Here is a 57,671-nt window from a genome sequence, read left to right as displayed (position 1 = left end):
GGCTGGAGAAACGCTTTTCATCGCGGCTGAAGGTCGATGACGACGCGCTGGCCCAACTGACCGCCTACCCGTGGCCGGGCAATGATTTTGAGCTTAATAGCATTATTGAGAATATCGCGATGAGCAGCGATAACGGGCATATCCGCTTAAGCAATCTCCCCGAACATCTCTTCTCTACCCGGCCTGGTAGCGAAACGGCCTCATCGCTACTGCCGTCGAGCCTGTCTTTCAGCGCCATCGAGAAAGAGGCGATTATCCAGGCGGCGCGAGTGACCAACGGCCGGGTACAGGAGATGTCGCAGTTGCTGAATATTGGCCGTACCACGCTGTGGCGCAAGATGAAGCAGTACGATATCGACGCCGGGCAGTTTAAGCGCCGGGGGCAGGATAAGGGTTAAGCCAGCGGCGTTAATATTTTTCCGGCAGCTCGTTGACAATATCGACGAGCTCGCCGTTTTTCATCGTGATATAGCCGCCATTTTTCAGATCGGAAAGTACCTGAAACAGATAGCTACGCGACATTTTCGTGCGTCGCAGGATAAAGTTTGCCAGGCTCGGGTCGTGTAATACGCCCTCATTTTTCTGCTTGAGATAGCGATAAATCATGGAGCGAATGACAAAATAGCGGGTGCCAATAGCTCTTTCGTCATGCGCATCGAGCAAAAACGCCAGCGTGATGGCCATCATGTTCATCAGGAAGGTGAATTTATCGGGCTGAGTAAAATGTTTCTCAAAGTATTCGAGATTACAGCTGAACACTTTGACATTTTTTTTGGCGGTATAGTGCAACTGAATGCCCGGACCATAATTCTCGACAATACCAAAAAACATCCCTTTGATGCCTTTGCCGATCTGAAACAACTTTTTCGGTTGGGTTTTCGCTTTTCCAGAGGTGAGAATAAAGTTGTGCTCCTGCATCTCAACGGCAATGACGCCTTCAAGAACAATAATAATCTCGCCTGTACTCAGGGTGAAAGGCGTATCATCAGCAATTTGGCGTATATTATTGCTGTGAGTTAACGAGTCTATCGCCTTTATATTCTTTGAAATCATCTTATTATATTCATCGATGATGTGGGAATAGGGCGTTTGAATACGACTCATTTTCTCTCCGGGCTTAACTCTACCGCTTTATTACTCTTTGCTATTTTGCAGTGGCGATACTTTATATTTTAATGGCGCGGAATTACGCCTGATACAAAATATCTAAATTTAAAAGCTGGCGCCAGATAGCAAGCATCACTTTTGCAGTCCGTTAACGGACTGAACTATCGCTCTTTTTAAAACACTCACTTAGACTGTTTTAGTGGGGTAGTTGGGCTTCTTTTTTTAGTAACTAAGAATCCACTTAAATATTGAATGATAATATTGCTTTTGCCGCGGTTTTATTTAGTGAAACGGTGATGGTGATTGGCTTTGCATAAATGAAAAAATAAAATTGTACGTGTGGATTTTTATTGCTTTCTCTACTTCACTTAAGCGGAATCGCCTCAGTAGCGACAAGGTTTTCGCTGATGTCGCTCATCTCATGTTGAGACTTATCTAATCTGACAACGCCTGCCTGACATTAGCCAAATCCTAAGTGAAATCAGGCGCATTCTGAGCAATGAGGTTTGAAGATGAATAAAAAATATAAGGGTATCGGCGTGCTGGCATTTGCCGCCGGCTCGCTCTTACCCGGCGCGACGGTCAATGCCGCCGATCAAAATGCGGTCGCTCCCAGCGATGGGGCGGCAAAGAAGCCCAATATTATCCTGATCGTCTCTGACGATACCGGCTATGGCGACCTCGGCGTCTACGGCGGCGGCGAAGGCCGCGGTATGCCGACGCCAAACCTCGACAAAATGGCCGATGAGGGGATGACCTTTTTCGACTTCTATGGCCAGCCAAGCAGTACGCCGGGCCGCGCGGCGATGCAGACCGGGCGCATTCCCAACCGTAGCGGTATGACCACCGTGGCCTTCCAGGGGCAGGGCGGCGGTTTACCGAAAGAAGAGTGGACGCTGGCCTCGGTGCTGAAAACCGGCGGCTATAAAACCTTCTTCACCGGTAAATGGCACCTCGGTGAAGCCGATTACGCGTTACCTAACGCGCAGGGCTACGACGAAATGAAATACGTCGGCCTCTACCACCTGAACGCCTATACCTATGCCGATCCGACCTGGTTCCCGGATATGGATCCGCAACTGCGTGAAATGTTTGCTCGCGTCACCCGCGGCGCGCTCTCCGGCAAGGCAGGCGAAGCGCCGAAGGAAGAGTTCAAAATCAACGGCCAGTATGTGAATACCCCGGTCGTTGATGGCAAAGAGGGCGTGGTCGGCATCCCATTCTTCGACCGCTACGTCGAGAAGGCTTCGCTGGACTATCTTGAAGCAAACGCAAAATCTTCCGAACCCTTCTTCATGAGCATCAATTTTATGAAGAACCACCAGCCGAACATGCCGGATCCGGATTACGTCGGCAAGTCGATGTCGAAGAGCAAATACGCCGACTCGATGGTGGAAATGGATGCCCGCGTAGGCCATATCATGGATAAGCTGCGTGAGTTGGGGATCGATAAAAACACCCTTGTGGTATGGACCACCGATAACGGCGCCTGGCAGGACGTTTATCCGGATGCCGGCTATACGCCATTCCGCGGTACCAAAGGTACTGACCGCGAGGGCGGCAGCCGCGTTCCGGCTATTGCCTGGTGGCCAGGCAAGATTAAAGAGCACAGTCGTAACCACGATATCGTTGGCGGCCTCGATCTGATGGCGACCTTTGCTTCAGTGGCCGGGATTAAGTTACCGACCAAAGACCGCGCCGGGCAGCCGATTATCTTCGATAGCTACGATATTTCGCCGGTACTGTTCGGCACGGGCAAAGATCCGCGTACTTCCTGGTTCTACTTCACCGAAAACGAGTTGACCCCGGGGGCGGCGCGCGTCGGCCACTATAAGGCGGTGTTTAACCTGCGCGGCGATAACGGCGCGAAAACCGGCGGCCTGGCGGTGGATTCCAACCTCGGCTGGAAAGGGCCGGAGTCCTATGTCGCAACGGTGCCGCAGATTTTCGATCTCTGGCAGGATCCGCAGGAACGCTACGATATCTTTATGAACAACTATACCGAGCATACCTGGACGCTGGTGACCTTCAACGAAGCCATCACTAAGTTGATGAAAACCTACGTCGAGTATCCGCCGCGTAAGCCGCAGAGCGAAGCCTACAGTGGGCCGATTACCCTGTCGCAGTACCAACGCTTTAGCAATATTCGTGAACAGTTAAAACAAGAAGGGTTCCAGTTGGCGATGCCGACCGGCAACTAAAATGACGTTGGCCCGGGCGAAATGTCCGGGCCTTTTGCTGTTGTGAGCATTCTCCGAAATGGGTTCTGGTCGATGAAAAAAAGCACCACCATTCCATTAACGCCTTTGCAGAACCAGGGGCGCTATCTGCCCGCCTATAAACGTCGCTATCACATGATGGCGAAGCCCAGCGGCTCCACCTGCAACCTGGACTGTCAATACTGTTTTTATCTGCATAAAGAGCAGCTTCTGCATCAGCCACACGACAAAGGAATGAGCGATGAGGTACTGGAGAATTTCATTCGTCAGTACATTCAAAGCCAGGATGGCGAAGAGATTATTTTCTCCTGGCAGGGCGGCGAGCCAACCCTGATGGGGCTGGAGTTTTTCGAAAAGGTCGTTGCGCTGCAAAAGAAATATCAGCCGAAACACCAGCGCATTGAGAACGATCTGCAGACCAATGGCGTGCTGATTAACGATAAGTGGGCCGCCTTTCTTAAGCAGCACAATTTTCTGGTCGGCGTGTCTATCGATGGCCCGCGTGAGATCCACGATCGCTTCCGCGTGACGCGCAGCGGCAAACCGACCTTCGACAAGGTCATGGAAGGGATCGCGGCGCTGAAGCGTCACGGCGTGCCTTTTAACGCCCTTGCGGTCGTCAACCGGGTCAATGCCCGTTTCCCGCGCGAGGTATATCGTTTTCTTACCCGCGAACTGGGCGCTACCTATATCCAGTTCACGCCCTGCGTAGAGGCCGCCGAGTTTAAAACTACCGCGCCGCAATTCTGGCGCGAAGAGACGATCCCCATCACCGGCAGCCGCCGGGCGAAACCGGGGGATCTGGATTCGATCGTCACCGACTGGTCGGTGGATCCCGACGATTGGGGACATTTTCTGACCGAAGCTTTTGATGAATGGGTGACCTGTGATCTGGGCCGCGTGCAGGTCAATTTGTTTGAAACCGCCGTGGTGCAAACCATGGGACTCCCATCCCAGTTATGCATTACCGCGCCGTTTTGCGGTAAGGCGCTGGCGATTGAGAAAAACGGCGACGTCTACTCCTGCGATCACTACGTCTATCCGGAATATAAGCTTGGCAATATTAAGGCGCACAAGCTGGCGCATATGGTCTTTTCCGAGCGGCAGAAAGTGTTTGGGATGGGCAAGAAAGAGACGCTGCCGGCCTACTGCAAAAGCTGTCCGCATCTGAATTTATGCTGGGGCGAATGCCCGAAAAACCGCATCGTGCGCGCCCCGGACGGCGAAGAAGGGCTCAATTATTTGTGTCCCGGCTTTCGCCATTTTTACGCGACGGTTAAACCGACGCTTGAGAAAATTGCCGCCATGCTGAAGTAGGTCTGGTTTTTGGCGGTGGAATAAGAAGGAAAAACAATGAAAAAAACAGTACTGCTCAGCATGCTGCTATTGAGCTTCACCAGCGCGGCAGCCACCGATATGCTGCCGGCATGGAAAGATACCCCTGCTAAACAGGCGATTGAGCAATGGGTGCAGGGGGCGACGCGTGAAGGCGGAGCGGACTTTATTCCGTTAGATAAGCGCTACGTGGTTTTTGATAATGACGGCACCCTGTGGCCGGAAGCGCCGCTGACTTTCCAACTGCAGTTCGCAGTGGATGAAGTGAAAAGACTGGCGCCGGAACATCCGCAATGGCAAAAAGATCCGCTGGTGGCGGCGGTACTGAACAACGATTTGAAAACGGTAGCGGCGGGCGGTGAAAAAGGGCTACTCAAGTTGCTGGCGTTAACCCATAGCGGCATGACCACCGAAGAGTTTAGTCAGCGAGTCAGCGCATGGTTTGACAGCCATCAGGATAAACGTACCGGTTGTCGCTATGACCAGTTGGGATATCAGCCGATGCGCCAACTGCTGGACTATCTGCGCGCCAATGGCTTTAAAACGTGGATCGTTTCCGGCGGCGGAATTGACTTCATGCGCGTGGTGTCGGAGAAAATGTACGGTATTCCGCCGGAGCAGGTTATCGGTTCGTTCGCGCTCAGCGAGTTTAGCCTGACGGATAATGGTACCGAGCTGCGCAAAACGATGAAAGGCGCATTCAATGATGACGCCGCGGCCAAACCGGTGGCGATCCACCTGTTTATGGGCCAGCGCCCGGTTGCGGCTTTTGGTAACAGCGACGGCGATTTGGCGATGCTGCAATACACCGCAGCCAACCCGAACTATAAAACCTTTGAGCTGCTGGTCCACCATACCGATGCGGCGCGAGAGTATGCCTACGACAGCCATCCTTCCGCCAGCGGCAAGCTGGTGAAAGGATTGACCGAGGCGAAACAAAAGGGTTGGACAGTCGTCGATATGCAGCAGGACTGGAAGACGGTATACGACCCGGCGCAGTGTAAGGCGAAATAAAAAACGCCCCATGTTGGTCCGGGCAATGGCGGTGAGTTCGGATCCGTATTTTTGCCGGATGGCGGCTGCGCCTTATTCGGCCTACGGTCCGTGTGCCTGGCTGAAACTGTCGGTGTTGATCGCCTCAAAATCCCCGGTGGCGCTACCGCTTACCGGGGCTACAGTACTGTGCGGTCTGGTAGCCCGGATAAGGCGCAACGCGCCGCCTCCGGGAAAATCCCTGGTGGCGACGGGCCGCCCTCTGTGCGCTCCCTGCGCCACGGATAATTGTCTAAGGGGCCAGCGGCGGCAACGGCTGCGGCTGCCAAAATCGCCGCCAGCGCCGGTTGATGCCGAGAAGCGTTCGATAACTCCAGCGGCGGCCAAACCATCCGCCTCCGACCGCCGCGGCGGCAATGAATACCCACATCAGACTTTGCCAGGAGACCATTCCCGTTGTTCCGCGCAGCGCTTGCTCCGCGCCGCCCTGTCGCGCCGCGGCGACGTTCAACGTTTCTCCCGCCAGCTTCGCCGTTCGCCATTGATGATTAACGGTATCCCACCAGCGCAGGCTAATCGGCGGTAGTACCAGCGTACCGCTATGACTGGGTAAATAGCGCAGTCGTTCCACCCGGTGGGCGCCGATGACATCGCCGCGCTCGCTTTTTAATGCCTCACTGACCGGCGCCAGACGCTGGCTCTCGCTACCGCTAATGGCGTACAGCAGCGGTGGAATTTGCCCCGGTAGCGCATCCCGCGCCTCGACGGTCACGATACGGTCAACGACATCACCGACCCGCAGCGTGGCGTCTTTTCCTGCGTGATACTGTTGAATTTGCTGGTTGAGCGTCAACTGGCTGGCCGGTAAAAAATGGTCTGCCTGAGTGGTATTGGCAGGCCAATTAACCGGGCGTTCCAGTGCCGGAAGATGCACCGTGACCGGCGCCTGATTGGCGGATGACGCGGTGATATCGATCGCCGGCAGGCGCAGCACGCCCTGCTGCCAGGCGCTGACCTGACGTTCAAGGCGAATGCCGCTCCAGACGATCCCGTTCTTTTTGCGCGTCACCAGCTGTGAAGGCAACGCGGTAGGCAGGAGTTCGCCGTTTTTGACCGCAAACTCGGGCCACTGCGGCGGCGGGTTAAACCAGCTATCCGTCCACCAGGTGACGGCCACCCGAACCGGCTGGCCGGGGACGATCTGCGTCGGCGCTTCCAGTTCACGGGTGATGTCCATCGCCGCATGCGCCGGCAGGGTGGCGGCCAGCAGAAAAAGTAGCGCTTTGTTCATGGCGTGGTATCTCCCGAGCCGTTGCGATACAGGCTTTTCAGTAGCCCCGTTGGCGAAACATCCAGTGCATCAAACCATTGATTAACCTGCGGACTCTCCCCGGCGATGGCGCCGATTTGCTGCTGATCGATGCCCTGGTTTTTCTGCAGGTCGTGGACCAGCTTATCCGGGCCGTCATCCATCGCATCGCCCTGCGCCTGCTGGCGTTCACGCTCTTGCTGCCGAATGCGCATCACGATCTGCGAGATTTTGTCGCGATTTTGCAGCGCCATGGACCAGTCAGGATGTAGATAGAGGGCGCGATCGTAGCTGTCGAGCGCCTGCTGCCACTGCTTTTGCTGAGCATAGCTGTTACCTAGCCACAGCAAGGTTTCCGCGGTTGGCGGCGCGGCGCGAAACGCGCTGGCGGCGGCAGAATAGTTGCCCGCCCGATACCAGGCGATACCTTGCCATAAGGGGTCGCGATAATGCCCGGCGGCAGCGGCGTAGTCGCCGCGGTTGAAGGCGTGCTGCCCCTGGATATCCGGGCGAACCCAGGCATCGAGCCAGGCGGCATCGCTATGCGGCGACCATAGCACCGCGGGAAGCAGCAGCGCCGCCATCAGTAGCTGGCGTCGCCAGAACAGCAGCAGGCACAGCATCGGCACGATCAGCAGATAGCCGCTGTTTTTCCAGCGCAGATCCTGGCGGGCGTTATTTTGTTGAGTCACCGATTGTTGAATGTGGCTGGCGATGACGCGCAGATCGTCACCATCATCGCTGACCAATGTCACCGGGATCCCGGCGTCGCGCAACTGGCGGAAACGATCGACGTTCAGCCGGGTATCGACGCCGAGGCTGGCATACTTATCCGGCAGCGCTCCACCCGCGGCGGTGCCGGGAACCCAAATTTGCAGCGGTAGATGTTGTCCTATCAGCCAGTCGACATCAGCAGGCGACAGGGTATCGGCAACGAGGATCAGGCTATGCGGGCTGTCTTTGGCAGTAGGCAGATTTTTTAACGCCAACGCGACCGCCTGCGGCAGGGCGGAACCGCTACCTTCCGGCAGCAAAGAGGGCGACTGGGCGTTGAGAAATAGCTGATAAAACTGCGGATCCTGCGTCAGTGGCGTCGTGAGAAAAGCCTGGCTGCTGTAGACCACCAGACCGAAATGCGCCCCGGGCTGCTGCTGCATTAGCGCGGCGATTTTATGCTGCATGCGCTGATGGCGCGAGGGCGGTAGATCGCGGGCATACATCGCCAGATCCTGCTGCAGAATCACCATTACGTTGCTCTGCGGGGTGAGCGCCGCCGGTAGTTCACGCTGCCAGCTCGGGCCCGCCAATGCCACAACGCCGAGTGTGAGTAGCCATGGCAGCAGACGGGTTAGCCTGCGACGGCGCTGAATAATCAACGCGCGAAAAGGTTTATCCATTAGCGTTGACCAGGCGCAAGCGCCGTAGCCTGGAAGCCAGGCCACCAGCACACACAACAGCAGCGCGGTTAAGCGCCACGGATAGAGGAAGTGAAAATCGCTCATGCCATTTTCTCCCTGAGGACACGGCCGCAGGCGGCCAGCAGTAACAGTAACAGCGCAGAGGCGAGCGGCCATGGATAGAGCGCCTGATGCCATGACCAACCGAGGCTTTTAACCTGCGCCGGGGTGAGGGCGTCGATTTGTTGCCAGACGCTATCCAGCGCGCTGCCGGAATGCGCGGCGGTCCAGCTCTGGCCGCCGGTGGTTTTCGCGATGCGCTGCAGTAGCGGCAAATCGACTTTGTCTTTGCTGGTATCGCTGAGGTCGCCGAAGGCGATGGTATGAACCCGGACATGGTGGTCGGCGGCAAGCTTTGCCGCCAGTTCAGGCGACAGCTGCGAAGCGGTATCGTTGCCGTCGGTGAGTAAAATCGCCAGCTTATCGGCCTGCTTATCAGGGCCATTATCCAGTAACTTAACCGCCACGCCCAGCGCGTCGCCGATAGCGGTTTGCTGGCCAATCATGCCCGGCGCCAGTTGATTAATGCGCGTTTGCAGCGCCTGTTTATCTTCGCTTATCGGCGCGAATGGCCAGGCTTTGCTGGCGAAGATTACCATGCCGATGCGGTCGGATTGCCGGGCGGCGACAAACTTGCGCACCGATTGCTGTACCGCCTGCAGGCGCGTATTACCGCCCTGGATGTCATTTTTGGCCATTGAACCGGAGACATCGAGGATCAGCACGATGTCGCGCATCGGCCTGCTGATGTACTGCGGCGGCGTCAGGTATTCCGGCCGCGCCAGCGCGCAGACCAGCAGCGACCAGATAAGCCAGAACAGCACGGCGCTGGCCCCGCCACCGCGTTTCGACCGGGTATCGAGCTGTAACGCGTCAATTAGCGAGGGTAAAAACGGTACCCGCACGCGCTCGTCGGTGGAAGTTGCCGGGAGCAGGAGAAAACGAGTGAGCAGCGGCAGCGCCAGCAGTAGCGCGGCCCAGGGCCAGGCGAAATCAATGTGGGCGAGCCATTCAGACATGTGGAAGCTCCTTTAGCCACTGCGCTAACTGAGCGCGAAGCCGCGCCGTCTGCTGGTCGTTCAGGGCGTTGTCTGCCCGGCAGTAACGGGAGATGAGCTGGTCGCGCAGGTCGGTATCCAGCGTCAAAGACGCCAGCACGGCTTCCGGCGCCAGCGTTTGGCTAACCGTGCGACGTGGCTGGTGGACCAGTTGTACGCGTTTAATCAACTGCATCCAGCTATCGGCGGTATGCTGATGATTGAGCGCCAGCAGCGCTTCCCGCCGCCAGCGATTGCGACGCCAGCGGGCGTAGCGGATAAGCAGGAGCAGCGCTGCCAGGCTTACGGCAATCGCAAGCAGAATCAGCCAGCCGATTGGTAGCGGAAACCAACTGGGGGCGGGGGGGAGCGCGGGCGTTAGTAGATCCGGCACCGCATAGCCTTTCTCAAACATTTAAAGCCCTTTTTGTAACTGACGCAGCAGGTCCTGAGTTACCGTCAGATGATTAACCCGAATACCTAACTGGTTGAGTTGCTGCTGCTGACGCGCCAGCCGACCGATGATGTGTTGGCGAATATCGGCGCTGAGCGCAGAGGTGAGAGTGACGCTGGCGCTGCGCCCGCCGTAGCAGGCGGCCAGCGTACCGGAGCGCGGCAGGCGAAGATGAAGGTCGTCGAACAGCACAAATGCACTGACTTCGCAGCGTCGGCGCAGATGCGCCAGCATGGCCTGCGCTGGGGCGTCGAGGTCATGAAAATCGCTCAGGATCGCGACCCAGGCGCCGCGTGGAATCGCGCTGACGGCGCGCTGCAACGCCTGCGCCAGCGTCTGCGCGCGCTGAGGCTCATGAGGATATTGTTGGGCCAACAGCTGATTATAATGCGTCAGATTATCCAGCAGCTCGGGTAGCGCGCGCCGTGGGGCGCTACATGGTTGCAGCGCCAGCGTGGTATCGTTAAACACCAGGCTGCCGAGGCGATCGCCATCATGATGGCTGCGCCAGGCCAGCAGCGCGGCGGTTTTTGCCGCCGCCGCTGATTTCGTTTGTCCGCGGGTGGCGAAGTACATATCTAATCGTTGGTCGACCAGCAAAAAGACCGGGCGTTCTCGCTCTTCATTGTACTGGCGCACCCACGGCGTACGTAGACGGGCGGTTGTCTGCCAGTCGATCATTCGAACATCGTCGCCGGGTTGATAACGACGCAGGCTATCGAAGTTGAGCCCACGGCCCTGCTGGCGGGAGGCGCGTTCGCCGGACAGCGCACCTGGCGGGATCTGCCCGGGCGGGTTTGCAATCAACCGCGACTGTGGCGCGAGGTCGAGCAGAATCTGGCGATTAACGCAGAGATCGCTCATTAGATCACCACGGCGTTCAGCAGCATGGTAATCACATCGTCGGCGCTGCAACCATCGGCGCTGGCCTGATAGCTCAGCATCAACCGGTGGCGCATCACCGCTGGCGCGATAAAACGCACGTCTTCCGGACGAACCGCGTCACGTCCCGCGAGCCAGGCCTGCGCGCGGGCGCAGCGCTCCAGCGCTAAGGTACCACGCGGGCTCAGGCCGTAGGCCAGATAGCTGGCTAACTGCTCGCTGATGCGCTGCGGCTGGCGGGTGGCGTTGACCAGTTCGACTATCCAGGTTTCGATAATCGGCGCGACGTGGATTGCGCTTATTTCCTGCCAGCAGGAGGCGATCTCCTGTTGGCTGAATTGCAGAGATTCCACTTCCGGCGCAGGGGCGGTTTTTGTCGCCGCGCTGTATTTCGCCTGCTGCTCGGCGCGAACCAGTTGCATCACCTGCTGTTCATGCTCTTTCGACGGATAGTCGACCTGCACTTTCATCAGAAAACGGTCAAGCTGGGCTTCCGGCAGCGGCCAGGTTCCTTCCTGGTCGACGGGGTTCTGCGTCGCCAGCACCATAAAGACATCCGGCAGCGGCCAGCTTTTGCCCGCTACGGTGACGTGGCGCTCTTCCATCGCTTCCAGCAGCGCTGATTGTACGCGGGCCGAAGCGCGGTTGATTTCGTCCGCCAGAATCACGTTACCGAATACCGGCCCCGGGCGAAAACGAAATTGTTCTTCTTCGCGGCCGGCGTTTTGCTGATAAATTTCGCTGCCGGTTATATCCGAGGGCAGTAGATCCGGAGTGAATTGGATACGGCGGAATTCACCGGCAATATGCCGCGCCAGCTCGCGGACGGCGCGGGTCTTCGCCAGCCCCGGCAGCCCTTCCAACAGGATATGCCCATCGCAGAGCAGGGCGATGAGCAGCATTCGAACGACGTTTTCCTGACCGAGCACCTGCGTGTTCATGCGCTGCTCCAGCTGTAGCATTTTCTCGCGAAGGCTCATCGATTGACTCCTTTAAAATCGCGTTTCACCAGGGTGACAATGCCCGCCAGAATCGGCTCGGCATAGTTGAAAAAGGCCTTAATGCTCGGACAGAGATAGTTCAAGCCGGCTTCGCCGTCGGCGGTGAGCACCAGACGGTTTTTCGGGCATTCGCCGTGGCAGAGCTTCAGGTAAGGGCACTGCTTGCACTGCTGCGGTAGCGTGTCGCATTTACCCATACCGAAAGCCTGCTGACGTTCGGAGAAAGCCATCCGCGCCAGGCTGTTATCGGCAATATTGCCGATTTGATATTCGGGATAGACGTAGTGATCGCAGGAGAAAACATCGCCGTTTTTCTCGACCGCGAGGCCTTTGCCGCAAAATTCCGCGGTGGTGCAAATTTGCGCCGGCATGCCCATCATTTGGGCCACGGCGGTTTCGAACAGATTGACCTGTACGCGGCCAAGATCGTTGTTCACCCACTCTTCGAAAGTCGCGATCAGGAAGCGTCCCCACTCGTCCGGGTCGACCGACCAGTCGGTGACGATAGCGTCTAAATCGCCGGGGCGCGCGCGGCGGCTGCCGACGGTGGGGATGCTGTCATCACGCCAGAAATGAGGCGCGGTCTGGGTAAAGTCCACCGGTTCGACGCAGGGGTTAAATTGCACGTAGGTCGCCCCCAGTTCGCGGGTAACAAAGCGGTAAACCTCTAATGGGAAACGGGCGTTGGTACGGTTGACGGTGACCAGCGCATTGAATGGTACGCCGTGGCGTTTCAGGGCGTCGACGCCGGCCATCACTTTATCAAATGTCGGTTTGCCGCTACGGGTGATGCGATAGCGGTCGTGCAACTCTCGCGGGCCGTCGATCGACAGGCCAACAAGGAAATGATTTGCTTTGAGGAATTCAGCCCAGGCATCGTTAATCAGGATACCGTTGGTTTGCAGATCGTTTTCGATCCGCTGGCCGGGCTTTTTATACTGCTGTTGGAATTTCAGCACTTTGTGGAAAAACTCCAGTCCCATCAGGGTCGGTTCGCCGCCCTGCCAGGAGAAGACCACCTGTTCGCCATCCTGTCCATCGATGTACTGGCGGATAAAGTTTTCCAGCGTTTCATCGCTCATGTAGCTGCGCTTTTCCTGCTGGAGTAAGTGTTCTTTGTGCAGGTAAAAGCAGTAGCTACAATCGAGATTACAGGCGGAGCCGCTGGGTTTCGCCATCACATGAAAGCGACGTTGGTAGGCGGGGCCGTTACCCGCGTACTTTTCTGCCGAAGGTAATGCGTTAACAGGCACGGTGGTGCTGTGTTTCATAAATAACTCCCGGATTAGTCAGGTCGAGGGTAAGGCGAGGAGAAAAACAGGGCGGCGAACCGCCCTGGGAGATGGATTACCGTTACTTGCCGGTTTTCGCGCTCTGGTCAAGCATTGCGCTGACATCGGAGACGGTAAAGGAACCTGGCTTCTGACGCGGCGGGAATTCTTTAAACGTCGCCAGCATATCTTTTGCCGACTTCTGCGCGCCGCCCAGCAGGAACAGACGATCGTAGAACCAGGTGTCGTAGCCCATGCCGTCGGAACCTTTCTCCAGCGGATCGACTTTCAGATCGAAGATCAGCGGAGTGCGCAGTTTGGTGAACGGATAGCGCCACAGATCGAGGCCGGTGTGCTCCTGGATCATAAAGTGGATCTTCCAGCGGCCCTGACGCATCGCCAGCAGATCGCCGTCATCGCTCCAGTAGAAGAATTCGTTACGCTGGTCTTTCCCTTTGCCCTGCAGGAAGTCGAGCTGGTTATAGCCATCAAGGTGAACCTTGTAGGTAATTGACGGCGTTTTATAACCTTTCAGCATTTCCTGTTTAATGTTGCTGTCGCCGGCAGCGGCAACCAGCGTCGGGAACCAGTCGTAACTGGCGAACATATCGTTCACCACGGTGCCTGGTTTGATGTGGCCCGGCCATTTGATCATCGCCGGAACGCGGAAGCCGCCTTCCCAGCCGGTGTTTTTCTCCCCGCGGAACGGGGTTTCGCCTGCGTCTGGCCAGGTGGCGGTCATCGGACCGTTGTCGGTGGTGTAGATAACGATGGTGTTATCTTCGATACCAAGATCTTTAATTTTCTGCAGCACCTGGCCGACGATTTTATCGTGCTCAACCATGCCGTCGGCATAGGTTCCTAACCCGGTGACGCCGACGCTATCGTCTTTGAGGTGGGTTTTGTTGTGCATACGGGTGGTGTTGAACCAGGTAAAGAATGGTTTACCGGCTTTCACCTGACGCGCCATAAAGTCGTTGTTGGCGGCCAGCGTCTCTTCATCTACGGTGCCCATACGCTTCACGGTCAGCGGACCGGTATCTTCGATCTTGCCGTCAGCGGTGCTCTTGATCACGCCGCGCGGGCCAAACTGTTTACGGAAGTTCGGATCTTTCGGGTAATCCGGGTTTTCCGGCTCTTCTTCGGCATTCAGATGATAGAGGTTGCCGAGGAATTCATCGAAACCGTGCGCGGTCGGCAGGAATTCATCACGGTCGCCCAGGTGGTTTTTACCGAACTGCCCAGTCGCGTAACCCAACTGCTTGAGGACGTTGGCGATGGTCGGATCTTCTTTCTGCAGACCCTGCGGCGCTCCCGGCATACCGACTTTACTCATCCCGGTACGGAATGGCATCTGGCCGGTAATGAAGGCGGAACGACCTGCGGTGGAGCTCTGCTCGGCGTAGTAGGAGGTAAACTTCGCGCCCTGCGCGGCGATGCTGTCAATGTTTGGCGTCTGGTAGCCCATCAAACCCTGATTGTAGGTGCTCAGGTTCAGGTAGCCGATATCATCGCCAAAGATAACTACGATGTTAGGCTTTTTAGCATCCTGCTTCGGCGCTGCCGCGTCGGCTGCGTGAGCAACGGTCACTGCGCCGGAAGCTAATGTCAGCATACTGGCTAACATTGTTCTCTTAAAGGGAATGTTTTTAAACATAGCTCGCTATCCTTTTATTTTTCCGGATTTTTAAATGATCTGGAAAAATAGGTTGTTAACGAAGCGTCTAATTTATTTTTAAATTAGCAAGGATGTTTTCGGTTAAAAATAAATTAGACGCTTCAATGGGCGAGAAAACGTTTAACGGTTCTCGTCGGTAGCGGCATTCTATTAAGCTGAAACTATCGATACGAGGGGGAAGTCTCTAAACGGACTGAAATAAATGGCAGGATGAACTAAAAATGCTATATTTAATTGACAGGATAAAGTGTGTGCGCCTATTTTTCAGCATGCTTAAGAAGAGAATAATTAATGAGGCAACATGAAAACGACTTATTCCGACTTTATTGATAGCTATAATCATGTTGTCGCCAGCGAGCTTGACCTGATCCAGCCTTTGATTACGGCAAACCAGCCGCGAATCATCAAAGATAATGACGTATTCAGAATTGAGCCTGGCGAAGTCGTCATTGTTGTTGAAGGCATTATTGCGTTAGAAGTGGAATACAACACGGGTTTTGGTTCCTCAGGTAAACGCGGCGCGCGGAGTAAAACACAGGACATGCTGCAGATCGGTAAAGGAATCCGCGGTATGATTTTCGGGCTTATTGAAAGCTATGGTCCGGCGCTATCGCTAAAATATACGGCGAAGAAAAATGTCAAAATTGTGACCTGCAGTAAAGAAGCGTTTGAACACTATTTTATTCAGCGTGAGCGCTTTGTTTATCTGATGGAAGTCATGGCCTTTCAGCTATCGCTGATTATTGACGCACACCACGAAAAGAATTTACCTTCACGCTACGATACGATTAAGTCGATGATTTATCGTTACAAAAAACAGCAGGATGCGGGAGTATTGCATGATGAAAGCCTGGCAAGCTTTATTCTAAAAAGAACCAAGATGTCGCGCAGCTACCTTTTTAAAATTCTTGCTGAGCTAAAAGAGGGGGGATATATCATAATGGAGAACGGTGAACTGGTCGATATTGTGCACGAGCTGCCGGAGAAATTTTAAACTGCTGTTGTTGCGCTAAGGTCATTTCAGACGCGCGGAGGTCAGCTAACAGAACCAGGGATTACTTTACTCTTCATTACGCTTGCCCGCAGGGGGGCGATATGTTTCGCCGAAGCCAGTTATCGTGCGGGATCTTGCCCGTCGTGTTTCTTCTACCGCGATGAGAATGCGGTGATAGTTGCCCTGCACTGGCAGTTTATGGGTTTGATTTTGTCTGTGCATGGCACTAAAATGCAGTCAATTATTCTGTTATAAATTCATCCTGCTAGTGAAATAAACCATTGTTTTTTCGTTTTAAAGGATACGATTTTGCTGAGAAGGGAGGCTTCTTTGTGTTCAATGGTGCAGCGCGCTCTGACGTAAACAATTTCATTAATATAGAAAAGGGAAGGCGCGGTAGAAAGAGTCAACCGTTTATCTCTTTCTCCAAAAACGGGGGGCATGTCAGGATCGCGGCTTTCATCGCTCGTCACGGTGAACATGTTGATATTCAAATAGATTATTCCACAAGAACCATCCGGGTTAAGAAGGTGGAGCACCACGGCGTGCGTATTAACGTCGGCGGCGTCTTTACCCGTAAGGTGCTGGTGAAACAGTTTCTGTTTGGCGAGAAGAAGACTATCCGCGTTGATCTCACCAAACAGGACGATGGCTGGTTTTATGGCGACTTGCCGGTAGAGTTTACGGCCAATTGCGCATAGTGCGTTATTGCCTGAATTAGCCATTATTCAGCTATGTCGATATGGAGATAGCTGAAGATGGCTTTTTTATATCAATGGGATATAAATACGAGTCATTATAGTTTCGTATTAAAAATTTATTTTTAAGTAAATAAGTGCCATTAAACTCTATTAAATAATAGTTATTTCCAATGATATCTTTGCAATAATTAAGGGAAAATAGAGAGGCAAAAAAGGAAACGATAATTAATGGAAAATTTACTCAGACACTGTGAACAGGTTGCTGCTGGCCCCTATAGCCGCGACGCCCGCGCGCTGGCGCATGAAGTGATCGATACCATCTCGGCGGGCGTCCCGCCGGAGCAGCTGATTCTCCCGTGGATGTCCGTTAAAGAGGGGCTGCCCGACGCCAATAGCGGGCGCTACGTGTGCGCATATACGCCAGCACAATCTCAGGACCGCCGCTATCAGCTGGTCTCCGCCGCCATGTTCCGCGCCGTTTGTCGGGACGCCACCCACTGGTTTTATATGTGGGAAGCGCTGTGAGTGGGGAAGATAGGATGCCGTTCTACTGGCTATTTTTTAACAATAATGTTGTCGTAAAAATAAAGAGTATGGAATCAGTATCGGGGCATGGCAAATGGATGTTTTATGCCGCCTAAGGTGTCCCTGAGCGAACACCTAAGGCGAGTATTATTAATTAACAGCGTCCTGCGGCTTTTGATAATGCATCACATGTTTTACTAGTAGAACTTGCTACACCACCAGCGCAAATAGCATCAGAAACCGTACTGCTTCCCCCTATTGATATCAGTCCATAAAGTTTTGGTTCTGCAGCTTTAGTGACATAACAACGGTGTGCTTTCTTACCTATTGTCGCCACAAAATTGGTTTTAACGCCATTTTGCTGAACATCTGAAATTGTCACGTCAGAAGCATTGACATTTAATGTAAACGCTGCGGCATCTCGCATTTCGTTTTCTGTCGCGATCGGTGGTTTTGATACGCATCCGATTAATAAAATGGCGGGAAGTATGCATGTCGTTAATTTAAAAATTTCCATTGTGTTATCCATTATATAATTATGCGAAATGTATATATAGATTACAGGTTGATACATTTCTTTGATTTTGGACATCATTTTATATGTGCAATGAGAGTTGTGTTAATGCCAATGGGTTAATGATAATTTGGAAAAAGAAATTTGAGGTTAGTATTCATTTTGGTGATGTTGTAGATGTTTGATTGAAGGGCTTTATTTAATTAAACCATTGAGTTTGTGAATGCTTTTGTTTTTAAAAATTAACTTCTTCCATTTTTTCATCAAAATAATCATTTATGTCTGTTATATTTATGGCGTAAGGTAAGATAGTTATCAATACATTTAAATAGCAATCTCCCTTTACGCATTCGCCATTTATTCGGGCTCGCCGAATTTAGTGAGACAGCGATGCCGGTGACCGGATAGTGCGACTGACGATCACAAATCCGCGATTCTTAATCGATGCCGGGTAAAAAATGGCTTATCGTGCCGTAGTGCGCGAAGCCGTTCGGGTAGCATCAATGGCTACACTGAATACTGCATATTATTCGCCAGTCGCGGCGGTTTTCATTTTTACGCCGAGTGGCGCGCGGTGTCATAAAGGATGAGAGATGAGTAAATCAGATAATCAGACAGAGCGCGATGCAGGATATCGCCGCGTGCGGCTGGAGGATATCGCTACCCGTTGTCGTACCTCGCTCAGTACCGTGTCGCGGGCGCTATCGGGCGAAAAAGGGGTCAGCCACGAACTGCGCACGCGTATTCAGGAAGTGGCGCGGGCCATGCGATATACGCCGGCTCAGGAGCTGGGCGGCGCGCGAATTGTGCTGGCTATTTCACAAGTGGCGATGCTGGATTACAACCGCTATCAGTTTAGCTGGTACGTCCTGCAAGGGCTAAAAGAGCGAGCGAAGGTGCTGGGCGTTGATCTCATTACTCATCAGCTCAGCGATAATGACAATGGCGCTCTGCAGGCGCTGCTGGAAGAAGCGGACGTAGGCGGCGTGCTGGCGCTGACGGTGGACGACAGCGGTTTTCTGAATACGGTGGCGAACCTGAAAAAACCGGCGGTGTTGGTGAATACTGACGATCCGTTAATGCGCTTGTCCAGCGTGCTGCCCTGTAACCGTTCGGCCACGCGCATGGCCTGTGAATATTTGCTCGAGCGCGGCCACCGCGACATTCTTTTTTTAACCCACCCAGGCAGGCGAACCATTGAACAGCGTGAGGATGGTTGGCGGGAAGCGATGCGCGCTCGCCAGCTGTTGTGCGACGATTCGCGGATCCTGACGGTAACCGACTGGCTGCCGGAGCTGGCGGAGCAGGCGGTGATTGCGCGTTTCCGTGATACTCCGCGCGAGTGTACGGCGATACTGTGCGCCAATGATTCGCTGGCGATCGGCGCGATCAACGGCGTGCGGGCCTTAGGACTGCGCGTGCCGGAAGATATCTCGGTAGTCGGTATGAATAACCTGCCGCAGGCGGAGTTTGCCACACCGCCGTTGACTACCGTTCACCTTCCGGTACACGAAATCGGCACGCTGGCGCTGGAGCTACTGCAGGATATGATTGCGGGTAGTGTCGAAATTCCAAGACGGGTTGAGCTGGCGTGCGCCATCGTCGAACGTCAATCGGTGGCCCGTATCGCCTGATACGCGCCACCGGTAAAGAGAGCGGGTTAGTCGAATTTAGCCCGCTCCATCTTCGGCACTAACAGCAGATACATAATCGCCCATGCCAGCAGATAAGCCACAGAGCTGATGGCGAACAGCGCCCAATAGTTACCAGAGGTTTCAAGTACGGCGCCAATCACCGTAGAGAAGATCACGCTGCCGATCATCCCGAAGGTACTGCCAATCCCCACGACCGAACCGACGGCTGCGCTCGGGAACAGATCGGATACCGAGGTCAGAATGTTGGCAGACCACCCCTGGTGCGCCGCCGCAGCTAACCCGACCAGCGCGACGGCGGCCCACAGATTTTCGACCTGGGTGGCGGCGAAAATCGGCAGGACCAGGCAGGCGCAGATCAGCATCGTGAGTTTACGTGCGCTGGCGGTGCTAAATCCTTTACTCATCAATTTGCCGGGTAACCAGCCTGCGCCGAGGCTGCCGACGATGGCGAAGAGATAAATAACGATCAGCGGCAGTCCCAGACCTTCCATGTTGATACCGCGGGATTCGTTGAGCCATTTTGGCAGCCAGAAGAGGAAGAACCACCAGATTGGGTCGGTCAACATTTTGCCTAACGCCACGGCCCACAGTTGGCGATAGCCCAGCAGATGCGTCCATTTAATGGCCGAAACGCTGACGGCTTCTTCTTTATCCTGAGCAATCCACGCCTGCTCTTCGGCGCTGGCCTTCGCTTTCACCGGACCAAAGGCAATGAACCAGGGAATCAGCCACAGTAAGCCAATGGCGCCGAGAATTAAAAAAGCGCCGTGCCAGCCGTAATGCACTGCGATAAGCGGGATCAGCGCAGGCGAGATAACTACGCCGATATTGACCGCGACGCCAAGAATGCCGGTCGCCAGCGTGCGTTCCTTTTTAGGATGCCACTCGGCAATCACCTTCATCGCCGCCGGGAAGTTAGCGGACTCGCCTAGCCCAAGCAGGACGCGAACCAGCGCAAACCCCGCCACCGAACCGACGACCGCATGCGCCATCGCCGCGACGCTCCAGACGACCATCGCCGCCGCATAGCTGATTTTGGTTCCCAGTTTGTCGATAATTCGCCCGCATACCAGCGTGCCGACGCCATACGCGACGGTAAACGCATTGACCAGCCAGCTATATTCCATTTGCGTCCAGCCGATATCTTTTTGCAGCATCGGCGCCAGCAGGCCGAGGATCTGGCGATCCATATAGTTAACCGTTGTGGCAAACACCAGCATGGAGCAGATGACCCAGCGATAGTTGCTTTTCGGTTTAGCCATTTCGCGAGCGGGATTGTGCAGCGTATTCGGATTAACATCATCAGAGGCCTGCCCGGAAGGCACAGCCTGTTTGTCGATTTGCGTATCCATTATTATTTTCCTTGCCCGGTCTCTGCCGGGCGTTGGTTACAGAGGAAGTTCACGGCTGCTGCCCACGACGCTCCACTGCTGTGGGTCCAGCGTGCGGTTCTCGGCGCTCACTCGTCCATCGGCCAGGAAGCGCACCGTTCCGTACTGCGGATCGTTCACTTCAATACTGCCGTCGTCGTGCTGCATCATGGTCAGGTCGCTGAAACATGCGCTGAAGGTCTCGAGGGAGCTATAGACTCGATCGTTGATGCGAACCAGCCAGCGGGTTTGTTGCCCGTTAAGGCGTATTTCACAGCCGCGGGTTGGCCCCGTATTCACCGTTTCAAACGGCTGATTACCCACCAGCAGCGCCATACCGTCACCGCTGCGTACCGCCGCGCGCTGGCCGCTAATAACGACCTCATCAAACTGGCTTTGCGGCAGCCAGGCGTGAGTAAAGTCAGGCTGATCGGCGTGCAGATTGAAAGTCAGCACCGCCAGCCCGCGATATTGCTGCACGCGCGGCAGCGTGCCGCAGCCGCCCCAGTAGGAGGGGCGACCGAACCCGCCGTGCAGGGTCTCGCCTGGATGGTTGATCCAGATCTGCGCTTCGGGTTGGTTGCCAAGACGTAAATGGAACGGCGTCTCCTGATAGCCCCACTCTCCCCAGCGATAGCCGGCGATGGACCCCATCGCCGCCTGGCGGTTTTTGTAGTGATAGAGTTTGGCGATCCGGTTAGCGCCCTGGGCAAAACACCACTCGATGGCGCTCTCTTTTTGCCAGGCGGCAACTTCTGCTAGTTCCGCCGGAAGGGTGAGCAGGCCATCACGCAGCAGCAGGGCTAATTGCGGCAGCGCATGGAAACGACAGCCATAGTTACCTTTGCCCCACAGCAGACGCGAAATCGCCGCCAGTTCCAGAGAGCGTCCGGCGCGTAGGGTGTGTTCGTAAGAACGTCCCTGCGAGGCGGTCAGAAAACCCTGGTGGGCGGAGCGGGCAATCTGCGCCAGCAAGCGCGTGATTGCCGCGATGGCGCGCTGGCTTATTTGCGCGTCGCCGGACAGCGCCGCCAGTGCGGTGAGACCTTTTAAATCAATGGGGAAGTAGGGCGCTGAGTTCCATTCGGCCATTTCACACTGCTCGAAATGGTCCAGCCAACTGATGACCCGCGCTTTACCCACTGCCGCCTGCTCGCGCCCGCTGCGCCCGGAACGGGTGAAAGTCGCGTCCGGGAAGAGATTGCCCGCCAGCAGCGCCGCGGTGTGGAATAACAGGGCGTGGTTCTCAGAGAAGTACCACTGTACATCGTTACCGGGTTCGTCCATCCAGTAGCGAAAACGCAGTATGGCGTCATCGATGTGCCCGCGAACCGCAGGATCGATCTTGTCGCCCCATACCGTCCGGCACCACAGCAACGGCACAAGGGTAAAGTCGGCGCAATCGTGACAGTCGAGCACCGACGCCAGGACCCCATCCAGCATCTGCTGGGTTTGCTCATCGTTCAGGCCGCAGGCCAGGCGCGCCAGCGCTTTGACGCTGCTGTATTCACCTTCATGAGCGACCACCTCCAGCGCTTCCGCGATCCGCGCTTCCAGCGTTGTCGGGATTGCCGTCTGGCGGTCGGCGTGGCAGATTTCGACGCCCAGCGTGCGGCTTATCTTGAACCCTTCACGCTGCAGCGTAATGTGGAAATTGCGGAAGTCTGCCGGGATAGCTTCGCTTTCGGCAATGGCGACCAGCGACTCGCCGGCGGAGAGTCGGCTATCGAGCGTGACCGGTTCATCCAGCGAGATAAAATCCCCCAGCACGTTGACGTGCAGGCAGTAGTCCGTCGACGCGGGTTGAGGAAATACGAGCCGAATGGTGCCGCGGTTATATACCGGATGCTCGAAGGAAACGCCGTCCAGTAACTGCTCCATCTCTTTGACCTGCGCGTCGGTCAGCGGCGTTGCCAGCGCAATACGCAGCGGCTCGCCGTCAAGGTAGTCGAGTTGGAAAAAGAAGCGAATATCGCGTTCGGCTAAGTCATCAAACCACAGCTCCAGCTCGTTTTTCCCCGCCTGTAGCGACAGGCTGAATTCACGCTGGTTTTCGAGGTTACGCTGATAATCAGCCATCCAGAGTACTTCTTCGCCGTTAAGCTTCAGCAGCGCGCCGCCGCAGGTGGCGAGGCGAAAACGATACTCGCCCGCCTGTGGGCAATCGAGCAGCGTTCTGGCCCAGGCGCCGACGCGGGTTGGGCGAAACCAAAATCCGGAGAGGTCGACCCTGTCGGAAGCAAAAGGGAACCACCAGCGAGAGTAGTTTGCGCTGGCGAAAGGCTGCGGTTTTTTTTCAGCAAAGTGCTGGCGAAAATCGTCGCGGCACGGGTAGGTATGAGGAATGAAGTTTTTATGTTTACTTAAAAAGAAAAACGGATCCATTTCGCCAGCCATCGGCGTGTCCGCCGTGTCATAGCGTAAACTGGTAATATCGGATAGCTGCCAGTAGCGCACGGCATTACCCGCCGTTAAATTAAAATTACTATATTCGATAGCCATTATTATTTTCTCCAAAAGAGAAGGGCGGTATTTTATTTTTTATCAGCGAGGCGCAAACCTTCGCTCAGGCATAATATTGCTAATGCCTGTCCATAGCCGGTAGGTTGTAATGGAATATCTTTATAAAATTGCAGGGTGCGCCCCATTCGGGTGCCATAAGAAACATTGTGTACCGTTCCTGCGGCATCAATATTATCCTGAACAATCTCCAGCGCTTTCATACCCGCCTGTAGCCACCGTTCATCGCCAATGCCAATACGCGCGCCTTTTAATAAGCCATAGCCAAAACCGGCGGTGGCGGAAATTTCGATGTAAGAGTCAGGATGGTCGAGCAGGGTGTGCCAGGCGCCATTAGCGGCCTGCAGATCGATTAAGGTATTAACCTGCTTTTTCAGGCACTCTATCAGGTACTCCCGAACGCCCGCGCCTACGTCGGCTAGTTCCAGTAATTCGAGTATACCGACGGTAATCCACGCATTACCGCGCGCCCAGCGGGCTTTGGCGAAGTTGCTGTTCTCGACAAAGCTCCAGCCGTGGTACCACAGCCCGGTTTGCGGATCGTTGAGATAGCGCGCATGCAGCAGGAATTGCCGAACGGCTTCATCTACCAGCTCCTGGCGCCCGGATACCGTGCCGTAGTGCGCGAGGAACAGTACTACCATGAACAGCGTATCGTCCCAGATCTCCATGTCGTTAATGCCGTCGGAAACCACATGCTGGAAGCCTTGTTCCGGCGTACGCGGCAGTTCCGTCATCACGCGATTTGCCCAGTTATCCAGCACCTGCTGGTAGTGCGGCTGCCGGTTATGGGACCAGAAAAGCGAGAGGGGAAGCATCGGCGCGGTGGTATTGACGTTGAGGCCTGGGAGACCTTTTTCGATATTTCCCTGAAACCACTGGTCAATAATTTGATATAGCTCATCAGACTTCGTGTTTTCCCATAAACGTACCAAACCAAATAGCCCTACGCCCTGCGGCCATTCCCAACTGGAAAATGAAATATAATCCCCGGCGCTACCGTCAAGATTGGGTTCATTAAACCGTCCGTTATCTTTTAATTCAGTAAATCCGCGCAGCAGTAAATCAATATTTTTATTCAGTGAATGCTTTTCCATTTTTTATTCTCATTCTCGCTCTAAGGATGATTTGGCTATAAGAATTAAATCACTACGCATTTCGTATGCGCAATACGAAAAAATTTTGCGTTTATATTTTGTGAGCCTTGCCGATATTTTATTGCCCTGCGCGGGCGTCGTTTTTTGCGAAAAAGGGACAGGAACTGTTGATAAAACAAGAGGTTATTGGAACGCTGTTTCATTTTTGATTTTGGAAGCGCTAAAATTTTTTGCGTAAACAGCAAAATGGCTGGAGACTATCGAACCATCATTACTGATTTCAGAAAAAAGCCACTCTGTGGAGTGGCTTAATTGCATGATTTTGTTACTTATATTTTCTTATCAGTCCACACGGCGAGGCCTGTTTTATTAAAGTTTGATGGTCACCTGGTTTCCGATAACCCATGCATCTTTAATCTCCTCTATTCCTCCCGGATGGGCGAGTAGCTGGAGATTAGGCCGCAAGGTCAGCCATGGCGTAACGTGAAAGCTATAATGCAGCTCTGCGGCATACTCGCTTCTGCGGACCGGGACATACAAGGGATCATCATAATCATCGATCCCTCGCATCTGGTTCTGGAGCTGCGCTCGACGAGCGACTTTGGCGTTGGCATGCATTTTACTTACGCCGAAGCTGATAAAGTCCTGCGGGCGGCTGGCGAAAGGGCCCTTATAAATGATGCCGGCCTGGATCTGATAGTCCATTGTCGCCGTATTTTTATCATTTATGGCCAGATGCCCGAAAATGTTGAGGCCATTTTGTCGCTGGCTGCCCGAGTGGGTCAGCTGCTGGCTGACATAGAGATAACCTCCGTAACGGCCGCCGTGTTGCCGGGCAGCCTGCTGCGTGAGGACATAGGGATCGCCATTGTCGTCATCCAGTACATCATTGGCGTCCGCTGTGTTGTACCAGCCGCCGATTTTCCAGGTGTCCGGCAGGAATGTGGCGCCTGGAGTGGGCCTATGCCCTAGTTCAACAATGTACATGTACCCCAAATGCCCGGTGCCATCGAGCTCGAAACTGCCGTGGCGGGTAGCGTAGTTGGGGTTATATTGAAATCCGCCAGCCTGGATATAAAGCGCCGAACTAAGAGCGTATTTAATGCGGCCACCCCACTGGCCTATGGGAGTGTTATACCAGACGCCGCTACCGTGCCCGGCTAACGAACCGCACAACGACAGGTTTTGAAAAAAACAGCCGCTATTATCAAAGTCCTCTCCTGGCGGCATGAGACCGACCTTGAGATCCCACTTTTTATCCTGCCAGGTTTTTTTGAACCAGAACTGCGTCGCGTGCCATGTTTGTCCCCGACCGTAGTTACTCTGAACACCCGAGCCGATTACCGGAGCACGTGGATCCTGGAGACGATCCTGAGTCAAATCTCTCCCGTTACGATCGTTTAGCGACGCTTTAAATTCTCCGTCGTGAATGCCGAAAATCTTCTCCAGATCCATATCGATGCCGAGAATATACTGATCGCTGTAGCGCAGGGTTTTATCGCGATCGTAACCGCCGGAAATATTCGTGGCGGTCATCGAACTATATTCCAGCGTAAAGTCATAACCACGATGGCGCAGATCCGTGCGCACGCCGCCCCACTCTCCGGTCATGTTTTTTGCTGTGGGAGAAAAAAACGTATCGTTGGCCAACGCCAGGAAAGGGTGTAGTAAAGCCAGCAGCATCGTGCCGCTTTGAATCAGTTTGTTCATATTCTTCACCGCCTGTTGATGATCCAGGTCTATGAGTTTTTCCGATAAGACGCAGTTGAATCAGCCTGGTGCGTCGTTTTATTGCCAGAGGCGGCCCCGCATCTCCCGGAGCCACGGAGCGTTTATGGTGACAGCTCTTCTAACGATTTCCCTTTGGTTTCAATGGCAAAGAGCCAGGTAATTAAGCCGCCAATCAGCGCAATGACCGCGAAAGTGATGAACACAAAACGGATCCCGAAGCCTCCGACGATAAAACCCACCATCAGTGGGCCAATGGATGACCCTGCGCGCAGCCATGCGCTGGAATACGCGGTGCCAATGGCGCGTAGTCGGGTGGGATATAGCTCTGCCGCGTATAGATAAAGCGAGAAAGCGATGGTTTGCAGAATGGCGTAGGTCAGGCTTCCCAGAATCAGAATTTCCACGGCGGATTTGGCGCCGAGAATCGAAAGCGTAATCAGCGGAACGATGGCCAGTAAAAAAGCCCATGTGTACCAGCGCTTACGCCCGACACGGTCGATCAGCAGGGCGCAAATCACTGAAGCCACGACGCCGCAGGAAGAGGTGATCCAACCGTAGGCCAGACTGGTATCGAGAGAGAGGTTAAACCAGGTTTTATAAAGGGTTGGAAACCAGGTGATCATGCCGTTGTTGACGCTATAAACCGTCAGCCACAGTCCCCACAGCATAAAGGTTCGGGATTTATAGATCCCGCCAAATAGGGCTTTTACGCCTTCCGGAGCCGCTTTTTGCACCGTAGGGGCTTTCATTTCCGGCTCGGGTAATGTCATACCGCGCCTGATGACCTCTGATTCCAGCGTAGATACGATATTATCCGCTTCCTTTAGTCTACCTTTTGCGGCCAACCAGCGGGGTGATTCCGGCATTAACCAGCGCAGAGGGACGGTCAATGCGGAAGGGACTAAGCCAATTAAAAACATGACTTTCCATCCATAGATGGGCACCAGAAAATACCCCACTAACCCGGCAAACATCATGCCGATGGGGAAAATCACCTCATACAACAAAAAGAACCTCCCCCGCTTTTTTGCCCCGACAAATTCATTGATATAGGCGCTGGCAACGGGAACCTCCGCGCCGATTCCCACTCCCTGTAAAAAGCGAATAATCAGAATTGACCAACCGTTCCACGCAAAAAGACAGGCCGCATCCATCAGTACAAACAGAATGATGGTGATACGTAATACGCCGATACGACCTATTTTTTCCGCCAGCGAGCCAAAAAATAGCGCGCCGCATAGTTGGCCCACATAACTGGCCGCAATAATAAGACCGACAAACGTCGGCGTTAAACCCCACTCCTGGGTAAGCTGCGGGAGCGCAAAAGCGATAGCGATAATGGTATAGGCATCGAAAAAGGTCGATAAGCCGACGATAACGCGGATAGCCTTCAGCCGTCGGGTGATAGGGAGGCGTTCCAGCCTTGCCAGCAGCACGTCTGGTGTTGACGTCGTTCCGCTGGCAACGGCGTAATCTGAAGCAATGGCCTGAGTTGACATAGTATTACCCTGTTAAACGTTGTCTGGGGCATACACGTAAGGTTCTGAATAACCACAGGGCAACGAACCCTTATTCATAGACGTGCTGCATATAATGCTGTCTTGATTAGTATGTGGTAACGTTACTGCAATCGATTTCACACTCGGCTAATCCTTTGCTGGATTTGGCGCTAAGTCAATTACGCTCGTTGTATAAATGTCGAACAGTTCACAATCTAAATAAACTAACGCGCAAAAAAGCGAAGTGACGAATACAGGTTAAAACGAATAAGAAATGTGAATTAACGGCCCGTCGAATGAACCCGGCAAAGTTAAGTACCATTCCTTTTGTCCGGGCGAGGTTTGACGTAAGATCCTTTCACCCCACGGTTTGCACGATGGTATCCCTTGCACGGGCAACACGGATTTTTACCCGCATTGATGAGTTGGAGCAGCAGATGGATCAAGAAAGTGAACTGAACGATTTTCCGGAAAAAAAGCTGGTGACAATGCGGGACGTTGCTCGCGCTGCGGGCGTGAGCGTCTCGACCGTTTCGCGCGTACTCGATGAAAGATTACCCACCTCGCGCAGCGCCTCGGCAGATAAAATTCGCCAGGTGGCCCGAGAGCTGGGCTACCGTCGGGACTATGTTGCTTCCAGCCTGCGCCGTGGCGATACCGGAACGCTTGGCGTCCTGGTTCCGAGGCTGACCGATGCCGTCACGGCGATGCTTTTCGAAGAGATAGCCAGGGCTGCGGCGAGGAGAGGGTATTTCGCGATCGTGGCGACCTGCGGAGATAGCAAGGAGCAGGAGAAGAACGCCGTTGAATCGCTGCTGGATCGTCGTGTGGATGGGTTGATTATGTCAACCTGCCGGCTGGACGATCCTTTGCCGCAAGCCCTGCGTGAACGAGATGTGCCCCATGTTCTGGCGCTGCGTACCGATGGGTTTAGTCCTTCATCGGTCGGGGACGATGAGCTTGGCGGCTATCTGGCAACCCGACACCTGATAGATTTAGGCCACCGTGATATTGGTCTGATCGGCGGTCCCGATTTTGCCTCCAATGCGCTTAACCGGCGTAAGGGCTTTGAGCGGGCAATGCAGGAGGCCGGGCTCAGGATCGAAGCGGAATGGTGCTGCCATTCTGATTTTAATATCGCCTCTGGAGAGCAGCAGGGAATGAAAATTCTCAGCCAGCCTCATCGCCCGAGCGCGCTGTTTGCCGTCAATGACGAGTTGGCGATTGGCGTGCTCGCGGCCGCGCATCAGCAAGGGCTGGTGATTGGCGAGGATCTGTCTCTGGTGGGATACAATGATATTCCTCTGGTGAGCAGGCTGCCCGTAGCCCTGACTTCGGTTAGAACGCCACTGGAGCATATCGCCAGTAATGCGGTTGATATGCTATTGAACCCAGAGGTAAATAATAATATGCGGATTACCACGCCTTCCCTTATTCCTCGTAAGTCTACCTCGTCCCCACGTCACTAATCCGTCGGCGATCCTCCTGGCTTTCCTGGTGAAAGCGGGGAGGAATGAATTTTGTATAACGGATCTCATCCCGGATGCGGAATGCTGTTTAGTTTGTGATCTGAGTTGCATTTTTAACCAATTCGGCGTTGACGGTTTTATTTTTGCGGTTCAATGTCAACTGAGTGAAAACGATTGCAGAAACGATTTCATATCCGTTTCAAACGATTGCTAACCTGCAAATATACGCTTACTCATCAAGGGGATACTTATGATTAACATCGATCTCAGAGGTTTGACTCCGGCTCCGGTTACACCCTTCACTCGCGAGGGGCGCGTAGATTATGATGCCATCCAGCGCCTCGGTAGCTGGCTGGGCAGCATTGACGGCGTAAAAGGTCTGGTGGTTCTGGGACACGCAGGGGAAGGGACTTTTCTAACTCAGGAAGAGCAGGCGAATGTGATCCGCGCATTTGTGAAGTCGGTAGATGGCAAGCTTCCAATTATTGCCGGTATCACCGGAGAAGGGACGGAAGTCGCTGCGCTGGAGGCCAAGCGTGCTGTTGCCGCCGGCGCATCCGCTGGTTTGCTGTATCCTTCTCACGGCTGGTTGCGTTTTGGCTATCAGGACGGCGCGCCTCAGGATCGTTACCGCGTGGTTTATGAAGAAAGCGGCCTGCCGCTGATTCTTTTCCAGTATCCGGATGTCACTAAAGCCACTTACAATCTGCAAACGTTATTGGATATTTCCGCACAGCCTGGCGTATTCGCCATGAAGAATGGCGTGCGTAATATGCGCCGCTGGGATACTGAAATTCCGGTTATTCGCCGCGAGCGTCCGGATCTGCAAATTTTAAGCTGCCACGATGAATATCTGCTGCACACCGCGTTTGATGTCGATGGCTTCCTGGTTGGCTACGGTAATATCGCGCCTGAACCATTAATTGAAATGATTAAGGCGGGTAAAGCGGGTGATTATGTGAAAGCGCGTGAGCTGCACGATCGACTGCTGCCGGTGACCAAAAGCGTATACCACCGCGGTTCTCATATGGAAGGTACCGTGGCGCTGAAACATGCGTTAGTCGCGCGTGGGATCCTTGAGCATGCCACCGTCCGCTCTCCGCTTTTGCCGCTCGAAAAAGGGGCTGAAAAAGAGATCCACGACGCCATGCGCGCTGCTGAGCTGGGCCTCGTTCGTTAATTTATGCTGAGTCTGTTGTTAATCCGCAATGCAGAAAGATGTCTTGCTGTATTGCGGATATCGACGCGTTCAGCGCGAGCTCTCCGGGAGATGTCATCCTGATCGACACACCCGGCTACCAGAACTAGCAGGTCATTTCAGTATGTAAAGGGTTAATGCCGGACAGGGAGCCGTGGAGGCAAATTATGGTATTAGTTCAGTTTCTGGTCGTGCTGTTGTTTCTTTATATCGGCATGCGGGTTGGCGGTATCGGCGTAGGTTTTGCCGGCGGCGCTGGCGTGATTGTCCTCAGCGCGCTCGGCGCCACGCCGGGGGATATGCCGATGCTGGTTATCGTGTTTATCATGGTGGTGATTGTGGCGATTGCGGCCATGCAGGAGGCCGGCGGTATCGAATATCTGGTTGACCTCACCGAGCGCCTGCTGCGCCGCTATCCGCGATTGTTAGTCATCACCGCTCCGCTTTCCACCTGGCTATTAACCATGATGGCCAGCACCGGACAGGTCTCTTTTGCCTGTATGCCGGTGATTGTCGGCGTGGCGAAAGAGAACAATATAAAACCTACCCGGGCGCTCGCTCTCTCCGTCAGCGCCTCTTTGCTTGGCATTGTGGCATCGCCCATTTCCGCGGCGGTGATTTTCTTTTCGGGGATTCTGGAAAAGAGCCATTCTGGCTGGGGCTATATTGAGCTTATTGCGGTATCCATCCCTTCCACCTTTCTTGCGTTACTGGTCACCTCCGTGTTTTACCTGTGCTGGGACAGAATTCGCCGGCAGGATAGGCTCTATGACAATCCGGTGCAGGTGAAGGCTCGGACTGAGCGGGAGATCCCGCCTTATGCTGCTCGTTCGGTGCTGATCTTTATCGTCGGGCTGGTGGTGGTGCTGTGCTATGCGATTGTCACCAGCCCCAAATTAGGGCTGATTACCGATCCGGTCATGAGCAGCGGGCAGGCGCGGGTAGGGGTGATGTTGGGCGTTGCGCTGCTGATTCTGGTGAGTTGCCGGGTTAACGTACAAAAGGTCCCGTCCGGCTCGGTATTTAAAACCGGGATGACCTCCTGTATCTGTATACTCGGCGTCGCCTGGCTGGGGTCAACCTTTATGGACAGCAATCAGCAGTGGTTGCAAAGTACGCTCTCGTCACACTTCCTGGAGTCACCCATTATGCTGGCCATTATTATTATGGCGGCGTCATGTTTCCTGTATTCTCAGGCGGCTTCAACAAAAATTTTATTTCCCGCCGCGCTGAGTATGGGCGTTGCCCCCGGTATTCTGGTGGCCTGCTTCCCGGCTACCGCTTCGCTTTTTATTTTACCAAACTATCCGACGTTACTGGCGGCGGTGGAACTGGATGTTACCGGCTCGACTAAACTGGGGCGGCATATTATCGATCATCCTTTTCTGCTGCCTGGCCTGGCATCGGTGCTGCTTTCTATTCTTTTCGCAGCCGGACTGGCTTTTTTGATTCAGTGAATGATATGAGCAGTGGCAAAGTGATACAGGCAGACGACTGAGCAAAAAGGAGTTAGATGATTTAACTCCTTTTTTAATTGTCACCCCATCATCACCTGTTGGGGACATGAAAATGGCTGGCTTTGTCGGGTTTATGGCGCTGGCTTGCGTAGTAGCCTCAGAAGGGCATCGCCAGCAATGTATATCCAGAATCACGCTTTGCATAATGTTAACTACCGTGCTGATTGCCCGGCAGAAAAATATAGCCATTTGTACATAGCTCACATTTGAACAATTAAATGGATAAACCTTTTGATACTTAAGCAAAATATAGTCCATATTAAAGCCTTGTACCGAACGTGGATATTTTAAGGATAAGAATATGTCAGCAGTAATTGATAAAGCACTGGATTTTATTAATGGCATGAACACGTCATCTTCAGCACCGCACACCATGGATGAAAGTACGGCTAAAGGCATTTTCAAGTATCTTAATGAGTTAGGCGCTCCGGCCAGCGCGGCTGTTGTGTATGCCCGGGGCACTCAAGAGGGCTGGGATCCCGAATTTACTAAAACGTTAGCTGGATGGGCGGAACGAATTGAGTCCGGCGAGCGTATAGTTATTAAGAATCCTGAGTACTTTTCTTCATACATGCGCGAGGAGCTGCGGGCTCTGGTATAAGATGAACTCTGCTCAACCGTGAGCGGATTGGTTCGCTATATTGCAAGCTTCTAACCCAGCGCGTTTGTACTCCGCAGTACTTGCCTGCCGTATTCTGTAGGTATCCCGGAAAAGACTAAGGGCTTACGAGTAATCGTAAGCCCTTGATATTTGGTGGCCCCTGTTGGGTTTGAACCTACGACCAAGCGATTATGAGAACCATGATAGACTAAGTAAAACAGTAACTTACATAAAAATCAGTCGGTTACAAAACCAATATCCACTAATAAGAGCCAGTATTCTTAAGTTCGCGCGACACTTTTGCGACAGTATTTAGGTTGTGGATGACCTACAATCCCATTAACAACCTCGAAATTCTTAATTTATCCAGACCGGAAACCTTAGATGCGCGATGTCGAATATTCATTTTAACTAACTTTATCCATGCCCCTTCGTCCTGTAAATCACCCTGCAATGAACCGCCAGAGTAACGATTTACTAAGGCTGATCTAACACTATGCCACTTTGTCATATCAATACTAAGCCACATATCAACAAATTCATGAGGTTTGAAACCGGATAATACGGTAATATAACCATATAAATTAATGTCTCTTAACCCCTTTCTAGATATTTTCTCACAAAACCTTAATGTGTCTTCCTTTAAATCTTCTTTCAACTCGGCTAAAAATATTGGATATTGTTTTCTTAAGGAAATTTTTTGGTGAGCCATTAATATTTTATTCAGTTTCGAGGAGTAATGCCTATAAGAATCATTTATCCAAAACCCATATCCATAAGCTGAATCATTAATTGGCTCATATTCTGTAAAGAGATCAGCTGGCAGAAACTTATCATGGCGTTGTAATTTTTTTACGTAGTCTAAAAAAAATGAATATATTTCTTCAAAGCTTTTATCTATATGATGAACATCTGATAATAGAAATAAAACATTAATGGAATGCTGAATTTCACCTTTTTCAATAATCTGCATATTTTCAAATCGTGAATAAAGTTCTTCTAAAGCTTTATTTACCTCTTCTGTTTTGCATGAGTCGAAACTTAATATAGTAAACCATGGTCCATAGTTATCTGGTATTGCAAAATGGCGACTTTTACTTATGCAGTCTTGAATTTGCTCCTTAAGATATAGGCCATTAACAATAGTGTTAATCAAAACTTCATTTGAAAGTAGATCACTTTCAATATTTATAAAAACTTCGTTATCTTTATAACTCTCTTTTATTTTATCAAATATATTTTCTACTTGTTCGTTTTTATTCATGTAGTAATATACAGAGTTTCTTGATTCAATGTCCTTATCAATTAATTTGCCTAATCTAAAGTTTATATCTATTGCAGTGAATAGTACGAATACTTCTGAAAGTAATCTTTTGTCCTTATATAAATACTCAGGTATATAAGGTAGTAATCTTGCGCAATCATTAATTACGTAGTCTAATACTCTTAGTGATTTGCATTGAGAAGCAATGAAAGATTTGTAGATAATATCTTTGACATTTTCAAATGCTTGAGGTGCTTTGCTTCTTTTTATAAATTGATTGAAAGCGTCTTGAATATCTGGTGAGACTTTTAGTATTTGCCCGAATATTTTTTCTTTTTTGTCAGTCAAACCTTTCTGTAATTTTTTATCATGCGCAATAGCAATTACTTTGCATTGGTGGTGTTCGACGTATTTATTTATTGCTCCAAATATATCTTTTTGATTTATCCTGCATCTTTCCAAATCATCAAAAATAATTGTTTTTGAATTGTCCACTTTTTCTTTGATAAGTGCATTTGCTATGTTTCCGATTAATGGTCCAATTGCTAATGTAACATCATTAGCTTTCAAGTTAGAGTTCCCAAACCAGTTGAAAATTTTTTTTATTCGTGATCTGTTTGGATACATTTTTACGAAAACAGCTGAGTGTACTTCCTGTATTGTTGTTAATCCAAATAAGCTTACATAGATTTTTGGTTTTTCTTTGAAAATTTCATTAATAAGATGCGTTTTCCCAACTCCCCATTCACCATCAACTAAAACAGCATACTTGGGGTTTGTTAGAGTATTATAATATTCAAGATACGTTATTAAATGTTTGTTAATAGACTCATTATTTTTTGTCATTTTTTATCACCGCAAAATTTAATGGGTTTAGTTTTAATGCTTCTTCAAGATGATTAGGTGCGAAATGAGCGTACCTCATAGTCATTTTTATGTCTGTATGCCCAAGAATTTTTTGCAATACTAATATGTTTCCCCCATTCATCATAAAATGAGAAGCGAAGGTGTGCCTAAGTACGTGGGTCAGTTGTCCAGCCGGTAATTCAATTCCTGCTCTTTCCAGAGCAGACCTAAAAGCGTAATAACAAGGGCTAAAAAGCGCGCCACTCTTTTTTGGTAGTTCAGCTATGATTGCTGGGTCTAATGGTATTGTGCGGTTGCGCTTACCTTTCGTTTTAATAAATGTGACTTTTCCGGCAGTGATTTGGTTGCGCTTCAATTTTTCAGCTTCTCCCCAGCGAGCGCCAATAGACAGGCAAATTCTGACAATTATCTCCAAATCTTTAGCGGAGCTGTTGCGGCTTTCCTCTAAGAGCCTGTCAATCTGCTCCCCAGTAAGATAAGCCATCTCAGTTTCTTCTGTTCTGAACTGGCGAACGTTCTCTAAAGGGTTGGGCGCGTCCCATTCCCCGAGTCGTTTTAATTCATTAAATACAGCGAGGAAATAAGCGTGCTCTAGGTTCATGGTGCGCGGCGAAACCTGAGTGACGCGTTTTGTCCGGGCAAAATGACCATCCAACCTTTTAGCCCTATAAGCGGTAAACAGCTGCGCGGTGAACTCAGCAGCCATCGGGAAACCCATGCACTCATCTGCCCATAACATGGCGCTTTTACGTTTTTCACCATCGCGCAGGGTTATCCCGTGGCGCTCAAACCAGAGATGTATCAAATCGGAAAGGCGGCGTTTATCTTTTCCTTGTCCAAGCCAGGGCGTGTCATCGAATTTTTGAAGGGTGTAATTTTCGAATGCTAACGCCTCGCCTTTAGTCGCGAACTTTTTGCGAACTCTTTTCCCTTGCTTGCCATTGCTACGATTGACGGTATAGAAGTTCGCAACCCATTGGCCATTACTGAGTTTTCTTACAGTCATGTTATTTAATCGTCAGGACTACACGCCCAATCACGGTTATGTCGTCGATACAAGGTTCTGATCGAAATTACACTGCGTGTCTGTGTTTGATCAGTTCTTTGCGGCCTTCGCCTGTTCATCATCGCCATAAGCCATGTAAACGCCAAATCCAATAGCCAGAACAATCAGTACCAGGCATCCGCCTTAAGTTTGTTTTGCTGTCACGCCTGGATTCTTTACGCCACAGTGTGGGCAAGTTTTTGCTGCTGTGGAAACTTCTTTTTTGCATTCTTTTCATTTGGTTAAGGCCATAAGTAACGTCCTATTTGTCTCAAAGGCAAAATGATAAAGCTCAAAAGTGCGTGACACAAAAGACATTGTTACGAACTAGCGCGACACTTTTGCGACACTCAAGGAGGGGGTAATAAAAAAGCCACTCTTTCGAGTAGCTTAATTATGTGATTTTAAAACTAAAATTTGGTGGCCCCTGTTGGGTTTGAACCAACGACCAAGCGATTATGAGTCGCCTGCTCTAACCACTGAGCTAAGGGGCCGTGGCGAGGGATTATAATGTAACTGCACGCTGCAATCCAGCGTAAAGCGCGCGCCTGCTGTTTTTATAAACAATGCATTTTCAATCCTTTATAATCAGCTTTTTAGTCATTCAGCCGGAGAAATTATGATTAGCGATATCCTGGCGCCGGGGCTGCGGGTGGTCTTTTGCGGCATCAATCCGGGGAAGTCCTCCGCGCATACGGGGTTTCATTTTGCCCATCCCGGCAATCGATTCTGGAAGGTTATTCACCAGGCGGGGTTCACCGAGCGGCAGCTGAAGCCGGAAGAGGAGCAGCATCTGTTGGATACCGGCTGCGGTATCACCATGCTGGTTGAGCGGCCGACGGTACAGGCCAGCGAAGTCGCCCTGCTGGAGCTGCGTAATGGCGCGCAGGAGCTAATAAGCAAAATTCAGGACTATCAGCCGCAGGCGCTGGCGGTGCTCGGCAAGCAGGCCTATGAGCAGGCGTTCAGGGTGCGTGGCGCGAAGTGGGGACGCCAGGAAGCGACCATCGGTGAAACTGAAATCTGGGTGCTGCCCAATCCAAGCGGTTTAAACCGGGCGTCGCTGGACAAGCTGGTTGAAGCCTATCGCGAACTGGATGAGGCGCTGGCGGGGCGAGGGCGGTGATGGCGCCCGAATCGCAGGCATAAAAAAAGCTCCCCGCGGGGAGCTTTTTACTCTGTTTGCAGCGCGACGATTAATCGTCGAGGAAGCTACGCAGCACTTCAGAACGGCTTGGGTGGCGCAGTTTACGCAGCGCCTTCGCTTCGATCTGACGAATACGTTCGCGGGTAACGTCGAACTGTTTACCCACTTCTTCCAGCGTGTGGTCGGTGTTCATGTCGATACCGAAACGCATACGCAGCACTTTCGCTTCACGAGCGGTGAGGCCCGCCAGCACGTCATGCGTTGCCGCACGCAGGCTCTCGGTGGTCGCAGAATCCAGCGGCAGCTCGAGGGTGGTATCCTCGATGAAGTCACCCAGATGCGAATCTTCATCGTCGCCGATCGGCGTTTCCATGGAGATAGGCTCTTTGGCGATTTTCAGCACCTTACGGATTTTGTCTTCCGGCATCAGCATGCGCTCAGCCAGTTCTTCCGGCGTCGGCTCGCGACCCATTTCCTGCAGCATCTGGCGGGAGATACGGTTGAGCTTGTTGATAGTCTCAATCATATGCACCGGAATACGGATGGTGCGCGCCTGATCCGCGATGGAACGGGTGATCGCCTGACGGATCCACCAGGTGGCGTAGGTGGAGAACTTGTAACCACGACGGTATTCAAACTTATCTACCGCTTTCATCAGGCCGATGTTGCCTTCCTGAATCAGGTCGAGGAACTGCAGACCGCGGTTGGTGTATTTCTTGGCGATAGAAATAACCAGACGTAAGTTCGCTTCAACCATCTCTTTCTTCGCACGACGGGCTTTCGCTTCGCCGATGGACATGCGACGGTTGATATCTTTAACCTGCTCGATGGTCAGGCCGGTTTCTTCTTCAATCTGCTGCAGTTTCTGCAGGCCGCGCTGAACGTCTTCTTTAACGTCATGCAGCTTCTCGGACCACGGCTTGTTCATCGCCACGGCGGCGTTGAACCAGGTTTCGCTGGTTTCGTTGCCGGTGAACAGGGTGATGAAGTTTTTCTTCGGCATTTTGCACTGTTCAACGCACAGCTTCATGATGATACGTTCTTGAGTACGAACGCGATCCATCATGCTGCGCATGCTGTTGACCAGGTAATCGAACTGTTTCGGCACCAGGCGGAACTGTTTGAAGACCTCGGACAGCTTGAGGATCTCTTCCTGCGCGGCGGCGTGGCTGCGGCCTTTCGCTTTGATGGTGTCGCGAGTCAGCTCGTACTGGGTGCGCAGCTCGGCGAATTTCTCGCGGGCCAGCTCCGGGTCGATGCTGTTATCGTCATCGCTGTTGTCGTCGTCGTCATCTTCTTCTTCATCTTCGTCGTCGTCCATCTCTTCCTGAGACAGCTCGGAACCGACGTGAGTGGCGGTCGGCGCCATATCTTCTTCAGCATTCGGATCGACGAAGCCGGTGATCAGGTCAGACAGGCGAGCTTCTTCAGCTTCGACGCGGTCGTACTGCTCCAGCAGATAGGTGATGGCTTCCGGATATTCCGCAACGGAGCACTGGACCTGGTTGATCCCGTCTTCGATGCGTTTAGCGATGTCGATTTCGCCTTCACGGGTCAGCAGTTCAACGGTACCCATTTCGCGCATGTACATGCGCACCGGGTCGGTCGTACGGCCAATTTCAGATTCAACGCTCGACAGCACCTGTGCCGCCGCTTCTTCTGCGTCTTCATCGGTATTATTGGAGGTTTCAGCAAGCAGCAGATCATCGGCATCCGGTGCTTCTTCCATCACCTGAATACCCATGTCGTTGATCATTTGGATGATGTCTTCGATCTGATCGGAGTCGACGATATCTTCCGGCAGATGGTCATTGACCTCGGCATAGGTCAGATAGCCTTGCTCCTTACCACGTTGGACAAGAAGCTTCAGCTGTGACTGCGGGTTTTGCTCCATAAGACGGTATCCACACTTAATTCGTTTGATTGGTGCAGGCAGACGAACTGCCAACATTTAAAGCGAGGGCGTACTTATATTATTGCCGCTGCGCCTCAGCGCGGCTGTCGGGGGCTTCCCGATCGATATTCGGCACTTAAGCCGTTAAATTCATTTTTTGGCCAGTTCCTGGCTGATAGTCCAGAGTTCCCGGCGCTCCTCACTGCTTAAACCATGTGTGCGATCGCGAGCTATCAACTCTTCTTGTCGCAGTTCCAGCAGTGAGTCAAACATATGGTTGAGCGAGTCGGTGAAGGTTTGTTCAGCGATATCCTTATCTGCTATATCGTCCCACATCGACAGTTTTTCAAGGGTTGCCGCTTCATTTGTCCCGCGATACTGCTCTAAAAGTTGCCCGGTGGTCAGACCTGGCTGCGCCAGACACGTATTGACCAGTTCGCTGAATAAACCAAGCCCTGGCATCTTCTGCTGATCCAGACCGGCTAAGGGCGGAACCAGCGGCGCCAGATCGGGGTTCTGCACCAGTAACCCTATAAGTATACGCATGGTAGTGCGTTTTAGCTGCGGCGCCGGGCGCGGAGCGCTATTTTCCGCCTGTTTCGGCATTAAACGTTCAAGCTGGGCGTCATCCAGAATGCCCAGTTTGTTGCCCAGCTCCTGACGCAAATAGATGCGCAGCGTTTCGCCCGGCACCTGGGTAATCAGCGGCAGCGCCAGCGTGCTCAGCTGCGCGCGCCCGTCCGGAGTGCTCAGGTCGACCTGCGGCATCAGACTATTGAATAAAAACGTGGAGAGCGGCTGTGCCTGCTCCATCCGCGCTTCAAACGCCTCTTTGCCCTCTTTACGCACCAGCGTATCCGGGTCTTCGCCGTCAGGTAAAAACATAAAACGCAGCTGGCGGCCATCGGTCATATACGGCAGCGCCGTTTCCAGCGCTCGCCATGCCGCGTCGCGGCCAGCCCGGTCGCCGTCGTAACAGCAGATGACCTGATTGGTCGCCCGGAACAACAGCTGAATATGGTCGGCGGTCGTCGAGGTGCCCAGCGAGGCCACGGCATAATTAATGCCGTACTGCGCCAGAGCGACGACGTCCATATAGCCTTCGACCACCAGCAGACGCTGAGGTTCGGCGTTATCCTGCTGCGCTTCATACAGGCCGTACAGCTGGCGGCCTTTATGGAAAATATCGGTCTCCGGGGAGTTCAGGTACTTTGGCAGCGCATCGCCCAGCACGCGCCCGCCAAAACCAATCACCCGGCCTCGCTTATCGCGAATCGGGAACATCACCCGTTCGCGGAAGCGGTCGTAACTGCGCCCCTGATCGTTGGTGACCAGCATGCCCGCATCAATAAGCGACTGGCGGTTTTCCTGATTGCCGCCAAAACGTTTTAAAACGTTATCCCAGCCTGGGGGAGCGAAGCCTATTGCGAAGCGGGTAATCACCTCGCTGCTTAAGCCGCGTTTTGCCAGATACTGGCGCGCGGGTTCGGCGGCGGGTTGGTTCAGAGACTGTTGGTAAAACGTGTTCAGACCGTCCAGCAGTTGATAAAGATTCTGCCGCTGATGCCGTTCTATCTGGCTCGGTCCATTACCTGCTTCATAGGGCACTTCAAGGTTGTGCATGGCGGCCAGCTCTTCGACGGTTTCGACGAACTCGAGCTTGTCGTAGTTCATCAGGAAGTCGATGGCGTTGCCGTGCGCACCGCAGCCGAAGCAATGGTAAAACTGCTTTTCACCGTTGACGGTGAAGGAGGGGGTTTTTTCGTTATGGAATGGACAACACGCGTGATAATTCTTGCCCTGCTTTTTCAGCTTCACCCGAGCATCGATCAGATCGATGATGTCGGTGCGCGCCAGCAGGTCATTGATAAATACGCGTGGGATTCGTCCAGCCATATGCCCCGTAATCTATACACTGCATCCTGCAAACGGCCTCGATATGTCGCCTGAAGACAGTTTGAACGATCTCGTGTATCTGCTAATGCATAAACGAAAATAAGCCGCGCATTCCTTTCGGAAGCACGGCCTTACAACTACAACTCGGTCTGAATTGAGAGCTTCGCTCTCAACAGATTAGTACAGACGAGTGCGGCGTGCGTTTTCGCGAGCCAGTTTCTTCGCGTGACGTTTCACTGCAGAAGCTTTAGCGCGCTTACGTTCGGTAGTCGGTTTTTCATAGAACTCACGACGACGAACTTCCGCCAGAACACCTGCTTTTTCGCAGGAACGCTTGAAGCGACGCAGAGCTACGTCGAACGGCTCGTTTTCACGTACTTTAATTACCGGCATGTGCCTCTCACCTTTGATTAATTCGGTTTGCCGCTGGCCGCAATGCCAGCTTATTTCAAAATGGTGCGGAATTTTACTGCAACTACTGCTGCTTTGTAAAGCACCGGCGCCTTTTTTGAAAGGGGACTTTTATAAGGGTGAGGAGTATACACGAAGAGAACACCAGGGGTGAGCAAAGTTTTACATCGCCGGTCATTGGTCCTACACTGCGCGGTATTGAAACGAGGTAAAACAACTCATGCGTGTACTGGGAATTGAAACATCCTGCGATGAAACCGGCATCGCTATTTACGACGATAAACAAGGTCTGTTAGCCAACCAGCTGTATAGTCAGGTGAAATTACATGCTGACTACGGCGGCGTGGTGCCTGAACTGGCGTCGCGCGACCACGTGCGTAAAACCGTTCCGCTGATCCAGGCGGCGCTCAAAGAAGCGGGCCTGACGGCGAAAGATATTGATGCCGTTGCTTATACGGCAGGCCCTGGCCTGGTGGGCGCGCTGCTGGTCGGCGCGACCGTTGGCCGCTCGCTGGCGTTCGCCTGGAACGTGCCGGCGATCCCGGTACACCATATGGAAGGACACCTGCTGGCGCCGATGCTGGAAGATAATCCGCCGGCGTTCCCGTTCGTCGCTCTGCTGGTTTCCGGCGGTCACACCCAGCTGATTAGCGTCACCGGCATTGGTCAGTATGAACTGCTGGGCGAGTCAATCGACGATGCCGCTGGCGAAGCCTTTGATAAGACAGCGAAACTGTTGGGGCTGGATTATCCCGGCGGGCCGATGCTATCGAAAATGGCGTTTCAGGGCACCGAAGGCCGCTTCGTCTTCCCGCGGCCAATGACCGATCGTCCGGGGCTCGATTTCAGCTTCTCCGGCCTGAAAACCTTCGCCGCCAATACCATTCGTAACAACGGCGACGATGAGCAAACCCGTGCCGATATCGCCCGCGCATTTGAAGACGCGGTTGTCGATACGCTGATGATTAAATGTCGCCGCGCGCTGGAGCAAACCGGCTTTAAGCGTCTGGTGATGGCGGGGGGCGTAAGCGCTAACCGTACGCTGCGCGCGAAGCTGGCGGAAATGATGAGCAAACGCGGCGGCGAAGTGTTTTATGCCCGTCCTGAGTTCTGTACCGATAACGGCGCGATGATCGCTTACGCCGGGATGGTCCGCCTGCAGGGCGGCGCCAATGCCGGACTCGGCGTTACCGTGCGGCCGCGCTGGCCGTTGGCGGAACTGCCGGCCGCCTGATAACCACAAAGAAGGAAAAACCACGCTTTTTCCTTCTTTGTCAGCAGTCTGAAGCCGCCCATCGAGGCGGCTTTTTTACGCGTGGATTAAGGCTGCTGATAATCCTCGGCGTCGATGTCGTAGCCCGACGGCTCCCAGCGTATCGCCAGCAGCGACAACAGCCCAATCAGCGGCGCCGCGGCGATGATCCAGAAAACGCGGGTATCCAGCGCGGCGACCAGCAGCGGGAAGAGGAATAAAGAAAGCGTCGAGCTGCCGCGCATAAGCGTCTGGTTGAGTCCGACGCCAACGCCGCGCAGCGATGTCGGATAGCTTAACGAGGCGAAGGTCATAGTGTGCGCGCCGGGGCCGAATCCCTGGCCGAAAAGGAACAGCGCCAGCATCGCCACGGCAGCGACGCCTTCGCCTGCGCCATCAGGACGGCCAATCAGCGCCAGGCCGAGCAGCGCCGTCAACTGGCAGCCATAACCCGCCAGCGACATCCGCCAGGCCCCGAAGTGCGGTACCAGCCGTACCGCCAGCATTCCTCCCACGAAAGCGAACAGCAAATTCAGCGCCAGCGAAATCAAAATCGTCGTCAGCATCGACTGTACGAAGAAGCTGGAGATGATCACCGGCAGACCAAACGCGACGGCGTTATAGGCAAACGAGGAAACCACCGACAGCAGAGTGGAGAGCGTCGTGCGGCGCAGGTAGACGCCGCGGAACAGGCGCAGATAGTTACTCCATTGGGCGCTACGGACTTTCGGCGCCGGTTTTTCCAGCGCGTCCTGGGCAACGTGTGCATTGATGTTGTAAGCCTGGCGTAGGATGGAGGCCGCTTCACGCAGGTTACCCTGGTTGGCGGCCCACACCGGCGATTCACTCATGTAGCGGCTGCGGATAGCGATAATCACCAGCGCCGGGAGCGCGCCAAAGCCAAGGATGATTCTCCATAGCCAGTCGCTGTGGCTTTCTGGCAAGACGGCATAAAAAAAGAGTACCAGCAGATAGGAAATGCTAATTGCCGCGTACCAGGTCGGGCACCACATCGCCACGCTGGCCGCCTTGTTGCCGGGGCCTTTGAGCCTCGCGAATTCGCTGAGGAACGCCATCGCCACCGGCAGGTCGATCCCGACGCCGAGGCCCATCACGAAGCGCGCGCCGGTAAGGACGTATTCATTCGGCGCCAGCGCGCAGGCGATTGCCGCTACCACGAAGAACAGCATATCCGCCATAAACACGCGATAGCGGCCAATTTTGTCCGTCAAGTAACCGCCGAGCAGCGCGCCAACGATAGCGCCGAAGGTGATGGCTGAGGCGACCATCCCGGTACCGGCAGGCGTCAGGTTGAATTCCCGGGTGATATCTTTCAGCCCGAAGGCCAGTGAGCCAAGATCGTAGGCATCAAGGAAAATACCGCCGAGGGCGATACCCATGACGATACGCGCGTTATTGCGCCCGCTGCTGCCTTCATTAATGAGGCGCGAGACGTCCGCCGCGCTGCCGATCCATTTTACTTCCCCGCCGGGCGACGCAGAGTTTGCCGCGGGCGTCGCGTTAATTACATCAGTCATGGTGTTGTGCTTTTTTCTCTTATAAAGAGCTTCAGAGTAAACAGCGACGCGGGGACGAAAAAATCACTTTTGGTTATAACTCATAACTAAGTCATTGTAGTGAAAGGATTATCTTTGGTTTTCTCTTTTGCCGCTATGATTGGCTAAAAAAGTGGGAAATAGAATGTGTTTGTGGGGGCAAAGAAGCCCGGCACAGGCGGCCGGGCGCGGAGATTATTTCTGCTCTGGCGTTTTTTTCTTCTTTTTGAATCGTGACCAGATTTTCGTTTCCTGACGGCGCCACAGGCGCTGGATGTTGTCGTGATGGCGCAGCAGGATCAGGCAGGAGAGCATCGAGACCGGAAAGGTGTACTGCGGCTTGAACCACCAGACGTAGAAAGGGGCTACCAGCGCGCTGACGATAGCGCCCAGCGATGAATACCCGCTGAGCAGAATAGTCAGCAGCCAGGTGCCGGCCATCACGCCGGTGAGATCCCAGCCGATGGGAGCGATAGCGCCAAATGCGGTCGCCACGCCTTTGCCGCCGCGGAAATTAAAGAACACCGGCCAGATATGGCCTACGCAGGCGGCGATCGCCACCAGCCCGAGCCAGAATGGCGTCAGACCGAGAGCCCAGGCGCCCCATACCGGCAGCATCCCTTTCAGGACATCAAAAATTAATACCGTTACGGCTGCTCCCTTGCCGCCAATTCGGAGTACGTTCGTCGCCCCTGGGTTGCCGGAACCGCTATCGCGAGGGTCGGGCAAACCAGCAAGACGGCATACCAGAATGGCGCTGGAAATTGAGCCGCAGAGGTAGGCGAGGATAACCAGTCCAGGCGCGATTGCACTCATCAGCTGTTCCATTTTGAAAACGTCGTTAGGACCCCACCCATTTTCGTGTTAACAGCTTGTTGGCTTTCTTTGCGCGATAGGTTACATAGTGATGCTGCTATGTTCCCGAAATCTTGCTGCGTCGCCGCTGTCAGGGCACGTGAATTCTTTAGGGGATGTCTTTGCATCTGTGGATAATACGCATAATTCGCCGGAAGTGGTATCCGGTTTAGCCAAAAAGCAGGCAGGTCGTGATGGATATTGTATTTATAGAGCAACTTTCGGTAATCACCACTATCGGTGTTTACGACTGGGAACAGACCATCGAACAGAAGTTAGTGTTCGATATCGAAATGGCGTGGGATAACCGCAAAGCGGCAGCCAGCGACGATGTCAGCGATTGTCTGAGCTATGCTGATATCAGCGAACTGGTTATTAACCACGTCGAGGGCGGGCGTTTTGCGCTGGTCGAAAGGGTGGCCGAAGAGATAGCCGAGCTGCTGCTGCAAAAATTCAATTCTCCGTGGGTGCGGATTAAAGTCAGCAAGCCTGGCGCGGTGGCCCGTGCGGCCAACGTCGGCGTAATCATTGAACGTGGCAGTAATCTGAAACAAAACGTTTCTCGTCATAATGTTTAAACAAATTTGTTTTATACCGGTCTTAGTGCCTGGATTTTAATTTTACTTTTTATTTTAAGGGTTTATTGAATGGGCGATTTACACTCGCTGCTGATAGCGGCAATTTTGGGTGTGGTTGAAGGGTTGACGGAGTTTTTACCGGTTTCCAGTACGGGACATATGATTATCGTTGGCCATCTCCTTGGTTTTGAAGGGGATACCGCCAATACTTTTGAAGTCGTGATTCAACTGGGTTCTATACTCGCCGTCGTCGTGGTGTTCTGGCGTCGACTGTTTGGCCTGATCGGCATTCATTTTGGCCGTCCTCTGCAGCATGAGGGCGTAAGCCAGGGGCGCTTGTCGCTGATTCATATCCTGTTAGGCATGATCCCGGCGGTGGCGCTGGGGCTGGTGTTTCATGACCTGATTAAATCTCTGTTTAACCCGGTTAACGTGATGTACGCGCTGATTGTCGGCGGCTTCCTGCTGATCGCGGCGGAGCTATTTAAACCGAAAGAGCCGCGCGCGCTGGGTCTTGACGACATGACCTATGGTCAGGCGTTTGCCATCGGCTGCTTCCAGTGTCTGGCGCTGTGGCCGGGCTTCTCACGCTCCGGGGCGACCATTTCCGGCGGCATGCTGATGGGCGTTAGCCGCTATGCGGCATCCGAGTTCTCATTCCTGCTGGCGGTACCGATGATGATGGGCGCCACCGTGCTGGACGTTTACAAGAGCATCGGCTTTCTCAACTCCAGCGATATCCCGATGTTTGCCGTCGGTTTTATCATGGCGTTCATCGTGGCGCTGATCGCGATTAAAACCTTCCTGCAGCTGATTAAACGTATTTCGTTTATCCCATTTGCAATCTACCGCTTTATCGTCGCGGCAGCCGTCTACGTGGTCTTCTTCTAAGGCCCTGGCCCTCAGCCTTGCGGCTGGGGGCACCGTTGTTCTTTCCACCGCGTCACGGCAATAATTCTGCGCCGCGTCAGCTCTTCGCGAATCTCCGGTCCTTTGAAACCTTCCGCTACCACTTCTTTAGTGGAAACCGACTGCGCCACTTCCCAGGCTTCAAGCAGCAGGCGCCCCTGCGGATAATCGCAGGATTCAAAACCGGTGCGTCCGCGCACGTCTGCCTCGCTGGTGAGGGCGATTTGCTGCACGCGCTGCGGCTTGCGCCAGGCATCGATGCTATCAAACAGCTTCACGATAGTTTTTGGCTGCAGGATCGGCAGGGTGTGGATCAGATCGTGGAATTCGGCGACCAGTCTGGCCAGATCGCGGATATCGTTCGGTACCCGCAGGCGCTGGCAAATCTGTTCCACCAGCTTCACCCCCGCCGGGCCGTGGCCGTGGTGGCGCGGCCAGAACTCTTTGGGCGTTAAGCCTTTGCCAAGATCGTGGCACAGGGTGGCGAAGCGGACGTCGATGGCCGGCGATAGCATCGCCGCCATGGTGAGCGTCATCAGGGTGTGAACACCGGTATCGATTTCCGGATGCCATTTGGCGGGCGCGGGGACGCCATACAGGGCGTCGATTTCCGGGAACAGCACCTTCAGCGCGTGGCAGTCGCGCAGGGTCTGGAAAAAGACCTGTGGATTACGCGTGCCAAGCGCGTTTTCCGTCTCTTTCCATACCCGCTCCGCCGTCAGATGCGCCAGTTCGCCGGCGTCGGCCATCGTACGCATCAGCGCCATGGTTTCATCGGCAATGCGAAAACCGAGATGGGCATAGCGCGCGGCAAAACGCGCGACGCGCAGTACGCGTAGCGGATCTTCGCTAAAAGCCGGGGAGACGTGGCGCAGCAGGCGCTGGCGCAAATCGGCCAGGCCGCCGTAGGGGTCGTAAATCTGACCGTCAGTGTCCTGAGCCAGCGCGTTGATGGTGAGATCGCGGCGCAGTAGATCTTGCTCAAGGGTGACGTCAGCGGCGGCATAACAGGTGAAACCGGTATAGCCGGAGCCGGATTTACGTTCGGTACGCGCGAGCGCATACTCTTCACGGCTTTGCGGGTGAAGGAACACGGGAAAATCGCGGCCTACCTGCTGGTAGCCCGCGTCGAGCAACTGCTGGGGCGTGGCGCCAACCACCACCCAGTCTCTGTCTTTGACCGGTAGTCCTAATAACGCATCTCGTACTGCACCACCGACCAAATAAATCTTCACGCCTCTTTCTCCCGCATCGACTTTTCGCAAGATGATACGTAAGTCTGGCAGAGAAGACGAATTAGTTCATCCACCGGTCTTTACGTTTGCGGCTCGGTACCAGATGCGGCAGCACCAGACCAAGGATCAGACCGACGCCAAGCACGCCGCCGCCGTACATAAACCACTGCATGATAATGGTGCGCTGTTTATCATCAAGCTGCAGATTCGCCGCGTTCACCTTCTTCTGAGCGACAACCAGCTCGTTTTTCAACTTTTGGTTCTCTTCTTTCAGGGCGTTGATCGCGCCATCGCTACCGGCGACTTTTTTCTGCATGTCGGCGGTACGCTGATTCCAGGTGGCGTCAATGTTGTTCAGCTTGTCGGTCAGGGTTTTGACCTGATTTTCCAGATCCGGCACGCGAATGCGCAGGCTGGGCTCGTTGCTCAGCTCTTTCAGCGGGATCCAGGCGGTACGGCCGTTGCTATCGCGTACCTGTGCGTAATTCGTGCTGTCGTTGGTTTGCAGAACGTCGACGGCCTCGCCGGCGTTAATGGTGCCGACCAGACGATAGTTATCGCCAGGACCGCTGCGAACCCAGGTGCTCAGCTCATCGGAAACGTAGCGCTTTTCTTCTGCGTGAACCGCCGTAGCGGCGCTAAGCGCTAGCAATGTAAAGGTAATAAGGCGTAATTTTGGCATCAGGTCATCGTTTGGTCATAAAAAGTTGAACGATAGTAGTGGCATCGCCAGAGCGACGCAAAGTTTTCCGCCACAATCGGAATCATCCAAATGCAGCTGGCAAATGCGCATTGCATGGCGATTCGCCGCAAAATACTATTTACTGACAAAAAATATCGTCATTAGTTCGCCGCATTTTCCCGGCGACGCTTATCAGGTGGAAGAATTCAGCCATGGCTCAAGAAATCGAACTGAAGTTTATCGTTGCCCACGACGGCGTTGAGGCGCTGCGCCAGCATCTCAATTCGCTGGATGCGCAGCACACGCCGGCAGGCCAACTGCTGAATATTTACTACGAAACCGCCGATAACTGGCTGCGCCGGCACGACATGGGGCTGCGGATCCGCGGCGATCGGGAGCGCTATGAAATGACGCTGAAAATTGCCGGTCGGGTGGTGGGCGGCCTGCATCAGCGTCCGGAATACAATATCCCGCTGGAAAAAGCAGAGCTGGCGCTGGATAAACTGCCGGCTGAAGTCTGGCCGCAGGGGCAGTTGCCGGCAGAACTGGCGCAAAATGTGCAGCCGCTGTTCAGCACTGATTTCCTCCGTGAAAAATGGGTGGTGAAAGAGGGCGACAGCCAGATTGAGATAGCCCTCGACCTTGGCGACGTCAAAGCCGGTGAGCATCAGGAAGCCATTTGCGAACTGGAGCTTGAGCTGTTGAGCGGCGATACCGCGGACATTCTGGCGCTGGCGCATCGTTTACTGGCAACCGGCGTGCTGCGCCAGGGCAGCCTGAGCAAAGCGGCGCGCGGCTATCAGCTGGCGCAGGGCAACGAAGCGCGCCCGGTTAAACCGTTAACGGTCGTGCGCGTGGCGGCGAAAGCCAGCGTCGAGCAGGGGCTGGAAGCGGCGCTGGAAAGCGCGCTGGCGCACTGGCTCTATCATGATGAAGTCTGGAACCGGGGCAACGCGGCCGCTAAAGGTGAAATCCAGCGGGCGATGGCCCGCGTGCGCCATGCGCTGGTGCTGTTTGGCGGCATTGTGCCGCGAAAAGCCACCGTGCAGTTACGTGAATTGCTCACTGAGGCCGAAGCGGCGCTGGACGGAGCGGAAAAAGCCGAAGCGGCGTTGTTCAACCGCGCCACGGTTGGCGCCAAACTGCTTCTGACCGAGTGGCTGGTTACCCGCGGTTGGTGTTCGTTCCTCAACGACGCGGGGCAAAAGAAAATCGCCGGTTCGTTCAAACGCTTTGCCGATATCCAGCTGTCGCGAGCGGCGGCGGAGCTGAAAAGCAACTTCCAGCAGACGCAGGACGACTATAGCGATCGGCTCACGCGTCTGGCGCGCGAGATCGACACCGTTCAATTGCTATCCAGCGCCTATGCCGAGGTCGCCGAGAGCTGGCTGGAAAACTGGCAAGAGGTGCGCCGCGCTATCGAGAACAATGACCGCAGCGTCATCGAATATTTCCGTCGTCAGGCGCTGGCCGCGGAACCATTCTGGCTGCATAGTGGAAAACGATAATTTCAGGCCAGGGAGACCCCTATAATGGCGCTTTCTTCGCAGTTACAGCAGCACTGGCAGACGGTTGCAGACCGGCTTCCGGCAGATTTTCCCCTGCAAACGTTAAGTTCGCAGGCGCAGTCGATGATGACATTCAGCGAGTTCGTTGAACAGAGTCTGGTCGCTCAGCCGCAGTGGCTGGCTGAACTGGAAAGCGCGCCGCCGCAGGCCGACGAATGGCGCCATTACGACGACTGGCTGGCGGAACAGTTACAAGAGGTGACTGACGAGGCCGCGCTGATGCGCGAGCTACGCCAGTTCCGCCGCCGGATAATGGTGCGTATCGCCTGGGCGCAGGCGCTGCTGCTGGTGAGCGAAGAGAGCAGTTTGCAGCAGCTCAGCGCCCTGGCGGAGACTTTAATCGTCGCCGCCCGCGACTGGCTGTACGCCGCCTGCTGCCGGGAGTGGGGGACGCCGTGCAATGCGCAGGGCGAAGCGCAGCCGCTATTGATTCTGGGCATGGGGAAACTGGGCGGCGGCGAGCTTAACTTCTCTTCCGATATCGATCTCATTTTCGCCTGGCCGGAACACGGCGCCACCCAGGGCGGACGCCGCGAGCTGGATAACGGTCAGTTCTTTACCCGTCTGGGCCAGCGGTTAATCAAAGTACTCGATCAGCCGACGCAGGATGGTTTCGTCTATCGCGTGGATATGCGTCTGCGTCCGTTTGGCGACAGCGGCCCGCTGGTGTTGAGCTTTGCGGCGCTGGAAGACTATTACCAGGAGCAGGGGCGCGACTGGGAGCGCTACGCGATGGTGAAAGCGAGGATCATGGGCGATAACGACGGCGTGTACGCCAACGAACTGCGCGCCATGCTGCGCCCGTTCGTCTTCCGCCGCTACATCGATTTCAGCGTCATTCAGTCCCTGCGTAACATGAAAGGGATGATCGCCCGTGAAGTGCGCCGCCGCGGCCTGACAGACAATATCAAGCTTGGCGCGGGCGGCATTCGCGAAATAGAGTTTATCGTTCAGGTTTTCCAGCTGATCCGTGGCGGTCGCGAACCGGCCTTGCAGCAGCGTGCGCTGTTGCCGACGCTGGCGGCGATTGACGAGCTGCATTTGTTGCCGGAAGGCGATGCCGCCCAGCTGCGTGAAGCCTACCTGTTCCTGCGTCGTCTCGAAAACCTGCTGCAGAGCATTAACGACGAGCAAACCCAAACCCTGCCGCAGGATGAACTCAACCGCGCGCGTCTGGCGTGGGGGATGCGCGTCGCCGACTGGCAGACGCTCAGCGCACAGCTGGAAGAGCAGATGCGCCGCGTGCGTCGCGTCTTTAACGAACTGATTGGCGATGATGAAGCGCAATCGCCGGATGAACAGCTGGAAGAGTACTGGCGCGAACTGTGGCAGGACGCGCTGGAAGAAGACGACACAACGCCGGCGCTGGCGCACCTCGACGACAACGACCGGCGCAGCGTGCTGGCGCTGATCGCCGATTTTCGCAAAGAGCTCGACCGGCGCACCATCGGCCCGCGCGGGCGGCAGGTGCTCGACCAGCTGATGCCGCATTTGCTTAGCGAGGTCTGCTCACGGGCGGATGCGCCGCTGCCGCTGGCGCGGATCACCCCGCTGCTGACCGGTATCGTCACCCGTACCACCTATCTGGAGCTGCTCAGCGAATTCCCCGGCGCGCTAAAACACCTGATTAGCCTGTGCGCCGCTTCGCCGATGGTCGCCAGCCAGCTGGCGCGCCACCCGCTGCTGCTGGACGAACTGCTGGATCCGAACACGCTTTATCAACCGACGGCGACCGATGCGTACCGCGACGAGCTGCGCCAGTATTTGCTGCGCGTGCCGGAAGAAGACGAAGAACAGCAGCTGGAAGCGCTACGCCAGTTTAAACAGGCGCAATTGCTGCACATCGCCGCCGCCGATATTGCCGGTACGCTACCGGTGATGAAAGTGAGCGATCACTTAACCTGGCTGGCGGAGGCGATGATCGACGCGGTGGTACAGCAGGCGTGGCTACAGATGGTCGCCCGCTACGGCCAGCCGACTCATCTGCGCGACCGTCAGGGACGCGGTTTTGCGGTAGTGGGTTACGGTAAACTTGGCGGTTGGGAGCTGGGTTATAGTTCCGATCTCGATCTGGTCTTCCTCCACGACTGTCCGATGGAGGTGATGACCGACGGCGAGCGGGAAATCGATGGTCGCCAGTTTTATCTGCGCCTTGCACAGCGGATCATGCATCTTTTCAGCACCCGCACCTCGTCGGGCATCTTGTATGAAGTGGACGCTCGCTTACGTCCATCCGGCGCGGCGGGCATGCTGGTGACTACCGCCGACGCCTTCGCCGATTATCAGCGCAATGAAGCCTGGACCTGGGAGCATCAGGCGCTGGTTCGCGCCCGGGTGGTGTATGGCGACCCGGCGCTGCAGGCGCGCTTCGATGCGATCCGCCGCGATATCCTGACCACTCCGCGTGAAGGCGCGACGCTGCAAACCGAAGTACGTGAGATGCGGGAAAAGATGCGCGCCCATCTCGGCAATAAGCAGTGCGATCGCTTTGATATCAAAGCCGATGCCGGCGGTATCACCGATATTGAATTTATTACCCAATATCTGGTGCTGCGCTATGCGCATGAAAAGCCAAAGCTGACGCGCTGGTCCGATAATGTGCGTATTCTGGAACTGCTGGCGCAGAACGACATCATGGATGAAGAAGAGGCGCGGGCGCTTACCCATGCTTACACCACGCTACGCGATGCGTTGCACCACCTGGCGCTGCAGGAGCAGCCGGGCAACGTTGCGCTGGATGCTTTCGACGGCGAACGCCAGCAGGTGAGCGCCAGCTGGCAGAAGTGGTTGATGGCTTAACTAACAAAGCGGGTGTGCTATTATCGCGCGCAAAGTTTGCATCTCGCAGGAGAGAGTAATGAAAGTAACGCTGCCAGAGTTTGAACGTGCAGGAGTGTTGGTGGTAGGCGATGTGATGCTGGACCGCTACTGGTATGGCCCTACCAGCCGTATTTCCCCGGAAGCCCCGGTGCCGGTGGTGAAGGTGGAAAATATCGAAGAACGTCCTGGCGGCGCGGCTAACGTGGCGATGAACATTGCTTCGCTCGGCGCGACTTCTCGTCTGGTCGGCCTGACCGGTATCGACGATGCTGCACGCGCGCTGAGCAAAGCGCTGGCCGACGTAAAAGTGAAATGTGATTTCGTGTCGGTACCGACGCATCCGACCATCACCAAGCTGCGCGTACTGTCACGCAACCAGCAGCTGATCCGCCTCGATTTTGAAGAGGGCTTCTCCGGGGTCGATCCGCAGCCGATGCATGAACGTATTCAGCAGGCGCTGGGTTCGATCGGCGCGCTGGTGCTGTCTGACTACGCGAAAGGCGCGCTGGCCAGCGTGCAGACCATGATTAAGCTGGCGCGTGATGCTGGTGTTCCGGTGCTGATTGATCCGAAAGGCACCGATTTTGAACGCTACCGCGGGGCGACGTTGCTGACGCCGAACCTGTCTGAATTCGAAGCCGTCGCCGGAAAGTGTAAGGATGAAGCGGAAATCGTCGAACGCGGGATGAAAATCATCGCTGACTTCGAACTTTCCGCACTGCTGGTGACGCGCTCCGAGCAGGGGATGACGCTGCTGCAGCCGGGTCGTCCGCCGCTGCATATGCCGACCCAGGCGCAGGAAGTGTATGACGTCACCGGCGCAGGCGATACGGTTATTGGCGTGCTGGCGGCGACGCTGGCGGCGGGCAACACGCTGGAAGAGGCCTGCTATTTCGCTAACGCCGCGGCCGGTGTCGTGGTTGGCAAGCTGGGGACGTCCACCGTTTCGCCAATCGAGCTGGAAAACGCGGTGCGCGGGCGTGCCGATACCGGTTTTGGCGTGATGAGCGAAGAACAGCTGAAACAGGCGGTTGCCGCGGCGCGTAAGCGCGGCGAAAAAGTGGTGATGACCAACGGCGTCTTCGATATTCTGCACGCGGGTCACGTCTCGTATCTGGCTAATGCGCGCAAGCTGGGCGATCGTCTGATTGTCGCCGTCAACAGCGATGCCTCAACCAAACGTCTGAAAGGCGAAACCCGCCCGGTGAACCCGCTGGAACAGCGGATGATCGTGCTGGGCGCGCTGGAAGCCGTCGACTGGGTGGTGTCGTTTGAAGAAGATACTCCGCAGCGGCTGATTGCCGGGATCCTGCCGGATCTGCTGGTGAAAGGCGGCGATTATAAGCCGGAGCAGATCGCCGGCAGCGAAGAGGTATGGGCCAACGGCGGCGAAGTGCTGGTGCTCAACTTTGAAGATGGCTGCTCGACTACCAATATTATCAAGAAAATTCAGAAAGATAGCGATAAGTAATCAATACGCTTTACCGCTCTGAACGGGGTGGTCTACAACGGTCTGCGGGGATACCTTCGCGGGCCGTTTTTATTTAATCATGCGGAAAATGATTTAGCGCAATAAATAACCCGGTTAAGCGCATTTTTCGTACAAAGTGCGTTAAGGTAAGCGTAAATACTGAAGTTAGTAAAAGGCATATGACTAATCAGAACACCAACGGCTGAAGGAGTATGCGGATGAACCATAACGATATGTATTCTATGAAGAACTTCGATTTTCTGGCACGTAGTTTCGCCAGGATGCACGCGCAAGGCCATTCAGTCGATCTTCAGGCTATTGTCGGCAATATGGATGAGGAACATCGTGAATGGTTTTGCCAACGCTATGAGCTTTATTGTCGCCAGGTGAATAGCGCGGTCGAGTTAGAGCACTAAAGCAAAATGAAAACGGGCCATCAGGCCCGTTTTTTTATTGCTGTTCTTCGCTCTTCGGCGTGGCTGAGCGGCTTTCCAGATCGCTAATACGCTGCTCCAGTAAAGCCAGCTTTTCGCGGGTGCGCAGTAAAACCTGAGTTTGCACGTCGAACTCTTCGCGGCTAACCAGATCCAGGCGAGTTAACTGCGATTGCAGCACCTGGCGGATTTTCTTTTCTACGTCATCTCCAAGATCGCGAAGGCCTTTCGGCATCGATTCATGGACCTGGCGGGCGATTTGTTCAATTTTTTTCGGGTCAATCATGGTGGATTCCTGCACTGATCTAGTTACCGTTCATTGTAGTGCGAACGGGAGCGCCTATAAACCACAAATGTAAGATGTATAGCGAGTAGCCATTGATGAAGATAGTTAATGGCGTTATAGTTATCTCGCTTATTCTCAGGGCGGGGCGAAATTCCCCACCGGCGGTAAATCAACCTACGCGTTGAAAGCCCGCGAGCGCTTCCTGTGAAAACGGGAAGGTCAGCAGATCCGGTGTAATTCCGGGGCCGACGGTTAAAGTCCGGATGGGAGAGAGTAACGGCTCAGTCGGATTACGTTCCGCTTGCGTTGACTTTTGCCGCTAAACCGGCACTCCTAAGACTGCCCTGATTCTGGTAACCATAATTTTAATGAGGTTTTTTTACCATGAATCAGACGCTCCTTTCTTCTTTTGGTACCGCTTTTGAACGTGTGGAACACGCTTTAGACGCACTGCGCGAAGGCCGCGGTGTGATGGTGCTTGATGATGAAGACCGTGAAAACGAAGGCGATATGATTTTCGCCGCCGAAACCATGACCGTTGAGCAAATGGCGCTGACCATTCGTCACGGCAGCGGTATTGTCTGCCTGTGCCTGACCGAAGATCGCCGCAAGCAGCTTGACCTGCCAATGATGGTTGAGAACAACACCAGCGCCTACGGCACCGGCTTTACCGTCACCATTGAAGCGGCAGAAGGCGTGACCACCGGCGTATCCGCCGCTGACCGCATCACGACCGTGCGCGCCGCCATTGCCGATGGCGCGAAACCCTCCGATCTCAATCGTCCGGGCCACGTCTTCCCGCTGCGCGCGCAGCCTGGCGGCGTAATGACTCGCGGCGGCCACACAGAAGCGACCATTGACCTGGTGACCCTTGCGGGCTTCAAACCGGCAGGCGTGCTCTGTGAACTGACTAACGACGATGGCACTATGGCGCGCGCGCCGGAGTGCATCAAGTTCGCTCAGCAGCACAACATGGCCGTGGTTACCATTGAAGATCTGGTGGCTTACCGCCGCGAGCACGATCGCAAAGCCAGCTAAGATGCCGCTGTTCTGATGACAAGCCCACTTTACGGTGGGCTTTGTTGTTTCTGGGCCGAGCCAATAGGTTTTCTCCGCAGGTAAAAAGGGAGAGAGTTTTCACATTCAAATTTTCTGATGATGATCATCACGCTTATCTGAGTTTATCCGCGGGTAAAAGCGCGTAATGTGAAGGAATCAAATACTCCCTACTGAAGGATACCATCATGTCCCGTACCCGTATGCCAGCGTTGTTTTTAGGCCATGGTAGCCCGATGAACGTGCTGGAAGATAATATCTATACCCGCGCCTGGCGCCATCTCGGTGAAACACTGCCGCGCCCGAAAGCTATCGTGGTTATCTCCGCGCACTGGTTTACCCGCGGCACGGGCGTGACGGCGATGGAAGCGCCGAAAACCATTCATGACTTCGGCGGTTTTCCGCAAGCTTTGTACGATACGCACTACCCGGCGCCGGGATCGCCGGAGCTGGCGCAGCATCTGGTTGAGCTACTGGCGCCGGTGCCCGTCGCCCTCGATAAAGAGGCGTGGGGGTTTGACCACGGTTCGTGGGGGGTGCTGATCAAAATGTATCCTGATGCCGATATTCCCATGGTTCAGTTAAGTATCGATAGCACAAAGCCCGCGGCGTGGCATCTGGAGATGGGGCGTAAGCTGGCGTCGCTGCGTGATGAAGGTATTATGCTGGTGGCGAGCGGCAACGTGGTGCATAACCTGCGTACCGCGCGCTGGCATGGCGAAAGTACGCCGTATCCGTGGGCCGAGTCGTTCAACGACTATGTGAAAGCGAATTTAACCTGGAAAGGGCCGGTCGACGAGCATCCGCTGGTGAACTACCTGAGCCATGAAGGCGGATCGCTCTCTAACCCGACGGCTGAGCACTTCCTGCCGCTGCTCTATATTCTGGGGGCGTGGGATGGCGAAGAGCCGATAACAATCCCGGTCGAAGGGATGGAGATGGGATCGCTGAGTATGCTGTCGGTGGTAGTGGGCGCCGCGTAACGGCAGCTATCGCACATGAAAAAACCCCGGCCACGCAGGTTGCCGGGGTTTGCCGTTATTCGACGAAAATGTGCGGATAGAAACGCGAAAGATCCTGGGTGATCAGCGCCCGATCTTCACGAATGCCGATCCCGGCAGGCTGGTCGTTAATAAGCCAGCTGCCAATCAGCGTATAGCTATCGCCAAATTTCGGCAGCGAATAAAACTCCTGCACGATGGTGCCTTCTTCCCCATATGGGCCTTCCACCGCTTCCACCACTTTGCCATTTTCAACGATTGACACGTTAGCGCCTTCGCGGGAGAAAATCGGCTTAATGACGTACTTCTCAAGCTGCGGATGGTTATCTTCGCTAAAGTAAGCCGCCAACAGGTTAGGGTGGTTGGGGAACATTTCCCACAGCATCGGCAGCAGCGCCTTGTTGGAGATAATGCTCTTCCACGCCGGCTCCAGCCAGCGTACGCCGGCGTCTTCCAGCTTGGTGGAGAACATCTCGCGCAGCATAAATTCCCACGGATAAAGCTTGAACAGATTGCCGATGACCTGATCCTGCAAATCGGTGAACTGGCCTTTCTCGCCAAGACCGATATCTTCGATATACAGGAACTCGGTGGCGACGCCCGCTTCTGCCGCGCAGTCCTGCAGGTACTGCACGGTGCCGCGGTCTTCAACGGTATCGCGGCAGCAGGCCATATGCAGCAGCTGGAAGCCAAACTGTTCACGCAGCTCGCCGAAGCGTTCAATCAGTTTTTCCTGCAGGCTGTTGAACTGATCGCTGTCGGCAGGCAGATTACCGGCGTTAAGCTGATCTTCCAGCCAGATCCACTGAAAGAACGCTGCTTCATATAGTGAGGTTGGCGTATCCGCGTTGTTCTCCAGCAGCTTCGGCTCGCCCACGCCATCCCAGGCCAGATCCAGACGCGAGTAAAGCGACGGCTGGTTGGTTTTCCACGACTGACGCACAAAGCCCCAGGTGTGTTTTGGGATGCGGAATTTGGTCATCAGTTCGTCGCTGGCGATCACTTTCTCAACGACCTGCAGGCACATTTGATGCAGCTCGGCGGTGACCGCTTCGAGCTTTTCAACCTGCGCCAGCGTCAGCTTGTAGTAGGCCTCTTCACTCCAGTACGGCTCACCGTACATGGTGTGAAAATTGAAGCCATACTCGGTCGCTTTCTCGCGCCAGTCCGGGCGCTCGGTAATGCTGATTCTTTCCATGCCGCTTAACCGCCCATCGAGCGTGAAGAGGAGCTGGAGCCCGCGGCGCTACGCTGCATCGTCGATTGCTTAGCAACAGATTCGCCAAAACCGCCGCGGGTGACAGTCGTGG

The 57,671-nt window shown here is 54.1% G+C and carries 51 protein-coding genes, 1 tRNA gene and 1 riboswitch (2 of these 53 running past the window's edge); of the genes, 22 read left to right on the top strand and 30 right to left on the bottom strand.

Features of this window, described 5'->3' with window-relative positions:
* A protein-coding gene (gene dhaR, locus PGR09_RS18320; protein ID WP_063416557.1) for a dihydroxyacetone kinase operon transcriptional regulator DhaR crosses the window boundary here: on the top strand, positions 1-398 show its 3' end. 1,534 nt of this gene lie to the left of the window's left edge; only the last 398 of its 1,932 coding nucleotides appear in the window; the start codon falls outside the window, past its left edge; it ends in the stop codon at positions 396-398.
* Positions 399-408: 10 nt separating this feature from the next.
* On the opposite strand, the gene PGR09_RS18315 is transcribed toward dhaR, so the two are convergent.
* Entirely contained in the window at positions 409-1,104 is a 696-nt protein-coding gene (locus PGR09_RS18315) for a helix-turn-helix domain-containing protein (RefSeq protein WP_047043142.1), read from the bottom strand.
* Positions 1,105-1,619: 515 nt separating this feature from the next.
* On the opposite strand from PGR09_RS18315, the gene PGR09_RS18310 reads away from it, so the two are divergent.
* The 3 genes from PGR09_RS18310 to PGR09_RS18300 all read left to right on the top strand — a co-directional run bounded on the left by PGR09_RS18310 (position 1,620) and on the right by PGR09_RS18300 (position 5,675).
* Positions 1,620-3,308, top strand: a complete 1,689-nt coding sequence (locus PGR09_RS18310) for an arylsulfatase (RefSeq protein ID WP_047043139.1) — start codon at positions 1,620-1,622, stop codon at positions 3,306-3,308.
* 72 nt (positions 3,309-3,380) lie between these two features.
* Positions 3,381-4,643: an anaerobic sulfatase maturase gene (locus tag PGR09_RS18305; RefSeq protein ID WP_047043135.1), complete on the top strand. Its 1,263-nt coding sequence runs from the start codon at positions 3,381-3,383 to the stop codon at positions 4,641-4,643.
* A gap of 36 nt (positions 4,644-4,679) precedes the next feature.
* Positions 4,680-5,675, top strand: coding sequence for an HAD family hydrolase (locus PGR09_RS18300; protein WP_047043132.1), 996 nt, complete (start codon positions 4,680-4,682; stop codon positions 5,673-5,675).
* 271 nt (positions 5,676-5,946) lie between these two features.
* Here PGR09_RS18300 and PGR09_RS18295 read toward each other — a convergent pair whose 3' ends face one another.
* The 8 genes from PGR09_RS18295 to PGR09_RS18260 form a co-directional block, all read right to left on the bottom strand.
* The gene (locus PGR09_RS18295) at positions 5,947-6,945 is read right to left on the bottom strand and encodes a BatD family protein (protein ID WP_047043129.1); all 999 of its coding nucleotides are present in this window, start codon (positions 6,943-6,945) and stop codon (positions 5,947-5,949) included.
* Positions 6,942-8,465, bottom strand: coding sequence for a VWA domain-containing protein (locus PGR09_RS18290; protein ID WP_315711532.1), 1,524 nt, complete (start codon positions 8,463-8,465; stop codon positions 6,942-6,944). Before PGR09_RS18290 ends, PGR09_RS18295 begins: the two co-directional genes overlap by 4 nt.
* Complete coding sequence (locus PGR09_RS18285; protein ID WP_430916396.1) at positions 8,462-9,439, bottom strand: VWA domain-containing protein; 978 nt, start codon at positions 9,437-9,439, stop codon at positions 8,462-8,464. Before PGR09_RS18285 ends, PGR09_RS18290 begins: the two co-directional genes overlap by 4 nt.
* A complete protein-coding gene (locus PGR09_RS18280; protein WP_047043120.1) occupies positions 9,432-9,872 on the bottom strand; it encodes a DUF4381 family protein in 441 nt (146 codons plus the stop codon). The genes PGR09_RS18285 and PGR09_RS18280 overlap by 8 nt, the downstream gene beginning before the upstream one ends.
* A complete protein-coding gene (locus tag PGR09_RS18275) occupies positions 9,873-10,775 on the bottom strand; it encodes a DUF58 domain-containing protein (protein WP_047043117.1) in 903 nt (300 codons plus the stop codon). It lies immediately after the preceding gene.
* Positions 10,775-11,773 (bottom strand): AAA family ATPase, encoded by a 999-nt coding sequence (locus tag PGR09_RS18270; protein WP_430916395.1) that lies wholly within the window; start codon positions 11,771-11,773, stop codon positions 10,775-10,777. Before PGR09_RS18270 ends, PGR09_RS18275 begins: the two co-directional genes overlap by 1 nt.
* Positions 11,770-13,065 carry an anaerobic sulfatase maturase gene (locus PGR09_RS18265; RefSeq protein WP_430916394.1) on the bottom strand — a complete coding sequence of 432 codons (1,296 nt, stop codon included), beginning with the start codon at positions 13,063-13,065 and terminating at the stop codon, positions 11,770-11,772. Before PGR09_RS18265 ends, PGR09_RS18270 begins: the two co-directional genes overlap by 4 nt.
* A gap of 82 nt (positions 13,066-13,147) precedes the next feature.
* A complete protein-coding gene (locus PGR09_RS18260) occupies positions 13,148-14,722 on the bottom strand; it encodes an arylsulfatase (RefSeq protein WP_045377786.1) in 1,575 nt (524 codons plus the stop codon).
* Positions 14,723-15,044: 322 nt separating this feature from the next.
* Here PGR09_RS18260 and PGR09_RS18255 point away from each other — a divergent pair, with 322 nt between their 5' ends.
* Positions 15,045-15,737 (top strand): helix-turn-helix domain-containing protein, encoded by a 693-nt coding sequence (locus PGR09_RS18255; RefSeq protein ID WP_430916392.1) that lies wholly within the window; start codon positions 15,045-15,047, stop codon positions 15,735-15,737.
* 257 nt (positions 15,738-15,994) lie between these two features.
* On the opposite strand, the gene PGR09_RS18250 is transcribed toward PGR09_RS18255, so the two are convergent.
* The gene (locus PGR09_RS18250) at positions 15,995-16,231 is read right to left on the bottom strand and encodes a hypothetical protein (protein WP_227509359.1); all 237 of its coding nucleotides are present in this window, start codon (positions 16,229-16,231) and stop codon (positions 15,995-15,997) included.
* 51 nt (positions 16,232-16,282) lie between these two features.
* Here PGR09_RS18250 and PGR09_RS18245 point away from each other — a divergent pair, with 51 nt between their 5' ends.
* Both PGR09_RS18245 and PGR09_RS18240 read left to right on the top strand, forming a co-directional pair.
* Entirely contained in the window at positions 16,283-16,438 is a 156-nt protein-coding gene (locus PGR09_RS18245; RefSeq protein ID WP_223683739.1) for a hypothetical protein, read from the top strand.
* Between the two features lie 228 nt (positions 16,439-16,666).
* A complete protein-coding gene (locus PGR09_RS18240) occupies positions 16,667-16,963 on the top strand; it encodes a hypothetical protein (protein ID WP_045392246.1) in 297 nt (98 codons plus the stop codon).
* A 154-nt stretch (positions 16,964-17,117) separates the two neighbouring features.
* Here PGR09_RS18240 and PGR09_RS18235 read toward each other — a convergent pair whose 3' ends face one another.
* The gene (locus tag PGR09_RS18235) at positions 17,118-17,390 is read right to left on the bottom strand and encodes a hypothetical protein (protein ID WP_072047975.1); all 273 of its coding nucleotides are present in this window, start codon (positions 17,388-17,390) and stop codon (positions 17,118-17,120) included.
* A gap of 680 nt (positions 17,391-18,070) precedes the next feature.
* On the opposite strand from PGR09_RS18235, the gene PGR09_RS18230 reads away from it, so the two are divergent.
* Positions 18,071-19,111 (top strand): LacI family DNA-binding transcriptional regulator, encoded by a 1,041-nt coding sequence (locus PGR09_RS18230; RefSeq protein WP_045392243.1) that lies wholly within the window; start codon positions 18,071-18,073, stop codon positions 19,109-19,111.
* A 26-nt stretch (positions 19,112-19,137) separates the two neighbouring features.
* On the opposite strand, the gene PGR09_RS18225 is transcribed toward PGR09_RS18230, so the two are convergent.
* From PGR09_RS18225 to PGR09_RS18205, 5 genes are all read right to left on the bottom strand, one after another.
* Complete coding sequence (locus PGR09_RS18225) at positions 19,138-20,484, bottom strand: MFS transporter (RefSeq protein ID WP_430916391.1); 1,347 nt, start codon at positions 20,482-20,484, stop codon at positions 19,138-19,140.
* A 36-nt stretch (positions 20,485-20,520) separates the two neighbouring features.
* A complete protein-coding gene (locus tag PGR09_RS18220) occupies positions 20,521-23,004 on the bottom strand; it encodes a hypothetical protein (protein ID WP_430916390.1) in 2,484 nt (827 codons plus the stop codon).
* Positions 23,005-23,036: 32 nt separating this feature from the next.
* Positions 23,037-24,119 (bottom strand): glycoside hydrolase family 88/105 protein, encoded by a 1,083-nt coding sequence (locus PGR09_RS18215; protein ID WP_047050794.1) that lies wholly within the window; start codon positions 24,117-24,119, stop codon positions 23,037-23,039.
* Between the two features lie 369 nt (positions 24,120-24,488).
* Positions 24,489-25,829 carry a carbohydrate porin gene (locus PGR09_RS18210; RefSeq protein ID WP_430916389.1) on the bottom strand — a complete coding sequence of 447 codons (1,341 nt, stop codon included), beginning with the start codon at positions 25,827-25,829 and terminating at the stop codon, positions 24,489-24,491.
* A gap of 122 nt (positions 25,830-25,951) precedes the next feature.
* Complete coding sequence (locus PGR09_RS18205; RefSeq protein WP_047043094.1) at positions 25,952-27,349, bottom strand: MFS transporter; 1,398 nt, start codon at positions 27,347-27,349, stop codon at positions 25,952-25,954.
* Between the two features lie 437 nt (positions 27,350-27,786).
* On the opposite strand from PGR09_RS18205, the gene PGR09_RS18200 reads away from it, so the two are divergent.
* The 4 genes from PGR09_RS18200 to PGR09_RS18185 all read left to right on the top strand — a co-directional run bounded on the left by PGR09_RS18200 (position 27,787) and on the right by PGR09_RS18185 (position 32,134).
* A complete protein-coding gene (locus PGR09_RS18200; protein ID WP_047043090.1) occupies positions 27,787-28,818 on the top strand; it encodes a LacI family DNA-binding transcriptional regulator in 1,032 nt (343 codons plus the stop codon).
* A 250-nt stretch (positions 28,819-29,068) separates the two neighbouring features.
* Positions 29,069-29,998, top strand: a complete 930-nt coding sequence (locus tag PGR09_RS18195; RefSeq protein ID WP_032709182.1) for a dihydrodipicolinate synthase family protein — start codon at positions 29,069-29,071, stop codon at positions 29,996-29,998.
* A gap of 185 nt (positions 29,999-30,183) precedes the next feature.
* Positions 30,184-31,473 (top strand): anaerobic C4-dicarboxylate transporter family protein, encoded by a 1,290-nt coding sequence (locus PGR09_RS18190; RefSeq protein ID WP_348876232.1) that lies wholly within the window; start codon positions 30,184-30,186, stop codon positions 31,471-31,473.
* Positions 31,474-31,834: 361 nt separating this feature from the next.
* The gene (locus PGR09_RS18185; RefSeq protein ID WP_430916388.1) at positions 31,835-32,134 is read left to right on the top strand and encodes a DUF1889 family protein; all 300 of its coding nucleotides are present in this window, start codon (positions 31,835-31,837) and stop codon (positions 32,132-32,134) included.
* A gap of 328 nt (positions 32,135-32,462) precedes the next feature.
* On the opposite strand, the gene PGR09_RS18180 is transcribed toward PGR09_RS18185, so the two are convergent.
* The 3 genes from PGR09_RS18180 to PGR09_RS18170 all read right to left on the bottom strand — a co-directional run bounded on the left by PGR09_RS18180 (position 32,463) and on the right by PGR09_RS18170 (position 35,804).
* Positions 32,463-34,244 carry a P-loop NTPase fold protein gene (locus tag PGR09_RS18180; protein ID WP_430916386.1) on the bottom strand — a complete coding sequence of 594 codons (1,782 nt, stop codon included), beginning with the start codon at positions 34,242-34,244 and terminating at the stop codon, positions 32,463-32,465.
* Positions 34,231-35,271 (bottom strand): phage integrase, encoded by a 1,041-nt coding sequence (locus PGR09_RS18175; RefSeq protein ID WP_430916385.1) that lies wholly within the window; start codon positions 35,269-35,271, stop codon positions 34,231-34,233. The genes PGR09_RS18180 and PGR09_RS18175 overlap by 14 nt, the downstream gene beginning before the upstream one ends.
* 457 nt (positions 35,272-35,728) lie before the next feature.
* Positions 35,729-35,804 (bottom strand) — tRNA-Ile (locus tag PGR09_RS18170).
* Positions 35,805-35,929: 125 nt separating this feature from the next.
* On the opposite strand from PGR09_RS18170, the gene mug reads away from it, so the two are divergent.
* The gene (gene mug / locus PGR09_RS18165) at positions 35,930-36,436 is read left to right on the top strand and encodes a G/U mismatch-specific DNA glycosylase (RefSeq protein ID WP_045392228.1); all 507 of its coding nucleotides are present in this window, start codon (positions 35,930-35,932) and stop codon (positions 36,434-36,436) included.
* A 70-nt stretch (positions 36,437-36,506) separates the two neighbouring features.
* On the opposite strand, the gene rpoD is transcribed toward mug, so the two are convergent.
* The 3 genes from rpoD to rpsU form a co-directional block, all read right to left on the bottom strand.
* Complete coding sequence (gene rpoD, locus PGR09_RS18160; RefSeq protein ID WP_015369628.1) at positions 36,507-38,351, bottom strand: RNA polymerase sigma factor RpoD; 1,845 nt, start codon at positions 38,349-38,351, stop codon at positions 36,507-36,509.
* Between the two features lie 150 nt (positions 38,352-38,501).
* On the bottom strand, positions 38,502-40,247 hold the full coding sequence (dnaG, locus tag PGR09_RS18155) for a DNA primase (protein ID WP_045392225.1): 1,746 nt from the start codon (positions 40,245-40,247) through the stop codon (positions 38,502-38,504).
* Positions 40,248-40,424: 177 nt separating this feature from the next.
* Entirely contained in the window at positions 40,425-40,640 is a 216-nt protein-coding gene (rpsU, locus tag PGR09_RS18150) for a 30S ribosomal protein S21 (protein ID WP_001144069.1), read from the bottom strand.
* Between the two features lie 238 nt (positions 40,641-40,878).
* Here rpsU and tsaD point away from each other — a divergent pair, with 238 nt between their 5' ends.
* A complete protein-coding gene (gene tsaD, locus PGR09_RS18145; RefSeq protein ID WP_320482915.1) occupies positions 40,879-41,892 on the top strand; it encodes a tRNA (adenosine(37)-N6)-threonylcarbamoyltransferase complex transferase subunit TsaD in 1,014 nt (337 codons plus the stop codon).
* A gap of 86 nt (positions 41,893-41,978) precedes the next feature.
* Here the strand turns inward: tsaD and PGR09_RS18140 are convergent, their stop codons facing one another.
* Together PGR09_RS18140 and plsY are read right to left on the bottom strand one after the other, a co-directional pair.
* Positions 41,979-43,448 carry an MFS transporter gene (locus tag PGR09_RS18140; protein WP_430916384.1) on the bottom strand — a complete coding sequence of 490 codons (1,470 nt, stop codon included), beginning with the start codon at positions 43,446-43,448 and terminating at the stop codon, positions 41,979-41,981.
* 213 nt (positions 43,449-43,661) lie between these two features.
* Complete coding sequence (gene plsY, locus PGR09_RS18135; RefSeq protein WP_015703522.1) at positions 43,662-44,282, bottom strand: glycerol-3-phosphate 1-O-acyltransferase PlsY; 621 nt, start codon at positions 44,280-44,282, stop codon at positions 43,662-43,664.
* A 233-nt stretch (positions 44,283-44,515) separates the two neighbouring features.
* On the opposite strand from plsY, the gene folB reads away from it, so the two are divergent.
* Both folB and bacA read left to right on the top strand, forming a co-directional pair.
* A complete protein-coding gene (folB, locus tag PGR09_RS18130) occupies positions 44,516-44,899 on the top strand; it encodes a bifunctional dihydroneopterin aldolase/7,8-dihydroneopterin epimerase (RefSeq protein ID WP_047065604.1) in 384 nt (127 codons plus the stop codon).
* Positions 44,900-44,968: 69 nt separating this feature from the next.
* The gene (gene bacA / locus PGR09_RS18125; protein WP_045392213.1) at positions 44,969-45,790 is read left to right on the top strand and encodes an undecaprenyl-diphosphate phosphatase; all 822 of its coding nucleotides are present in this window, start codon (positions 44,969-44,971) and stop codon (positions 45,788-45,790) included.
* An 11-nt stretch (positions 45,791-45,801) separates the two neighbouring features.
* Here the strand turns inward: bacA and PGR09_RS18120 are convergent, their stop codons facing one another.
* Positions 45,802-47,043: a multifunctional CCA addition/repair protein gene (locus tag PGR09_RS18120; RefSeq protein ID WP_430916383.1), complete on the bottom strand. Its 1,242-nt coding sequence runs from the start codon at positions 47,041-47,043 to the stop codon at positions 45,802-45,804.
* A 61-nt stretch (positions 47,044-47,104) separates the two neighbouring features.
* Positions 47,105-47,725, bottom strand: coding sequence for a TIGR04211 family SH3 domain-containing protein (locus tag PGR09_RS18115; protein WP_015369636.1), 621 nt, complete (start codon positions 47,723-47,725; stop codon positions 47,105-47,107).
* A gap of 212 nt (positions 47,726-47,937) precedes the next feature.
* On the opposite strand from PGR09_RS18115, the gene PGR09_RS18110 reads away from it, so the two are divergent.
* From PGR09_RS18110 to hldE, 3 genes are read left to right on the top strand one after another with little or no spacing between them, the layout of a single operon-like run.
* Entirely contained in the window at positions 47,938-49,233 is a 1,296-nt protein-coding gene (locus PGR09_RS18110; RefSeq protein ID WP_430916382.1) for an inorganic triphosphatase, read from the top strand.
* Positions 49,234-49,254: 21 nt separating this feature from the next.
* Complete coding sequence (gene glnE, locus PGR09_RS18105) at positions 49,255-52,092, top strand: bifunctional [glutamate--ammonia ligase]-adenylyl-L-tyrosine phosphorylase/[glutamate--ammonia-ligase] adenylyltransferase (RefSeq protein ID WP_430916421.1); 2,838 nt, start codon at positions 49,255-49,257, stop codon at positions 52,090-52,092.
* Positions 52,093-52,150: 58 nt separating this feature from the next.
* A complete protein-coding gene (hldE, locus tag PGR09_RS18100) occupies positions 52,151-53,584 on the top strand; it encodes a bifunctional D-glycero-beta-D-manno-heptose-7-phosphate kinase/D-glycero-beta-D-manno-heptose 1-phosphate adenylyltransferase HldE (RefSeq protein ID WP_430916381.1) in 1,434 nt (477 codons plus the stop codon).
* Positions 53,585-53,661: 77 nt separating this feature from the next.
* On the opposite strand, the gene PGR09_RS18095 is transcribed toward hldE, so the two are convergent.
* Positions 53,662-53,811 carry a hypothetical protein gene (locus PGR09_RS18095; protein WP_430916380.1) on the bottom strand — a complete coding sequence of 50 codons (150 nt, stop codon included), beginning with the start codon at positions 53,809-53,811 and terminating at the stop codon, positions 53,662-53,664.
* On the opposite strand from PGR09_RS18095, the gene glgS reads away from it, so the two are divergent.
* Complete coding sequence (glgS, locus tag PGR09_RS18090) at positions 53,803-54,000, top strand: cell surface composition regulator GlgS (RefSeq protein ID WP_045392198.1); 198 nt, start codon at positions 53,803-53,805, stop codon at positions 53,998-54,000. The two genes, PGR09_RS18095 and glgS, sit on opposite strands and share 9 nt — an antisense overlap.
* Before the next feature lie 34 nt (positions 54,001-54,034).
* Here the strand turns inward: glgS and ubiK are convergent, their stop codons facing one another.
* Complete coding sequence (gene ubiK / locus PGR09_RS18085; RefSeq protein WP_045392195.1) at positions 54,035-54,304, bottom strand: ubiquinone biosynthesis accessory factor UbiK; 270 nt, start codon at positions 54,302-54,304, stop codon at positions 54,035-54,037.
* 127 nt (positions 54,305-54,431) lie between these two features.
* A riboswitch (FMN riboswitch) is annotated at positions 54,432-54,583 on the top strand.
* A 105-nt stretch (positions 54,584-54,688) separates the two neighbouring features.
* Between ubiK and ribB the strand changes: the two genes are divergently transcribed.
* Both ribB and ygiD read left to right on the top strand, forming a co-directional pair.
* Entirely contained in the window at positions 54,689-55,342 is a 654-nt protein-coding gene (ribB, locus tag PGR09_RS18080; protein ID WP_015703517.1) for a 3,4-dihydroxy-2-butanone-4-phosphate synthase, read from the top strand.
* Between the two features lie 206 nt (positions 55,343-55,548).
* Entirely contained in the window at positions 55,549-56,343 is a 795-nt protein-coding gene (gene ygiD, locus PGR09_RS18075; RefSeq protein WP_045392192.1) for a 4,5-DOPA dioxygenase extradiol, read from the top strand.
* Between the two features lie 55 nt (positions 56,344-56,398).
* On the opposite strand, the gene PGR09_RS18070 is transcribed toward ygiD, so the two are convergent.
* Both PGR09_RS18070 and PGR09_RS18065 read right to left on the bottom strand, forming a co-directional pair.
* Positions 56,399-57,559 carry a glutathionylspermidine synthase family protein gene (locus PGR09_RS18070; protein WP_045392189.1) on the bottom strand — a complete coding sequence of 387 codons (1,161 nt, stop codon included), beginning with the start codon at positions 57,557-57,559 and terminating at the stop codon, positions 56,399-56,401.
* 5 nt (positions 57,560-57,564) lie between these two features.
* Positions 57,565-57,671, bottom strand: partial view of a DUF1190 family protein gene (locus PGR09_RS18065; protein ID WP_045392186.1) — the 3' end only. It continues 565 nt past the right edge of the window; only the last 107 of its 672 coding nucleotides appear in the window; its start codon lies off the right edge, out of view — the gene reads right to left on this strand; its stop codon occupies positions 57,565-57,567.

Source organism: Klebsiella sp. 141251 (genome assembly GCF_050600725.1).
Classification (GTDB): Bacteria; Pseudomonadota; Gammaproteobacteria; order Enterobacterales; family Enterobacteriaceae; genus Klebsiella; species Klebsiella aerogenes.
Note: the sequence above shows the minus strand (reverse complement) of the source record. Positions and strands in the feature narration are given on the sequence as shown.

Coding starts and splice junctions, on each gene's coding strand:
- PGR09_RS18315 (WP_047043142.1), bottom strand. CDS start 1,104: ATGAGTCGTATTCAAACGCCCTATTCCCACATCATCGATGAATATAAT.
- PGR09_RS18215 (WP_047050794.1), bottom strand. CDS start 24,119: ATGGAAAAGCATTCACTGAATAAAAATATTGATTTACTGCTGCGCGGA.
- PGR09_RS18305 (WP_047043135.1), top strand. CDS start 3,381: ATGAAAAAAAGCACCACCATTCCATTAACGCCTTTGCAGAACCAGGGG.
- folB (WP_047065604.1), top strand. CDS start 44,516: ATGGATATTGTATTTATAGAGCAACTTTCGGTAATCACCACTATCGGT.
- PGR09_RS18110 (WP_430916382.1), top strand. CDS start 47,938: ATGGCTCAAGAAATCGAACTGAAGTTTATCGTTGCCCACGACGGCGTT.
- PGR09_RS18225 (WP_430916391.1), bottom strand. CDS start 20,484: ATGGATACGCAAATCGACAAACAGGCTGTGCCTTCCGGGCAGGCCTCT.
- PGR09_RS18185 (WP_430916388.1), top strand. CDS start 31,835: ATGTCAGCAGTAATTGATAAAGCACTGGATTTTATTAATGGCATGAAC.
- PGR09_RS18205 (WP_047043094.1), bottom strand. CDS start 27,349: ATGTCAACTCAGGCCATTGCTTCAGATTACGCCGTTGCCAGCGGAACG.
- ubiK (WP_045392195.1), bottom strand. CDS start 54,304: ATGATTGACCCGAAAAAAATTGAACAAATCGCCCGCCAGGTCCATGAA.
- PGR09_RS18200 (WP_047043090.1), top strand. CDS start 27,787: ATGGATCAAGAAAGTGAACTGAACGATTTTCCGGAAAAAAAGCTGGTG.
- tsaD (WP_320482915.1), top strand. CDS start 40,879: ATGCGTGTACTGGGAATTGAAACATCCTGCGATGAAACCGGCATCGCT.
- rpoD (WP_015369628.1), bottom strand. CDS start 38,351: ATGGAGCAAAACCCGCAGTCACAGCTGAAGCTTCTTGTCCAACGTGGT.
- PGR09_RS18260 (WP_045377786.1), bottom strand. CDS start 14,722: ATGTTTAAAAACATTCCCTTTAAGAGAACAATGTTAGCCAGTATGCTG.
- PGR09_RS18280 (WP_047043120.1), bottom strand. CDS start 9,872: ATGTTTGAGAAAGGCTATGCGGTGCCGGATCTACTAACGCCCGCGCTC.
- PGR09_RS18180 (WP_430916386.1), bottom strand. CDS start 34,244: ATGACAAAAAATAATGAGTCTATTAACAAACATTTAATAACGTATCTT.
- rpsU (WP_001144069.1), bottom strand. CDS start 40,640: ATGCCGGTAATTAAAGTACGTGAAAACGAGCCGTTCGACGTAGCTCTG.
- PGR09_RS18095 (WP_430916380.1), bottom strand. CDS start 53,811: ATGGTTCATCCGCATACTCCTTCAGCCGTTGGTGTTCTGATTAGTCAT.
- PGR09_RS18195 (WP_032709182.1), top strand. CDS start 29,069: ATGATTAACATCGATCTCAGAGGTTTGACTCCGGCTCCGGTTACACCC.
- PGR09_RS18230 (WP_045392243.1), top strand. CDS start 18,071: ATGAGTAAATCAGATAATCAGACAGAGCGCGATGCAGGATATCGCCGC.
- glgS (WP_045392198.1), top strand. CDS start 53,803: ATGAACCATAACGATATGTATTCTATGAAGAACTTCGATTTTCTGGCA.
- PGR09_RS18255 (WP_430916392.1), top strand. CDS start 15,045: ATGAAAACGACTTATTCCGACTTTATTGATAGCTATAATCATGTTGTC.
- PGR09_RS18290 (WP_315711532.1), bottom strand. CDS start 8,465: ATGAGCGATTTTCACTTCCTCTATCCGTGGCGCTTAACCGCGCTGCTG.
- PGR09_RS18210 (WP_430916389.1), bottom strand. CDS start 25,829: ATGAACAAACTGATTCAAAGCGGCACGATGCTGCTGGCTTTACTACAC.
- PGR09_RS18275 (WP_047043117.1), bottom strand. CDS start 10,775: ATGAGCGATCTCTGCGTTAATCGCCAGATTCTGCTCGACCTCGCGCCA.
- PGR09_RS18070 (WP_045392189.1), bottom strand. CDS start 57,559: ATGGAAAGAATCAGCATTACCGAGCGCCCGGACTGGCGCGAGAAAGCG.
- PGR09_RS18175 (WP_430916385.1), bottom strand. CDS start 35,271: ATGACTGTAAGAAAACTCAGTAATGGCCAATGGGTTGCGAACTTCTAT.
- PGR09_RS18265 (WP_430916394.1), bottom strand. CDS start 13,065: ATGAAACACAGCACCACCGTGCCTGTTAACGCATTACCTTCGGCAGAA.
- PGR09_RS18140 (WP_430916384.1), bottom strand. CDS start 43,448: ATGACTGATGTAATTAACGCGACGCCCGCGGCAAACTCTGCGTCGCCC.
- PGR09_RS18300 (WP_047043132.1), top strand. CDS start 4,680: ATGAAAAAAACAGTACTGCTCAGCATGCTGCTATTGAGCTTCACCAGC.
- PGR09_RS18295 (WP_047043129.1), bottom strand. CDS start 6,945: ATGAACAAAGCGCTACTTTTTCTGCTGGCCGCCACCCTGCCGGCGCAT.
- PGR09_RS18190 (WP_348876232.1), top strand. CDS start 30,184: ATGGTATTAGTTCAGTTTCTGGTCGTGCTGTTGTTTCTTTATATCGGC.
- hldE (WP_430916381.1), top strand. CDS start 52,151: ATGAAAGTAACGCTGCCAGAGTTTGAACGTGCAGGAGTGTTGGTGGTA.
- plsY (WP_015703522.1), bottom strand. CDS start 44,282: ATGAGTGCAATCGCGCCTGGACTGGTTATCCTCGCCTACCTCTGCGGC.
- PGR09_RS18235 (WP_072047975.1), bottom strand. CDS start 17,390: ATGCGAGATGCCGCAGCGTTTACATTAAATGTCAATGCTTCTGACGTG.
- PGR09_RS18240 (WP_045392246.1), top strand. CDS start 16,667: ATGGAAAATTTACTCAGACACTGTGAACAGGTTGCTGCTGGCCCCTAT.
- dnaG (WP_045392225.1), bottom strand. CDS start 40,247: ATGGCTGGACGAATCCCACGCGTATTTATCAATGACCTGCTGGCGCGC.
- mug (WP_045392228.1), top strand. CDS start 35,930: ATGATTAGCGATATCCTGGCGCCGGGGCTGCGGGTGGTCTTTTGCGGC.
- PGR09_RS18270 (WP_430916395.1), bottom strand. CDS start 11,773: ATGAGCCTTCGCGAGAAAATGCTACAGCTGGAGCAGCGCATGAACACG.
- ygiD (WP_045392192.1), top strand. CDS start 55,549: ATGTCCCGTACCCGTATGCCAGCGTTGTTTTTAGGCCATGGTAGCCCG.
- ribB (WP_015703517.1), top strand. CDS start 54,689: ATGAATCAGACGCTCCTTTCTTCTTTTGGTACCGCTTTTGAACGTGTG.
- bacA (WP_045392213.1), top strand. CDS start 44,969: ATGGGCGATTTACACTCGCTGCTGATAGCGGCAATTTTGGGTGTGGTT.
- PGR09_RS18285 (WP_430916396.1), bottom strand. CDS start 9,439: ATGTCTGAATGGCTCGCCCACATTGATTTCGCCTGGCCCTGGGCCGCG.
- PGR09_RS18115 (WP_015369636.1), bottom strand. CDS start 47,725: ATGCCAAAATTACGCCTTATTACCTTTACATTGCTAGCGCTTAGCGCC.
- PGR09_RS18310 (WP_047043139.1), top strand. CDS start 1,620: ATGAATAAAAAATATAAGGGTATCGGCGTGCTGGCATTTGCCGCCGGC.
- PGR09_RS18220 (WP_430916390.1), bottom strand. CDS start 23,004: ATGGCTATCGAATATAGTAATTTTAATTTAACGGCGGGTAATGCCGTG.